The sequence below is a fragment of the Rothia sp. HMSC071F11 genome (genome assembly GCF_001809115.1).
GTDB classification, from domain to species: Bacteria; Actinomycetota; Actinomycetes; order Actinomycetales; family Micrococcaceae; genus Rothia; species Rothia dentocariosa.
In genome coordinates, this window is the sequence record NZ_KV795741.1 from 53,852 (window position 1) to 111,522 (window position 57,671).

Genomic DNA, 57,671 nt, shown 5'->3' on the forward strand with positions numbered 1-57,671 from the left:
GGGGGGGGGGATGACGCTCCTGGTATGTGGCGGTAAGAAATCATTCGCCGTGCCGTAACAGGTGATCGCATGTATGCCGATAAACCCTTATAACATGCGTGTCACAGGGCATATGTAGCTAGAAGTTTGAGCCCACAATATGGGAAAATTAGTACTGTATATACACAACAGCACTGTTGTGAACCGCTAACGGTTTGCGCCGATTAGGAGATAGATATTATGTCTTTCATTGACCGTCATCTCGGCCCCCGTTCCGCAGACGCTGAGCAGATGCTCAAAGCCCTGGGATACGATTCCCTGGGAGCTCTGATGGACGACGCTGTCCCGCCTCAGATTCGCCTTCACGGCGAGCTTGATCTTCCCGATCCGTTGACAGAGCAGGATGCACTCGCCAAGATCGCCGAGTATGCCGCCGAGAACAAAGTTTATACGCAGATGATTGGCGAAGGCTATTACGATGCCGTAACCCCCGCCGTTCTGCGCCGCAACATTCTTGAAAACCCCGGATTTTACACCTCGTATACCCCCTACCAGGCTGAAATTTCACAGGGTCGTCTGGAAGCTCTGCTGAATTTCCAGAACGTGGTTATGGAACTCACCGGCCTGGATATTGCGAATGCTTCCCTACTCGATGAGGCAAGCGCGGTTGCGGAGGCGGTTGTGATGATGCACCGCGCCAACCGTAAGGTTAAGAATGGTTTCTTCGCGATTGATTCTCGGTGCCTGCCGCAGGTTCTTGCTGTGGTACGCGGTCGTGCCGAACTTCTTGACATTCCGTTCGTGGTCACCGATTTCTCGGAGGGGCTGCCCGAGGGCGATCTGTACGGTGTGGTGCTTGCATACCCCGCATCCGACGGGGAAATTCGTGACATTGAACCGCTGGTGAAGGCGGCTAAGGAACGTAACGCCCTAGTGACCGTGGATGCCGATCTTCTGGCGCTCACCCTGCTGAAGTCTCCGGGGGAACTCGGTGCCGATATTGCCGTGGGCAATACCCAGCGTTTCGGTTTGCCCTTCTTCTTTGGTGGTCCGCATGCCGCCTACATGGCCGTGCATAAGGGTATGGAACGCACTATGCCGGGCCGTCTGGTCGGTGTGTCGCAGGATTCCGCCGGTAAGCCTTCGTACCGTTTGTCTCTGCAGACCCGCGAACAGCACATCCGTCGCGAGAAGGCTACCAGTAATATCTGTACCGCTCAGGCTTTGCTGGCGATTGTGGCTGGTGCTTACGCTGTGTATCACGGTCCCGAGGGGCTGCGCGCTATTGCCGAACGTCTGCATACTAACGCGGCTCGTGTAGCGACAGCCCTGGAAAGCGCCGGATACGGTATTGCCTATGAGCATTTCTTTGACACCGTGGTGATTGATGCACCGGCTCGCGCAGATGAGCTCGTTGCCAAGGCGCTTGAGGCTGGTATTAACATTCGCCGTATCAACGAGAACCGCGTGGGTATTTCGGTCGGTGAATCTCATGATGACCGGGTTTTGGAGCGTCTGGTAAAGGCATTTGGCGCAGAACTTCCCTCCGAGGCAGATGCCAAGTTCAGTATTCCAGCAAATCTGCTCCGTACCGATGAGTATATGCAGCATCCCGTCTTCCATAGGTACCGTTCCGAGACCGAGATGATGCGTTACCTGCGCCACCTCTCTGATAAGGATTTGGCTCTGGACCGCACGATGATTCCTCTGGGCTCGTGCACTATGAAACTCAACGCGGCTGCGGAAATGGAACCGATTTCCTGGCCCGAATTTGCGAATATTCACCCGCTTGCACCCGCCGATCAGGCTCAGGGCTGGCATAAGCTCATCAAGGAACTTTCCGACTGGCTGGTCGCTATCACCGGATACGATGTCGTGTCTTTGCAGCCGAACTCCGGTGCAACCGGTGAGTACGGTGGTCTGCGTGCTATTCGTGCCTACCACGAGGCTAACGGCGATCACGAGCGTGATACCGTGCTTATTCCGCTTTCGGCGCACGGCACGAATGCCGCGTCCGCAGCGCTTGCTGGGCTCAAGGTTGCGGGTGTGGCGACCGCATCCGACGGCTCGATTGATGTTGATGATCTGAAGGCGAAGATCGAGAAGTACGGCGATAAGATCGCTGGCATCATGATTACTTATCCCTCGACGCACGGCGTGTTTGAGCCTCAGGTATCTGAGGTTTGCGAGCTTGTGCATGCCGCGGGCGGTCAGGTTTACCTGGATGGTGCAAACCTGAACGCGCAGATGGGCTTCGCACAGCCGGGTAAGTTCGGCGGCGATATTTCCCATCTGAACCTGCACAAGACCTTCTCCATCCCACACGGCGGTGGCGGTCCCGGTGTTGGGCCTCTCGCTGCTCGTGAGCATCTGGCGAAGTACCTTCCCGGCGATGCCGCGACTGCGGATGCCGAAGGCAAGTTGCCTAGCGGCGCGGCACTTCCGATTGCGCAGGCGTTCTTTGGCTCTGCTGGTGTGCTTCCCATCAGCTGGATGTACATTGCTATGAGCGGTGCTGAGGGCTTGAAAAAGTCCTCGGAATACGCGGTGCTGAACGCAAACTACGTGGCGAAAAAGCTCAACGATAAGTTCCCTGTGCTCTACACCGGCAACGCAAACCTGGTGGGTCACGAGTGCATCCTAGATATTCGTGAGCTTACCGACCGCTCCCATGTGACCGCCGAAGACGTGTGTAAGCGTCTGATGGACTTCGGTTTCCATGCGCCTACTCTGGCATTCCCAGTTCCGGGAACTTTGATGATGGAGCCGACCGAATCGGAGTCGAAGGAAGAACTCGATCGCTTTATTGAGGCGATGGAGACTATCTACGGCGAAATTCTTGAGGTTGCCGAAGGCAAGGTCGCAGTGGAAGATTCTGTGCTGCGCAACGCTCCGCATACGGTGGATGTTGTTTCTGCCGACGAGTGGGACCGCCCGTATAGCCGTACCCAGGCTGCCTTCCCGGTTCCTTCGCTTCGCGCCAACAAGTACTTTACGCCTGTGGGTCGTATTGACGGTGCGGGCGGAGACCGTCACTTTGTCTGCGAATGCCCTCCGATGGAGGCATTCGATCTTGAAGCTCACGCCGAGTAGCTTCGACGATTCGATGAACTTCTGTGCGTCCCGCATTCTTCGCCTGTTTTTCAGGAAGCGGGGGAGCGGGGCGCCCGGAAGGCTTACCGTACACACATAAAATAGAATGAATGTTCTTAAAAACAAGAATAATCGTTCTGGTATAAACCGTTCTGGCACAAAGCAGTGTATATGACTATGTACTAAGGAGAAACATGTCACCCAAGAAGACCGCACTCTACCCCGTCCACGAAAAGCTAGGAGCCGCATTCACCGACTTTGGCGGCTGGGATATGCCGCTCAAATACGCCAACGATGTTGCCGAGCATCAGGCTGTGCGCACCCGCGCCGGTATTTTCGACCTCTCCCACATGGGTGAGTTCCGCATCACCGGGCCCGATGCCGCTGCATTCCTCGACTACGCTCTGGTCTCCAACATGTCCGTACTCAAGCCTGGTCGCGCCAAGTACTCGATTCTCGCCAACGACAAGGGCGGCGTGATTGACGACCTTATCACCTACCGCTTGGGCGACGAAGAATTCTTGGTTGTGCCCAATGCCGCCAATATTGATAACGATTTTGCGGCCATGAGCGAGCGTCTGGGTAATTTTGATGTGAAGTTCGTCAACGAATCTGACGACACCTCCCTGATTGCTGTGCAAGGACCGCGTGCCGAAGAAATTCTGCTTGCGGCTGGTGCCTCAGATGAGGATGCGGTACGCGAGCTCAAATACTACGCTTCCGTTCCGGTCACCATCGCCGGAGTAGATGTACTTCTGGCGCGTACCGGCTACACCGGCGAGGACGGTTTCGAGCTCTTTGTGCCGAACGCCAACGCTGTGAAACTGTGGGAGGCACTCGCCGCCGCAGGTGAGCCCTTCGGCTTGACCCCGGCAGGTTTGGCGGCACGCGATTCGCTGCGTCTGGAAGCTGGTATGCCGCTTTACGGTCATGAGCTGGGCCTGGACATTACCCCCTTCGAGTCCGGCTTGGGTCGCCTAGTTGAGATCGCTTTGGAGAAGAAGACTGTTGATTTCGTGGGCCGTACCGCCCTGACCGAACTGGCGAAGTCTCCGTCGGAGCGTATTCTGGTTGGGCTGAAAGCCCAGGCAAAGCGCCCGGCACGTGCGGGTTCGTTCCTCGTCGATGCCGAGGGTAATCAAATCGGTGAGGTAACCTCCGGTATTCCTTCCCCGACCCTGGGTTACCCGATAGCAATGGCACTGGTGAAGCGCGAATTCTCCGAGGTCGGTTCCGAGGTGGATGTGGATATTCGCGGTAAGCGTGCAACTTTTGACGTGGTCTCGCTTCCGTTCTACAAGCGCGAGAAGTAAATACTGCTTCATCTCAGGTAACCCGAGCAAGAGGCATAGGGCGGGTGAATGTGCTGAAGTATATTTACCCGCCCTTCAGCATGCCTGTGTCGGTATATCGACTCGAAGTTTATCGCACAGGCAAGCCCGGGCGCGCACGCAAACATAATGTCGCCTTAGTTTATCCATGACTTGAAGTAAGCTAGGATGAACTCAGCAGGTTGCAAGATGCTCGGTGAGCATAAACCTCAGGGAAAACCAGCAGACAATGAAGGCTGCATACCGTCTTCGGGCGGTTACATCGGGAGAACCTACAGGTGTACTTCCAGAAGCTAATCCCAACAAACGGACGAACCGCCGCATATAAAACCTGGCGGGCAAGCGCATACTCACACAGATGAAGGAATAATGTGGCACTAGATACTGGCGTTCCAAGTAGTGTGCAAAAACAAGCCGAAGCGCTCGAATACGATATCAGCGTGTTCGAGCTCTTTAGCATCGGCATAGGTCCTTCCAGCTCCCACACCGTAGGGCCGATGCGCGCCTCCAACCGTTTTATCGCCGAACTTATTGACACCAACCTGCTCTCACGCATCACGAAAGTGCATATTGACCTGTATGGATCACTCGCCGCAACCGGGGCAGGGCACGGCACCATGAGCGCGGCGCTCAAAGGGTTGTGCGGGCATGTGCCCGAAACTATCTGCCTCACCGAGGCAGACGCCATGATCGAGCGTAATAGCGTGGACGGCACTCTGCCGCTCGCCGGGTATCCTTCCAGTATGTACGGTGCGACGGCTCCCTGCGGCGAGGAGGGCAAAGTTTACGGACCGGTTCTGAACTACCGAGAACTCGATATAACCCTGCGTCCCCTAACAGTGCTTCCGCGCCACACAAACGGTATTAAGATCGCTGCATTCGAGGGCGAGAAGATGCTTTTGGAGCGCACCTATTTTTCCATCGGTGGTGGATTTATTGTCGAAGGTGACGAGCCCGCAACCGGGGGAGCATCCCTAGAACGCCCACCCTACCCGTTCGGTTCCGGCGCCGAGCTCTTAGACATGGCGAACGAGGCCGGGATGAGTATTGCCCAACTCAAAATGACGAACGAATGTTCGCTTCGCAGCGAGGCTGAGGTACGCCAAGGAATTCTGCACATCTACAAGGTTATGAAGGAATGCATCGGGTCTTCACTATCGCGTGTTGGTTACCTGCCTGGGCCCCTCAAAGTACGTTGCCGCGCCGGGGCATGGCACCGCGACCTAATGACCGAAGACCCCAATAAATCACCCGAATACGCCATCGACTGGGTGAACCTAATCGCGCTCGCCGTGAACGAAGAGAATGCGTTTGGCGGCCGCGTGGTGACGGCGCCGACGAATGGTGCATCCGGCATTATTCCGGCGGTTTTGCACTATGCGATGAACTATACGCCCGGAATACGGCATTGCGGTCGGGGCAAGCGTGAGGATGCGGTGATCGACTTTTTCTTGGCCGCCGCCGCAATCGGGGTGCTGTATAAGAAGCGTGCCTCGATTTCCGGTGCCGAGGTGGGATGCCAGGGAGAGGTCGGCAGCGCCAGCTCGATGGCCGCCGCCGGTCTTGCTCAGGTTTTGGGCGGTACGAACGAGCAGATTGAAAACGCCGCAGAGATTGCGATGGAGCATAACCTGGGGCTGACCTGTGACCCTGTGGGCGGGCTGGTGCAGATTCCGTGCATTGAACGCAACGCGATGGCCGCATCGAACGCGGTCACGGCGGCACGCATGGCACTGCGCGGTGACGGTGCGCATCGTGTTTCCCTAGACCAAGTGATCGAAACGATGCGCCAAACCGGCATGGATATGTCACACCGTTACAAGGAAACCTCAATGGGCGGCCTGGCGGTTAACGTGGTGGAATGTTAGCTCCAAAACGGTAGGGGAGCGCTCGCCCGGAATCCGCAGGGGCATTCAGGGCGAGCGTTTTCTTGATCTTTTATTGTGCAGTCGGCTAGAACACCGGTCGAGTGGTTACCGGTACGGCGAAAGACTGGCGATCTCCCACCCAACCGTTTGTTGGTACCATGCTCTCCAGGGCGGCTAAATCTTCTGCCTCTAGGTGGTAGCGCATAGCCGCGGCATTTTCCTGTGCCCTCTGCGCATTGCGTGTTCCGGGGATAGGAACAACATCGTCGCCCTGCGCAAGAAGCCACGCCAGAGCCAGCTGGGCCACGGTCATGGAGCGGGACCGCGCAAACGAGGCGAGGGCATCAACTTGGCGCATATTAGCAGTGAGACTGGAACCGTTAAACCGCGGGTCATTCGCCCGGAAGGGGCTGTCGGCAACACTGGTGGTGTTGAGACTTCCGCCAAGCAACCCACGGCCCAGAGGGCTATAGGGGACTAGGCCCACACCCAACTGGCGTGCCGCCGGCACAATATTTACCTCAGGTTCACGCCACATGAGCGACCATTCGAATTGCACGGCGGCAATCGGATGAATAGCGTGGGCACGGTGCAACTGGTCAGCTGTCACCTCAGACACTCCAAGATGGCGTACTTTCCCCTGGGACACCAGCTCGCTCATTGCACCAATTGACTCTTCGATTGGCACCTGCGGGTCTACACGGTGCAGGTAGTACAGGTCAATCGTTTCAGTTCCGAGACGACGCAGCGACTCGTCACAGTAACCTGCAATGTGATCCGGGTGGGCATCCAGGCGGACACCGTGATCGCCCCGCGCAATGCCGAATTTAGTTGCGATCTGCAGATTGTCGCGGGGCACGCCACTGGACGCTATGGCGCGACCTACCAACGCCTCGTTATGGCCCTGGCCATAGCTTATTGCGGTATCAAGCAGCGTAACCCCAGCATCAAGAGCAGCATGAATGGCCGCGATGGACTCGGTATCATCAGCAGACCCGTACCCCTGGGACAGACCCATGCAGCCAAAGCCTAAGGCTGAGGTCGTCAGAGCTCCGAGGTTCCGGGTGGCTGGACTATCTGTATGTTGATGTAATGTCATATGAAAAATTTTTCCACCCACACTCTTATATGTCTAAGACAATGTTTTTATAGAATCCATAACGTTTTATTATGGATAGATGGAACTACGCTACCTGGAATCCTTTGAGGCAGTCGTGCGGTGCGGCGGGTTCACCAAAGCTGCTGCTGACCTGCATCTGGCACAGCCTGCTATTTCCGCACACGTCAAAAGGCTGGAGAAGGAGCTAGGGGTCACGTTGTTGAACCGCTCCCGAACTGTGACCCTCAGCGCTGCCGGGGAACAATTTTTACCCTATGCTCGGCTGGCGTTGGCGAATCTTGACGAAGGCAAGCGGCTGATGCAGTCTTTCCACTCGGTTTCAGCGGGTCATGTGCGTGTAGCAGTCACGCCACTCACCGGTAATTTTGATGTTGCTGGTCTGCTGAGTCGATTTCGTGCACGTTACCCACAGGTGACAATTTCATTGTCTACCGGGCTTATTGCAGAACTGCTGGGTAAGTTAGAAGCGGGTCAGGTTGATGTGGTGATCGGGCCGGCAGGTGCTGCCGATAAACGTCAGGGATGGCAGCGAACCGAAATTACGAGTGAACGGTTGGTACTTATCACGCCGCTTGCTGGCAGGGGTCATGTAAGTACGCTGGCTGATGTGGCGCATGAGCCATTTGTCTGCTTACCCTCAGATAGCGGTCTGCGCCACCTGCTGAACGAGGCATTCGGCGTAATCGGAGTCGAACCGCGAGTGGATTTTGAGACACACAGTCCGGCCAGTATCCGCGAGATGGTTGCGGCAAACCTGGGATGTGCCATAATCGCGCAGTCTATCGTTGAGAAACAGGGAGCAGCAGTGCGGGTGCATCATATTCCAGGTCTTCCCCCGCACCCACCGATAAGTGTTATGTCGGAAGAAGAGCCCGCTCCGCCTACCGCGCGGTTTCTTGAAGAATTGGAGGCAACAATTCGAGAACATACTCGTTAAAAAGACCTGATGGGGCGCGGTGATGAAATAATGAGAGTTTACATAGGAGGAAAGCGATGGCGATGAAACCTAATAACACCCACGACCCCAATATCATAAATTTCAATTACGATGCTGACGAAGAGTTCTATGTGAGTGACCCGGTGGACGTGCCTGCGCTCAAGAAGGCATCGGTAACGTTTAGTTTCGATACGAAGACTCTTGACTCTGCCGGGTGGCAGCGTATTCGTGCCGCGATTGACAACCTCCGCTCACCCGATACCGATATTTTTGCCCAGGCAACCCCTTATGTGTACCAGTTCTACCGTATGTATTTTGATATGGCGGATGAGTATGGCTGGGAACAATACTTGCCGGATATTCCCGAATCTCAGGTGTGGACTCTTGTGGATCCTATCTGGGATCGGTGCACGGTTGCCTGGGACAATAACAACGTGCTGATTGTGGTGGAAGCCGAGACTGAGTGGGATGTTGAGCACGGTATGATGATGGTGCTCCAGGACGGCACGAAACTGGTGAAAGTGGGTATGGTGGTTGAGTCTTACACCAACCCTGACGGCAGTATTTTCTTGCGCGAAGAATAGGTTTAGCAGGGGAGCGTAAGAGGGTGTTCATGCGCGATCTCAAAAGCCTAGGAGATATACTGCGGAAACTTCCGGAAGGGCTATAAAAAGCTCACTTGAATCCGGCGCTTGCATCTGCTGTACGGGTGTGGTAGACAAACGCGCGAGCATAGTGTATTGTTAATATTTACGCTTTCCCTGACCTTTGTGCCTTCATATAGCGGTGGGCACGGGCTGAAGGTGACGTTAAACCGTTCGACATCTACTAGCTTTGCACACCGTTTTCGGGGTCTTCATCATGATGTCTTACGGCTCTGTCGCCGGGAGGCAGATTGCTAACAGACATGTCTGTGGAAGGATCCCCATTTTGGTCGCTTCGAGCACCTTTAACCATGACGCCGCTAACGGTGCGGAAAATAATTCCGACCGTCGTATCTCATTCGCAAAAATTAGTGAACCGCTCAAGGTTCCCAACCTGCTGGCTATCCAGACCGACAGCTTCGACCGCCTCGTGGGTAACGAGCGCTGGGCAAAGCGTCTGGAAAACGCCCAAGCAACAGGTGACACCTCTGTACCTGAGAAATCCGGTCTTGCTGAGATCTTCGAGGAGATTTCCCCGATTCGTGATTTCCAGGAAACCATGCAGCTGTCCTTCTCGGATCCGGAATTCTCCGATCCCAAGTACACCATGGAAGAGTGCAAGGACCGTGACGCAACCTATGCGGCACCCCTGTACGTTAAAGCTGAATTCATGAACCTGACCACCGGTGAGGTTAAGCAGCAGACCCTGTTCATGGGCGACTTCCCGCTCATGACCGAATCCGGTACCTTCGTGATCAACGGTACCGAGCGTGTGGTCGTTTCCCAGTTGGTGCGTTCACCCGGTGCATATTTCGAGAAGGCACCCGATCGCACCTCCGATAAGGACATCTACTCAGCACGCGTTATTCCTTCGCGCGGTGCATGGTTTGAGCTTGAAATAGACAAGCGCGATCAGGTGGGTGTGCGCCTGGACCGCAAGCGTAAGCAGTCTGTGACCGTGCTGTTGAAGGCTCTGGGATGGACCGAGGCAAAGATCCTTGCCGAGTTCGGGAACTATGATTCTATTCGTGCAACCCTCGAGAAGGACTCCGTCTCAACCCGCGACGAGGCTCTGCTCGATATTTACCGTAAGCTCCGCCCGGGCGAGCCCCCGACGGTAGAGGCCGCACAGGCGTTGCTCGACAACATGTACTTCACCCCGCGCCGCTATGATCTGGCGAAGGTTGGCCGTTACAAGGTGAACCGTAAGCTCGGTGTAGATGTTCCTCTTGATTCCCCCGAGGCATCGGTGCTCAGCCAGGACGACATCGCTCAGATGATTCACTACCTGTGCGCCCTGCACGCTCAGGAGAGCAGCATCCCCGGTAAACGTGACGGCAAGGAAATTTCCGTTAAGATCGATATCGACGATATTGACCACTTCGGTAACCGCCGCATCCGCACCGTGGGCGAGTTGATTGAAAACCAGATTCGCACCGGTCTTTCCCGCATGGAGCGTGTGGTGCGTGAGCGCATGACGACTCAGGACGTTGATTCCATCACCCCGCAGTCCTTGGTGAACATCCGTCCCGTGGTTGCAGCGATTAAAGAGTTCTTCGGTACTTCGCAGCTTTCGCAGTTCATGGATCAGAACAACCCGCTGGCTGGGCTAACCCACAAGCGTCGTCTTTCGGCGCTGGGCCCCGGCGGTCTTTCCCGCGACCGCGCGGGCATGGAAGTGCGCGACGTGCACCCCTCGCACTACGGCCGTATGTGCCCCATCGAGACCCCTGAAGGCCCGAACATTGGTCTGATCGGTTCGTTGGCAACCTACGGGCGTATCAACTCTTACGGCTTTATCGAGACCCCCTACCGCGTGGTTGAAGATGGTAAGGTCACCGACAAGGTGCGTTACCTGACTGCCGACGACGAGAAGAGCGTTATTATTGCGCAGGCAAACGCCCCGCTGACTAGCGAGCGTACCTTCGCTGAGGACGAGGTTCTCTGCCGTGCAGGCGATGGTTCTGGCGAGGCCGTGCTGGTTGCCCCCGGCGCTGTGCAGTACATGGACGTTTCCCCGCGTCAGATGGTGTCTGTGGCAACCGCTCTAATTCCCTACCTTGAGCACGACGACGCAAACCGTGCGCTAATGGGCGCTAACATGCAGCGCCAGGCTGTGCCGCTGTTGGAGTCCGAGGCTCCCGTCGTTGGTACCGGTATGGAGAAGTACGCTGCGCTTGACTCCGGCGATTCCGTGCTGGCGAAGAAAGCTGGCGTGGTATCCGAGGTCTCGGCCGATCTGGTGTTGGTCCGCAACGATGACGGCACCACCAGCTCGTACCCGATCATGAAGTTCTCCCGCTCGAACCCGGGCAACTGCTACAACCAGCGTGTTGTGGTGAAGGCCGGTCAGCGTGTGGAAGAGCGTGACGTTATCGCGGACGGCCCTTCGACCGACGGCGGTGAGCTCGCTCTGGGTAAGAACCTGCTCGTGGCATACATGCCCTGGGAAGGTCTGAACTATGAGGATGCTATTATCCTCTCCCAGCGCATGGTTTCCGAAGATGTGCTGACCTCGATTCACATCGAAGAGCATGAAATCGACGCTCGTGACACCAAGCTGGGTCCCGAAGAAATTACCCGCGATATTCCCAACGTTTCTGAGGAAGTTCTCTCTGCACTGGATGACCGCGGTATTATCCACATTGGTGCCGAGGTTGAGGCTGGCGACATCCTGGTCGGTAAGGTAACCCCCAAGGGCGAGACCGAGCTGACCCCCGAAGAGCGCCTGCTGCGCGCAATCTTCGGCGAGAAGTCCCGCGAAGTTCGTGACACTTCTCTGAAGGTTCCCCACGGTGAATCCGGTACCGTGATCGGCGTTCGCATCTTCGACCGCGAAAGCGACGATGAAGACGATCTGCCCCCGGGTGTTAACAAGCTTGTGCGCGTGTACGTTGCGCAGAAGCGTAAGATTACCGACGGCGACAAGCTCGCAGGTCGCCACGGTAACAAGGGCGTTATTTCCAAGATCTTGCCGGTCGAAGACATGCCCTTCTTGGAAGACGGTACTCCCGTTGATGTCATTCTGAACCCGTTGGGCGTGCCCGGTCGTATGAACATCGGCCAGGTGCTTGAGGTTCACACCGGCTGGCTCGCTAAGCAGGGTTGGAAGATTGAGGGCGACCCGGCGTGGCTGAAGAATATGCCGAACTTCCCGAAGGAATCCGGACCCACCCGCCTGGCGACCCCCGTGTTCGACGGCGCTCATGAGGATGAGCTCTTCGACTTGATGGATCACGCGAACCCGAACCGTGACGGCGATCGTCTGATTACTCGCTCCGGTAAGGCACGTCTGATTGACGGTCGTTCGGGTGAGCCGTTCCCTGACCCGATTTCGGTGGGTTACCAGTACATCCTGAAGCTGCACCACCTGGTGGACGACAAGATTCACGCTCGTTCCACCGGTCCTTACTCGATGATTACCCAGCAGCCGTTGGGCGGTAAGGCACAATTCGGTGGTCAGCGCTTCGGCGAGATGGAAGTGTGGGCGCTGGAAGCATACGGCGCCGCCTACACCCTGCAGGAAATCTTGACCGTCAAGTCTGACGATGTGGCCGGTCGTGTGAAGGTTTACGAGGCGATCGTCAAGGGTGAGAATATCCCCGAGCCGGGCATCCCTGAATCCTTCAAGGTTCTTATTAAAGAAATGCAGTCACTGTGCCTGAACGTCGAGGTACTTTCTACCGACGGGAAGACCATTGAAATGAGCGACTCGGAGGAAGAAGGCTTCCGGGCAGCAGAAGATATGGGCGTGAGCCTAACCCATGAGGAGCCCAGCTCCGTGGACGAGCTCTAATCACAGCCCCTCCTTCGCGGGCAGGGCGTAGTCACGCACGATTTTCGCCCCGCCCATCAACCCCAAGTCTTCGAAACTACAGAAAGAGATTAGGACCGATATGTCCAACGAATCTTCGCTTGGTTTGATGCGAATTGGTCTTGCCACCGCCGACGATATCCGTCGTTGGTCTTACGGCGAGGTCAAGAAACCCGAGACCATCAACTACCGTACCCTGAAGCCGGAGAAGGAAGGCCTCTTCGACGAGCGCATCTTTGGTCCCACCAAGGATTGGGAGTGCTACTGCGGTAAATACAAGCGCGTGCGCTTCAAGGGTATTGTGTGTGAGCGCTGCGGCGTTGAAGTGACCCGCTCTAAAGTGCGCCGTGAGCGCATGGGCCACATTGAACTGGCTGCACCCGTTACCCACATCTGGTACTTCAAGGGCGTTCCTTCACGCCTAGGCTATCTGCTTGATTTGGCGCCGAAAGACCTGGAAAAGGTCATCTACTTCGCCGCCTACATGATCACGAGCGTGGACGAGGAGGCTCGTCACGAGGATCTGCCGAACCTGCAGGCGGCACACGACCGTGAAAAGCGTGAGCTGGAGTCTCAGCGTGACGCCGATATTGCCGCTATTTCCCGCGAAGTTGAGCAGGAATTGGCTCGTATTGAGGCCGAGGGCGGCAAGAAGACAGCCGAAAAGCGTAAGCTGCGCGATAATGCCGAGCGTCAGATGGCGTCTGTTCGCAAGCGCGCTGACCGTGAAATTGAGCACCTGGAGAAGGTCTGGGATCGTTTCAAGAACCTGAAGGTTGCTGACCTTGAGGGTGATGAGGCGCTCTACCGCTCCATGATCGATAAGTACGGTCTGTACTTTGAGGGTGCAATGGGTGCTGAGGCTATCAAGAAGCGCCTGGAAACCTTTGATCTAGAGGCCGAAGCTGAGGCCCTGAAAGAGGTCATTCAGACCGGTAAGGGTCAGAAGAAGACCCGCGCGCTCAAGCGTCTGAAGGTTGTAAACGCCTTCCTGACCACCAATAACTCCCCGCTGGGTATGGTGCTGGATGTTGTTCCGGTTATTCCGCCGGAGCTGCGCCCGATGGTTCAGCTCGATGGCGGTCGCTTTGCGACTTCCGACTTGAACGACCTGTACCGTCGTGTGATCAACCGTAACAACCGCCTCAAGCGTCTGCTGGAGCTTGGCGCTCCCGAGATCATTGTGAATAACGAAAAGCGTATGCTGCAGGAAGCTGTGGATTCGCTCTTCGATAACGGTCGTCGTGGTCGCCCCGTGACCGGTCCCGGTAACCGCCCGCTGAAGTCGCTCTCCGATATGCTCAAGGGTAAGCAGGGGCGTTTCCGCCAGAACCTGCTCGGTAAGCGCGTGGACTACTCCGGCCGTTCCGTGATCGTGGTTGGTCCGCAGCTGGAAATGCATCAGTGCGGTCTGCCGAAGCAGATGGCGTTGGAGCTCTTCAAGCCCTTCGTCATGAAGCGCTTGGTGGAGCTTTCGCACGCGCAGAACATTAAGAGCGCTAAGCGTATGGTTGAGCGTTTCCGCCCGCAGGTGTGGGATGTTCTCGAAGAGATCATTACCGAGCATCCTGTGTTGCTGAACCGTGCACCTACCCTGCACCGTCTGGGTATTCAGGCGTTCGAGCCGAAGCTGGTTGAGGGTAAGGCTATTCAGCTGCATCCGCTCGTGTGTTCTGCGTTCAACGCTGACTTCGATGGCGACCAGATGGCGGTTCACCTGCCGCTCTCGCCCGAGGCTCAGGCTGAGGCACGCATTTTGATGCTCTCCTCGAACAACATCTTGAAGCCTTCGGACGGTCGTCCGGTAGCTGTTCCTTCGCAGGATATGATCATTGGCTTGTACCACTTGACCACCACACGCGAAGGTGAGAAGAACGAGGGCCACGCATTCTCATCGATCGCTGAAGCTCTGATGGCGATGGATCGTCACGATATTGAGCTGTACACCAAAATTAAGGTGCGTCTCTCTGGCGACGAGTTTGTAGCGCCCGAGGGTTGGGAAGCCCCTGAGGGTTACACGCCTGGCGATCCGATTCTGCTGGAGTGCACCGTCGGTCAGATTCTGTTCAACCAGACTTTGCCGAAGGATTACCCGTGGTTCTCTGGCATTGCAGATAAGAAGGGACTGGGCAAGCTCATTAACGACCTTGCTGAGAAGTACCCGATGGATATCGTGGCGCGTACCCTGGATAACCTCAAGAACGCTGGCTTCTACTGGGCATCGCGTTCGGGCGTGACCGTCGCCGTTTCTGATATCGCGACCCCGGCGACTAAGCCCGCGATTATGGAACGCTATGAGAAGCAGGCCTCCGCGATTGAGGATGAGTTTGACGTCGGTATGATTGGCGACGACGAGCGCCGTGAAGAGCTCATTAAGATTTGGACCGAGGCTACCGATACGGTCGCTGAGGCTATGCGTGAGAATCTGAGCGACAACGGTGGTCTGAATACCATCTACCGCATGGTGACCTCTGGCGCACGTGGTAACTGGATGCAGGTTCGTCAGATTGCGGGTATCCGCGGTCTGGTGTCTAACCCGAAGGGCGAGATTATGCCCCGCCCGATTAAGTCCTCCTACCGTGAAGGGCTGTCGGTGTTGGAGTACTTCATCGCAACTCACGGTGCTCGTAAGGGTCTTGCCGATACCGCGCTGCGTACCGCTAACTCGGGTTACCTGACCCGCCGTCTGGTGGACGTTTCGCAGGATGTGATCGTGCGTGAACACGACTGCGGTACTCGCCGTGGTCTGGTGCTTCCGCTGATCGATGCTGACGGCAACCTCCACCCGGATGTTGAGACTTCTATCCACGGTCGTACCTTGGCAATTGACGTCAAGGACTCTGACGGTAACGTCATCGCATCCGCTGGTGAGGATGTTTCGGATGTGCTGATCGAGAAGCTGTTCAAGGCTGGCGTGAAGGAACTGCGTGTTCGTTCTGTGCTGACTTGCGAGTCCAGCATCGGCGTATGCGCCCTGTGCTACGGACGCTCGATGGCATCGAACGTTCTGGTTGATATTGGCGAGGCTGTGGGTATTATCGCGGCTCAGTCCATTGGTGAGCCCGGTACTCAGCTGACTATGCGTACCTTCCACACCGGTGGTGTTGCATCGGCTGACGATATTACCCAGGGTCTGCCCCGTATTCAGGAGCTCTTCGAGGCTCGCACCCCTAAGGGCGTGGCACCGATTTCTGAGGTTTCCGGCCGTGTGACCATTGAGGACACCGAAAAGTCGTACAAGATCGTCGTCACTCCGGATGATGGTTCTGAACCGCAGTCTTACACGGTTCTTCGCCGTGCGGCTTCGAAGCTGCAGACTGGCGACCACGTTCAGGTGGGCGATCAGCTGGCTGCTGGTGCGGTTGATCCGAAGGAGGTTCTGCGTATTCGCGGTCCTCGTGAGGCGCAGAAGCACCTGGTGAGCGAGGTTCAGGGCGTGTACAAGTCTCAGGGTGTAGAGATCCACGATAAGCACGTTGAGGTTATTGTGCGTCAGATGCTCCGCCGTGTGACCGTCATTGAGTCTGGCGATACCGAGCTGCTGCCCGGTGAACTTGTGGACAACATTGTGTTCCAGAAGGCTAACCGCAAGGCGCTCGTCGAGGGCAAGAAGCCTGCCGCTGGCCGTCCCGAGATGATGGGTATCACTAAGGCATCGCTGGCCACCGAGTCCTGGCTGTCTGCCGCATCCTTCCAGGAGACCACTCGCGTTCTCACCCAGGCTGCGATGGAGGCTAAGACCGATCCGCTGCTTGGCCTGAAGGAGAACGTCATCATCGGTAAGCTGGTTCCCGCCGGTACCGGTTTGGCTCGCTACAACGATATTGAGGTTGAGCCCAGCCAGAAGGCGCGTGAGGAGCAGATGCAGGCGTTTGATGGCTTCGGCTACCAGAGCGCGTTCACCCAGCTAGGTGAAGACCCGTACCCCTACGCCAACAGTGGCTATATGGCCGTTCCTTTGGACGAGTACGGCCGCGGTCTTGAGTAAGGATCGCATGATGGGCTCGTAAACTCGATCGTGAATCGGGCCTAGTGTCCTAGATGATGGAGGCGGTTTCGGGAACTTCCCGAGACCGCCTCCTGACGTTAGCTAGGGGAGAGGACTACTCTATTTCAGTATCAAGTGATGAATACCATAGTGTATTTACCGTGATGGATGGTGTTCTCTCCGAGTTCAGCTAGATTAACAGGATTTTAACCTGTATAGTCTTTATCCGAAGTACCTAGCCTCGGCGTGGAATTCACCACCGTGATTCCTTGTGATAATTAATCGTGAGGTCTTGGGTCAACGAATCAATGGCAGTATGGATACCGTCCTTTGGTGTTGCCTGTGTGCTGACACCTAAATGCCATTTTTAAGTGTGCCCAAAAACTTTTTCATCAGAAATAAGTTTAAACTCGCTGAGAGCAAGAACCCGTGTGCCTAGATGGGCTGCGGGCTTCTGTAACCGAGAGCATTTCGTGGCAACACAAAATGCCAGTAAGTTCCCAAGGACTTGAAGACAGATAAGTCCACATAGTAACGGAGAAAACGTGCCTACTATTCAGCAGCTGGTCCGTAAGGGCCGGACTCCCAAGGTCGTTAAGACCAAGGCGCCCGCACTGAAGGGCAACCCTATGAAGCGTGGCGTGTGCACCCGTGTGTACACCACCACCCCGAAGAAGCCGAACTCGGCACTGCGTAAAGTCGCTCGTGTCAAGCTCAACGGTGGTATCGAGGTTACCGCATACATTCCCGGTGAGGGTCACAACCTGCAGGAGCACTCGATTGTGCTCGTTCGCGGTGGTCGTGTGAAGGACCTCCCCGGTGTTCGTTACAAGATCGTTCGTGGTGCTCTGGATACCCAGGGTGTTAAGGGTCGCGGCCAGGCTCGCTCCCGCTACGGCGCTAAGAAGGAGAAGAAGTAATGCCTCGTAAGGGTCCCGCTCCCAAGCGTCCCCTCGTAAACGATCCTGTTTACGGTTCTGCACTGGTTACCCAGCTCATTAACAAGGTCCTGTTGGACGGCAAGAAGTCCGTGGCAGAGCGCATCGTATACGGTGCTCTTGAGGGTGTTGAGAAGAAGACCGGTTCTGATCCGGTCGTCACCCTGAAGAAGGCTATGGATAACATCAAGCCCTCGCTTGAGGTTCGTTCCCGCCGTGTTGGTGGTGCAACCTACCAGGTGCCGGTCGAGGTCCGCCCTGGCCGTTCCACCGCTCTGGCTCTTCGCTGGTTGGTTGGCTTCTCGAAGCAGCGCCGCGAAAAGACTATGACTGAGCGTCTGATGAACGAGATCCTGGATGCATCCAACGGTCTCGGCGCCGCTGTCAAGCGCCGCGAAGACACTCACAAGATGGCCGAGTCCAACAAGGCCTTCGCACACTACCGTTGGTAATTCTCCGTTTACAGCCTGTCGAGGTTATGGAGCCTGGCAGGCTTTCGGAGTATCTCATTTAGGGAGAAAAACGTGGCACATGATGTGTACACTGACCTGAACAAGGTCCGCAACATCGGTATTATGGCGCACATTGACGCCGGTAAGACCACTACTACTGAGCGCATCCTGTTCTACACCGGTATTAACCACAAGATCGGTGAGACTCACGATGGCGCTTCAACTATGGACTGGATGGCTCAGGAGCAGGAGCGCGGTATTACCATTACCTCCGCAGCTATCACCTGCTTCTGGAAAGACAACCAGATCAATATTATTGACACCCCCGGTCACGTTGACTTCACCGTTGAGGTGGAGCGTTCGCTGCGCGTGCTTGATGGCGCGGTAGCGGTGTTTGACGGTAAGGAAGGTGTTGAGCCTCAGTCTGAGACCGTGTGGCGTCAGGCTGATAAGTACGATGTCCCCCGTATCTGCTTCGTCAACAAGATGGACAAGATGGGTGCGGACTTCTACTTCACCGTTCAGACTATTGTCGATCGCCTGGGCGCTAAGCCGCTCGTTATGCAGCTGCCTATCGGCGCTGAGAGCGATTTCGTCGGCGTGGTTGACCTACTCGAAATGAAGGCATACGTATGGCCCGGCGACTCTAAGGGCGACGTGACCATGGGGGCAGAGTACGAAACTCGAGAAATCCCCGCTGACCTGCAGGCTAAGGCTGAAGAGTACCGCGCAGAGCTGATCGAGGCTGTTGCCGAGTCCAGCGAGGAACTCATGGAGAAGTACCTCGAAGGTGAAGAACTCACGATTGATGAGCTCAAGGCTGGTATTCGCCAGCTGACCATCAACGGCGAGGCATTCCCCGTGCTCTGCGGTTCCGCATTCAAGAACCGTGGCGTTCAGCCTATGTTGGATGCTGTGATCGACTACCTGCCTTCCCCGCTGGATGTTCCCGACGTTGAGGGCTCTAGCCCCTCGAATGAGGAAGAGAAGCTTACCCGTAAGGCATCTTCGGATGAGCCTTTTGCGGCTCTGGCCTACAAGGTTGCAGCTCACCCGTTCTACGGTCAGCTCATCTACACCCGTGTGTACTCCGGTCACGCGGCTCAGGGTCAGCAGGTTCTTAACTCGACTAAGGGTAAGAAGGAGCGTCTCGGTAAGCTCTTCCAGATGCAGTCCAACAAGGAGAACCCGGTTGACGAAATCACCGCGGGTCACATTTATGCGGCGATCGGTCTGAAGGATACGACTACCGGTGATACTCTGTGCGATCCTGCAAACCCGATCGTGCTTGAGACGATGACCTTCCCCGCTCCCGTGATCTTCGTGGCTATTGAGCCTAAGACCAAGGGCGACCAGGAGAAGATGTCGACCGCAATTCAGAAGCTCTCCGCTGAGGACCCCACCTTCACCGTGTCGCTGAACGAAGAGACCGGTCAGACCGAAATCGGTGGTATGGGCGAGCTTCACTTGGACATCATCGTTGACCGTATGAAGCGTGAGTTCAAGGTTGAGGCTAACGTTGGTAAGCCTCAGGTTGCATATCGCGAGACCATCAAGAAGACCGTTGAGAAGGTCGACTACACCCACAAGAAGCAGACCGGTGGTTCCGGTCAGTTCGCGAAGGTGCAGGTTTCCTTCGAGCCGCTGCCTCTGGATGGCGAGGAACTGTACGAGTTTGAGGATAAGGTGACCGGTGGTCGCGTGCCTCGCGAGTACATTCCTTCTGTCGACGCTGGTATTCAGGACGCTATGAAGTTTGGTGTTCTGGCCGGTTATCCGATGGTCGGCGTGAAAGCAACCCTGATCGACGGTGCCTACCACGATGTCGACTCCTCTGAAATGGCGTTCAAGATCGCTGGTTCTATGGTCTTCAAGGAAGGTGCTAAGCGCGCTAACCCTGTTCTGCTGGAACCACTGATGGACGTTGAGGTGCGTACCCCCGAGGAGTACATGGGCGACGTTATCGGCGACCTAAACTCTCGTCGTGGTCACGTGCGTTCCATGGAGGATGCATCCGGCGTCAAGATCGTCAAGGCTCTCGTACCGTTGACCGAGATGTTCGGTTACATTGGCGACCTGCGTGGTAAGACCCAGGGTCGTGCAGTGTTCTCGATGGCATTCGACAGCTACGGCGAGGTTCCCAAGAACGTCGCTGACGAGATCATTCAGAAGAGCCGCGGCGAGTAATTTCCCGTCTCTTCTCTGAGGGTTGCGGGTTGAGAAGCCCGTGACCCCTCACTAAAATTTTTAAATAAAAATCCACCATTGAAGGCATGGACAGTTTCATCTCTGCCGCGTAATCCGCTATTCTAGACGCTAGACCGTTTTTTGCGGGTTGCGCCGGAGCGAAGATCCGGGTGCATGTTTTCAATACGTTCTAGGAGGAACACTCTTGGCTAAGGCTAAGTTCGAGCGCTCCAAGCCTCACGTTAACGTCGGTACCATTGGTCACGTTGACCACGGTAAGACCACCCTGACCGCTGCTATCTCCAAGGTTCTGGCTGACAAGTACCCGGACCTGAACGAACAGCGCGACTTCGGTATGATCGACAGCGCTCCTGAGGAGCGCCAGCGCGGTATTACCATTAACATCGCTCACATTGAGTACCAGACTGAGAAGCGTCACTACGCACACGTTGACGCTCCCGGTCACGCTGACTACGTCAAGAACATGATTACCGGTGCTGCACAGATGGACGGCGCAATCCTCGTGGTTGCTGCTACCGACGGTCCCATGGCGCAGACCCGTGAGCACGTGCTGCTCGCTCGCCAGGTTGGCGTGCCCACCCTGCTGGTGGCACTGAACAAGGCTGACATGGTTGATGACGAAGAGCTTCTCGACCTCGTCGAGATGGAGGTTCGTGACCTCCTCTCCTCGCAGGAGTTCGACGGTGATGACGCTCCCGTGATCCGCGTGTCCGCTCTGAAGGCTCTCGAAGGTGACCCCGAATGGGTTGCTAAGGTTGAGGAGCTCATGGAAGCAGTTGACACCTACATTCCGGATCCGGTTCGTGAGACCGACAAGCCCTTCCTTATGCCCATTGAGGACGTCTTCACCATTACCGGTCGCGGCACCGTTGTGACCGGTCGTGCAGAGCGCGGTACCCTGAAGATCAACTCTGAGGTTGAGATCGTTGGTATCCGCCCCATCCAGAAGACCACCGTGACCGGTATCGAGATGTTCCACAAGCAGCTCGACGAAGCATGGGCAGGCGAGAACTGTGGTCTGCTTCTGCGTGGTCTCAAGCGTGACGACGTTGAGCGTGGTCAGGTTGTTGTGGAGCCGGGTTCCATCACCCCTCACACCGAGTTCGAGGCAAACGTCTACATCCTCTCCAAGGATGAGGGCGGTCGTCACAACCCCTTCTACTCGAACTACCGTCCTCAGTTCTACTTCCGTACCACTGACGTGACCGGTGTTATCAAGCTCCCCGAAGGCACCGAAATGGTTATGCCCGGTGACAACACCGAGATGAGCGTTGAGCTGATCCAGCCTATCGCTATGGAAGAGGGCCTCGGCTTCGCTATCCGTGAGGGTGGCCGCACCGTTGGTTCGGGTCGCGTTACCAAGATCATCAAGTAATTGCCGTAGCAACGACAATTCGCTGATGATGCGTTGAACAGTTTGATCTTTCAACGCTAGCGATTTTAGAAGTCCCCCTGCATCATTGCAGGGGGACTTCTACGTTTCACAGCCTTTGGGGAGAGGTGCTTCTATGAGCGATAGTTTGTGTTTGGTATCTAGCCCCGGTGGCATTCCCCTAACCATAAGCACGGCTGGGGGAGGGCGTGCCGGGGTGGATTGGGCACCTTCTTTTAGCGTGTCCTGCTTGGGCAGGCTTTTCTAGAACACGCTAAAAGGCAACGGGGTAAATAGTCCGGGATTGCATTACTTCACCTTATCTTCTCCATAAAAAGAGCCTTGATAGTGAATGAAGCAAAGTTTCCAATGCTTTGTTCACCATCAAGGCTCTTTTGTAGGAGCTAGAACATCTGTAATATTCTAGGCTTGACTATTTCCGTTCGGGTTGTTGTGCTGTTGTGAGTATCCAGGATACTGTGCCTGACCATTGGGCTGGTTATAGCCTTGGTAAGGTTGCTGCCCTGCCCATGGTGCCTGTCCGTAAGGTGCGGATGCGCCATTCGGAGGAACGAATCCGGCAGGCGCGCCCTGATACGGGTTCTGCGGAAGAGCGGGAGCCCGTTTATCCGCTGAAGGCCCCTGATCGCGAGCCAGCAAACGCCACACAACACCAGCAATGAGAAGTACCGAGATAATCATGAGCGTGAGCGGGTTGAGCCCGTTGAGCAGAAGCGCAAGATCTACCGTAACGAGAGCCGCGCTGACAAATACCCAGATACGGTCAAGAACAACGCTGACGAGTGCAGTCAGGAGAATGCCCAAGAGCATGATGACCGCACCTTGCTGAAGGTAACCAGTGCCCCATGCCATGATGGTGAGGAGCCCCTGTAATCCTATAGCCGTGTAGAGCAACGCCGCAGAGATACCTTGCTGAGCGGGGTGTTTCTCGATGAGGTTTCGGAGTATCTTAGAAGCCACGACAGCAAGCAGAATGAGGATCGCAGCTTCCAAAAGGCTCTGGAAGAACCCTGTTACCGAGAAATCCAGAAGAATTCGTGTAGTAAATGCCACCGGCGCGGCAACGATGGCTGTTGGCAGCATGCGCTTAGTGCTGACGGAAGCAAAGCTCAAAGCTGTAAGACCCCACAGCAGGGCGCTCTGTACCGTATCTTCGGAAGCAATCGAAGCAAGAGTCCAGAAGGCGATAGCTATGATCGCCGGAACCATCAAAAAGGTGTTGTGCGGACCGTAGAATCGGGTGCTGTCATTGCGCTGAGAAACCAAATAGTTTTTCGAGGATCGGGCAGGCCCGTGGAGCGGAAGCTGAATAACTTTCGCTGAGTTCTCCAACTGCACGTTAAGAGGCTGAAGCGAATCATACTTGCCGGGGATCTCGCGCTTCAGCAGAGTTGTTAGACCGTAGAGGACTGCACTGCATAGGGCAGCGGCAAGACCCTGGTAGATAACATATTCAGAGAACCGTGCATGATTGAGGTTCAGCATATGGTTGGTAACGGTATAACCTGTCAAAAGCAACGCGATAGAGGCGCATACTCGGAGCATAGCCAGGTTTGCTGCCTCCCCGAGCCCCCACAGCACTAGAACAGCAAGGGGACAGAAGATGGCGGTGAATAGAGCATTGTCTGAGTACGCGAAGGGAGCAATGAAACCGGGTAGGCACGCTGTATAGAAGATAATGTAGAACACGATCCGTTCGCGTGGCTGGCGGCGAGTCATGTACAAAATTCCACTCAGTAAACCTTGAATAAGGAGCAGCCCAGAGGCAGTGAGGAACACTTGATCAGAGGCAATGCTATTGGAAGCCCACAGCACAATGACTGACCACAGCATCGGGAACCTAGACGTCATAAACATAATATGACGTTCCGAGGTTTCTTGAGGAACAATGTAAGACATTCCAAACATATAGATGCTGGTCAGAACCAGAACCCCGACTGCCCACCAATCCCCAGCGGGGAAGAGGTAGTTCATCGATGTTGCTGCAATGCCTAAACCGCATAACGTGAGATAGATGCAGATGAGAGGCACAATCTTTTGATCTTTATACGCACTCGATGCTCGGAGCGTCAAGAAGCCAAGAGCCAGAACCGCGAGAAGAGCGACAACATAGAGCGAGGTATCAAGGGTTGGGTCAACAATCTCGCGGGGAGTCCACGTGAAGATCGAACGCAGCAGAAAGAATACAACTGCCATGACAAGGTACACCAGAATTTCCCAGAAGGCCGTCAGAGAACGTTTCTGGGGCAGCATCTCGTAACGGAGCGCGGCGAACAACCCAAGAGCGGTAATGGTGAGAGCACCTGCTAGGAGGATACCTCGTACGCCCCATCCGAGCTGAAGCGTAAAGAGCAGGTGCATGGTACCTAGGAAGAGGAATATCTTCGTTGTACTCGATACAAGGAGCTGAGGCAGCTGAAGCTTGCGGGCGGTAAGCATGAGAATGCCCGCTGTTACGAAGTACAGGTAGAAAGCGGATTCGTGCTGGCCTAGCAAAATCAGGCTTAACCCACTGCTTATTCCAGTGATCAGGTATACGTACTCCTGAGCAAGAAGATATTTGCGGTAGGCAACAATAATACCCACGCAGAGCACAGCAAATACCCATGCACGCGGAAAGGTAACACCGTCTAGATGTACAAGCAGCATAAATTCTAGCCCAGTTGGGAAAGAATCTATATTGGTCAGAAGTGCATGTGGCATTTCGATAAAAGTGACGAATGCAGCAAAAATAATGCTTATATAGGTATCAATCCGAACATCCCAGCGCATGATGGGATGCTTAGGTAGATTCGCCTTCATTTCACGCTGCATAAGGGGGTACCCTACCAAGACTGCGAGAAGGTGCAGCGCATATAGGCCCATGAGGACTATTGTGACGGTAATAGGCCTCTCTAAGCCCCAGCCGAAACTGATCAGGGCGATGAATGGGTAGAGGCGAGCCTGAATGTAGTAGTCAAGCTTGCGTTCCAGAGCGGTAAAGACGAAAGCATGAGCCGACATAACGGAGAAGACTATGCCCATATCAGAGCTACTCATCTGCGGTATAAAGAAGAGCACTACGATCGCTGTGACGGGAACGAAAATACGAGAGGATTCTAAAAGACCCTCACGCAAACCAGTAGGTACAAGGCGCGAATTCAGGCGTATGAGCAGGCCCAGGATAATGGCGAGCACTGTGAGCGCGACGAAGTACCACACAAAGGGGAGAGCAGCCACGTTCGTGGCGGCAAGCGCATCCGAGACGAAGAATGAAATAAGAACATAAGCCATCACCCTGTTGCGCATAAAAGAGCAGGCCAGAATAATCGCAGCTGTGCCAACGAGTGAGACCAGCAGCCAGATGAGGCTTCCGTCATTCCAAAGCCCCAGAACATAGGTTGCAATACCGGTAAGGGGTAAAAGTGCTAAACCGGTGGCGGTGAATGAGTAGGATGCAATGCGCAAACGTGCCACAGTTTTGTAGGTAATAAGACCTGCGCTGTAGAAAAGTAAACTACCTAATCCTAGACCAGCTACACGAAGAATAACGCTGGTCCTATCCTGCGAGGTGATCGAAGTGATGAACAGCGCCGCAGAACCGATGAGGAGCAATGAGCCCAAGTAAAGCAGAACATTAAGGAAAAGGTCTTCGGCACGGCGGCGTGTCAAAGAACGGGTGGTCTGCTGGGGAGCCTGCATCGTTGCCTGTGACGGATCAGAATACCACGTTGTTTGTGGGTTTTGGCCCTGCCAAGGCATCTGTGCCTGAGGGCATGAATACCCGGCTGGTGTCTGAGGAGACTGCCCTGAACCCTGCGGCTGAGCACCAGAGGGGAATTCGTGGTTGGGGGTAGACATGATATTTACTCCTTTGATGATTTACCTATTTTCACCATAGACGAATGCGGAGCATAGATTCTTTGATTTGATGCTTTATTCGGCATAGAGGTTTCTGGAAAAAGAATGAGAGAATCCTGAATGCGAAATAACCGCATTTTTAAGGAGTAATTCTGGTTTTCGAGATTTCCTCTTGATAAATTCTCTGGACACTCAAACGATATGAAAAAATAAAATAATGAACCTCAGCATGAGAGTCAGGCAGGACTGCGAAGCAAAGGCGTGTATCCTTGCCAGTAATTGTGTTTTTAACAACAACCTTTGAATCTGCTTGCGTGAGATGGTGAGTTTTGAGAGAATGGACGACGTTGTAAAAGCGTTTATCTGTTCTAGATAAGCCCACATATGACCCGGTCCGAGGAATGAAGGGACGAGTCTGTCTTACGGCAGGCGACACGCCCGAGTTCGGGGGTCGGTGCCCATGCGGGGTGAGGAACCCGGTTTTACCGGATTCAGTCCGTGGTGGGCGGCGCACGTGATGAATATATCACGTTCCTTAAGCGCCATGATAAGGGGCACAAGCTCCGATACAGGGAATACATCAAGAAAGAGAGTCCGACAGATGGCGGGACAGAAAATCCGCATCCGTCTGAAGTCCTATGATCACGAGGTCATTGATTCTTCGGCACGGAAAATCGTCGAAACGGTAAAGGGTGCAGGCGCAACTGTAGTTGGCCCCGTGCCGTTGCCGACCGAGAAGAACGTATACTGCGTTATTCGTTCTCCCCATAAGTACAAGGACAGCCGCGAGCACTTCGAGATGCGTACGCACAAGCGTCTGATCGACGTTGTTGATCCGACCCCTAAGGCTGTTGATGCCCTCATGCGTCTTGACCTGCCGGCAGACGTGAACATCGAGATCAAGCTGTAGAGGATCGCATCTCATGACTAACAAATTCGAGCGCCAGGTGAAGGGTCTGCTGGGTACTAAACTTGGCATGACTCAGGTCTGGGACGAGGACGGCAAAGTTGTGCCGGTGACCGTCGTCAAGGCCGATTCTAACGTTATTACTCAGATCCGTAACCAGGAAACTGACGGCTACCACGCTGTGCAGATTGGTTTCGGTTCCATCGATTCTCGCAAGGTTACCAAGCCTCTGGCTGGTCACTTCGAGAAGGCCGGTGTTACTCCCCGTCGTCACCTCGTCGAACTGCGCACCGCAGACGCTGCTGAGTATTCCCTCGGTCAGGAATTGACCGTTGAGATGTTCGAGCCCGGTCAGAAGGTAGACGTCGTTGGCAAGACCAAGGGTAAGGGTTTCGCAGGTGTTATGAAGCGTCACGGCTTCAAGGGTGTTGGCGCATCGCACGGTCAGCACAAGAACCACCGTAAGCCCGGTTCCATTGGTGGTGCATCCTATCCCGCACGCGTGTTCAAGGGTATGCGCATGGCTGGCCGTATGGGCGCAGCTCGTCACACCACTTTGAACCTGACTATCCAGGGTGTGGACGCAGAGAACAATGTCCTGCTGATCAAGGGTGCAATCCCCGGTCCTAAGGGCGGCGTTGTTCTGGTTCGTACCGCTGTGAAGGGAGCCTAGTACATCATGGCTGTCAAAACCCTTAAGGTAGATCTGCCCGCAGAGATTTTCGACGCGCAGGCATCCGTACCCCTGCTGCACCAGGTTGTCGTTGCACAGCTTGCTGCCGCACGTCAGGGTACCCACAAGACCAAGAACCGTGGTGAAGTTTCCGGTGCAGGCCGTAAGCCCTTCAAGCAGAAGGGTACCGGTAATGCGCGTCAGGGCTCCATCCGCGCACCGCATATGACCGGTGGTGGCGTGGTGCACGGTCCGACCCCGCGTAACTACGCACAGCGCACCCCCAAGAAGATGATCGCCGCAGCACTGCGTGGCGCTCTCTCTGACCGCGCTCGTCACGACCGCATCCACGTGGTGGAGAACTTCATCTCTGGTGAGACTCCCTCGACTAAGGCTGCTAAGGCTGCATTCGCAGAGCTTACCGATCGCAAGAATGTTCTGTTCGTTATCGATCGTGCAGAGGATGTGCTGGCACTGTCCGCACGTAACCTGCAGAAAGTTCACGTGCTCTACGCAGATCAGCTCAACACCTACGATGTGCTGGTTTCGGATGATGTAGTCTTCACCAAGGCGGCATACGACGCGTTCGTAGCTGCTAATCAGAAGAAGGAGGGCGCTAAGTAATGAGCGTTTCCACCAAGTCTGTGTACGACGTAATTATCGCTCCTGTTGTTTCTGAAAAGAGCTATGGACAGATCGACGAAGACAAATACACTTTCGAGGTCGCTCCGGACTCAAACAAGCTTGAAATCAAGCAGGCTATCGAAACAATCTGGGACGTCAAGGTTGCTTCCATCAATACTATGAACCGTAAGGGCAAGCGGAAGCGCACCCGTTTCGGATGGGGCTCTCGTAAGGACACCAAGCGTGCTATCGTGACCCTCAAGGAAGGCCGTATCGACATCTTCGGCGGTCCGCAGGCATAAGGCTTGCGGAGACCACTTTAACGAAGGAAAGAAATATCTCACATGGGTATTCGTAAGTATAAGCCGACGACCCCGGGTCGCCGCGGTTCGAGCGTTGCTGATTTCGTTGAAATCACCCGCTCCACCCCGGAAAAGTCCCTGCTTCGTCCGCTTCACAAGACCGGCGGCCGTAACAACACCGGTCGTATCACCACTCGTCATAAGGGTGGCGGACACAAGCGTCAGTACCGTCTGATCGACTTCCGCCGTCACGATAAAGACGGTGTGAATGCACGCGTTGCGCACATCGAGTACGATCCAAACCGTACCGCACGCATCGCACTTCTGCACTACTTCGATGGTTCTAAGCGCTACATTATCGCTCCGAACAGGCTCTCTCAGGGCGACATCGTCGAGTCTGGCCCTTCAGCCGACATCAAGCCCGGCAACAACCTGCCCCTGCGCAACATCCCCGTGGGTACTGTGCTCCACTGTGTTGAGCTCCGTCCCGGTGGTGGCGCAAAGCTGGCACGTTCCGCTGGTGCTTCGGTTCAGCTGGTTGCTAAGGAAGGCAAGTACGGTCAGCTCCGTCTGCCCTCCGGCGAAATCCGTAACGTGGATGTTCGCTGCCGTGCAACCGTGGGCGAGGTTGGCAACGCAGAGCAGTCCAACATCAACTGGGGTAAGGCAGGCCGCAACCGCTGGAAGGGCATCCGTCCGACCGTTCGTGGTGTGGTTATGAACCCGGTTGACCACCCGCATGGTGGTGGTGAGGGTAAGACCTCCGGCGGTCGTCACCCGGTTAACCCCAATGGTAAGCCCGAGGGCCGCACTCGTCGTCCCAATAAGGAAAGCGACAAGCTCATCGTTCGTCGCCGTCGTACTGGCAAGAAGCGCTAAGGAGCCTGACACATGCCTCGTAGTTTGAAGAAGGGCCCTTTCGTTGATCAGCACCTCTACCTGAAGGTAGCGGCTCAGAACGAGAAGGGCACCAAGAATGTTATTAAGACTTGGTCCCGTCGCTCGATGATTATTCCCGATATGCTCGGGCACACCATCGCAGTGTACGACGGACGCAAGCACGTACCGGTATTCATTACCGAGTCGATGGTTGGGCACAAGCTCGGCGAGTTTGCACCCACCCGCACTTTCCGCAGCCATGTGAAGGACGACCGTAAGGGTAAGCGTCGCTAATCGGATAATCCGATCAGTTATGTTTCCTTTTCGGCATAAGACGAAAGAGAGATAGGCAATGGAAGCCAAGGCATCAGCGCGTTTTGTTCGCGTTACGCCTATGAAGGCCCGCCGTGTCGTCAACCTGATCCGTGGTAAGCAAGCGGAAGAGGCTCTGGCGATTCTGAAGTTCGCACCCCAGGGTGCTTCAGAACCGGTATATAAAATCGTTGCTTCGGCAATAGCAAACGCTCGTCAGAAGGCGACCCAGGAAGGTCTGCCGTTCCGCGAGGAAGAGCTGTTCGTCAGCGAAGCATTCGTGAATGAAGGTCCGACCATGAAGCGCATTCAGCCCCGCGCGCAGGGTCGTGCATACCGTATCAACAAGCGCACCAGCCACATCACCGTGGTAGTTGCTACCCCGGAGAAGGAGGAGGACCGCTAAATGGGTCAGAAAATTCACCCGAACGGTTTCCGACTGGGCATTACCACCGAGCACGTCTCCAAGTGGTTCGCTGATTCCAACAAGCCCGGCGAGCGTTACGCAGACTTCGTTCGCGAAGATGTGAAGATCCGCGAGCTTTTGGCAAAGAACCTGGATCGTGCGGGCGTTGCAAAGGTTGAGATTGAGCGTACCCGTGACCGTGTGCGTGTGGATATCCACACTGCGCGTCCCGGTATCGTCATCGGCCGCCGTGGCGCTGAAGCAGACCGCATCCGTGGCGAGCTTGAGAAACTGACCGGCAAGCAGATTCAGCTGAACATTCTTGAGGTTTCTAACCCCGATCTGTCAGCTCAGCTGGTTGCTCAGAGCATTGCAGAACAGCTTGCAGCGCGTGTTGCATTCCGCCGTGCTATGAAGAAGGCAATCCAGTCCGCACAGCGTGCAGGTGCAAAGGGTATTCGTATCCAGTGCTCCGGTCGCTTAGGCGGCGCTGAAATGTCCCGTTCCGAGTTCTACCGTGAAGGTCGTGTGCCCCTGCACACCCTGCGTGCGAACATCGATTACGGTTTCTTCGAAGCCAAGACTACCTTCGGTCGTATTGGTGTGAAGGTCTGGATCTACAAGGGCGACTTGACCGACAAGGAACTGGCAGCTCAGCAGGCAGCTAACAACCGTCGCGGCAACCGCCGTGATGGTGATCGCCGCCGCTCCGGTGGCCGTGGTCCCCGTCGTGAACGCCGCAACGAGAATGCTTCGGCAAACACCGAAGCCAAGACTGCAGAGAACGGTGAGGCATAAATGCTTATTCCCCGTCGAGTAAAGTTCCGTAAGCAGCACCACCCCAAGCGTCATGGTCTCGCAAAGGGCGGCACCGAGGTTAGCTTCGGTGAATGGGGCATTCAGGCTCTTTCGCCCGCATATGTGACCAACCGTCAGATTGAGGCTGCACGTATTGCAATGACCCGTCACATCAAGCGTGGCGGTAAGGTCTGGATTAACATTTACCCGGACCGTCCGTTGACCAAGAAGCCTGCCGAAACTCGTATGGGTTCCGGTAAGGGTTCACCCGAGTGGTGGGTCGCTAATGTTAAGCCCGGTCGAGTCATGTTTGAGATCGCCGGTGTATCCGAAGAGGTGGCTCGCGAGGCGCTGCGCCTGGCAATCCACAAACTCCCGATGAAGGCACGTGTTGTGCGTCGCGAAGGTGGTGAATAAGCGAGATGGCAGTTGGATCCAAGGATCTGAGCATCGATAAGCTCGCAGAGCTCTCCAACGAAGAGCTGGCTGCAAAGCTGAGCGAATCGAAGAAGGAACTCTTCAACATCCGTTTCCAGGAAGTCACCGGTCAGGCTAACGCTGGTCGTCGCCGCACCATCAAGCGTGATATCGCACGTATCTACACCGTGCTGCGTGAGCGCGAGCTCGGTATTCGTCCCGCAACCGAAGGTGAGTCCAAGTGAGTGAAGTAAAGAACGAAGAGCGCGGCTACCGTAAGTCCCGCCGCGGCTACGTTGTCTCCGACAAGATGGACAAGACCGTTGTCGTCGAGGTCGAGGATCGCGTGAAGCACGCTCTATACGGCAAGGTTATGCGCCGTAGCTCCAAGATCAAGGCACACGACGAGCAGAATGTCTGCGGCGTTGGTGACTATGTTCTGTTGGCAGAGACCCGTCCGCTGTCCGCTACCAAGCGTTGGCGTGTCGTGGAGATCCTAGAGAAAGCTAAGTAAGCGCCTAGGACTCTGTTTGAGCACTATACGAGGTAGGGCCTCTTCCCCCATAATTCCGTGGGGGAGAGGCCCTACCTCTATGTTCTATACGTCTCTTATATGAAAGATGTGCAGATGATGAAACGAAATATATTCCAGTACTTTATGAAAACTTTACTTTTTGAATATGGTTGAAAATCCGCTCTAGTATTGCTTACTATCGAAGGTACGCTTACTAAGTAAAACCTATATTTGACGTGGTTTCGCTGATTAGTGAGCTTCTAGGGCGTTATGCCCCCGACACACTGCATACTGAGGAACACAGACATGACTCCTTCATCTAATCACGGCATATCTCGACCCACGCAGAGAGCGTTAGCATCTGCTGGAGTCGTATCGCTTGTGATGGCATCGTTAAGCGCGATGCCTGCATCGTTCGCTAACGAGCAACAGCCCGCTCCCCACGACAACAGTTCTGGTTGTCGTAATATTGCGATCACCGCTGATCGATACCAGGGGCTTCCGGGCGAATATCAGCTGGCATATTCCAACTACACCCGGAACCTTTATACAACATTCTCAAATGGACGTCCGCCCGTTTACACCGGCGGCATTGGAGTGTGGACAACCTACGGTGAAATCCCAACCCTCGATGAAGTGATGCTGCCGGGAACCGTAGATTTTGTACCCAGCGGGCAGACCGAAGCGACAAGTAAGCAACTTGCTTCTCCTGACGGTATTGCTATTGATGATGCACACGGTACCATCTGGGTAACCCAGACTCGTACCAACTCGGTAACCGTGTACGATCTGTACACTAAGAAGGAACTGTGGACCAGCTACGATGCACAGAATCCGGAAAACGGGTCTGTATCGCGTCCTCGTGAGGTTAAGGTTGATGCGAAGTCAGGGAAAGCATTCGTTTCTGGTTCTGGCGGCGTTACTGTGTTCGACTTGAAGAGCCACCAGGTTATTCAGAAGATTAACTTTACTAGTTCCGATGGCTCTGCTGATACGGGTATGAATATGGAGCTGGATTCCGAAGGTGGTCGCCTCTACGTACCTTCGCTGAACTCGGGAACGCTGAAAGCTATCAATACCGAAACCCTCGCTGTTGAGCAGACCATTGAGCTGCATAAAGATGTGGCGGACGCGCAGCTGCGTCCCTCCGATGTAACGATTGATAAGTCTCTGGGTGAAATCTATGTTTCGTCCCAGGGCGATATGGACCGCGAGACGAAAGTTTCTAAGGGAAACTCTGGTATCACGGTTTACGACTTAAAGACGGGCGAGTACAAGAAGAGCATTAATTTCGGGAAACAGACGCTGGCGATTACTGCCGACGAAGAGCATGACGTGGTTTATGCTACCGATTTTGCCACCGGAAAGATCGGCGTTATTGACGGTCGTACCGGCTCCATCACGCATGAGGTGAGCACGGGTGCAGAAGGCGGAGCTAACGACGTTCTTGTAACCCCCGAAGGCGAAGTCTACGCGGTTGTCAGAGACAAGTTTGCTGATAACGTGACGACGGGGTACACGCTGGATCCCACCACCGGTAAATTTAAAGAGGCGGCAAGTGCTGAACCCAAGGGTGAGAACGGCGCAGATACTCCAATCACGGTAAATTCCCTTGTCAAGATTACTCCGACGTTTACTGCTGTTCCAAATATTCCTCAGTGCGATCCCGTGCAGACTCAGCAGGTTGTCGCCACGACTTCAACAGCAGGTGCTGTATATCCTAGGGGCACCAGCACAGTTCCCGTGCAAACCAAGACTGATACCCCCGTTTTCTCGGATGTTCCTGAAGGTTCTCCCTTTTACGCCGATATTCAGTGGTTGGCGCATCAGCGGCTTTCTTTTGGGTGGGCTGATGGCACCTATCGTCCCCAGCAGACGGTAGATCGTGGGGCTATGGCGGCGTATTTTTACCGTCTAGCGGGTTCTCCCGAGGTAGCGCTTCCTGAGATTTCACCTTTTAAAGATGTCGATTCGTCACATCCTTTCTACAAAGAGATTGTGTGGATGTCCCAGCAGGGCATTACAACTGGGTATGAGGATGGAACTTATCGTCCCGGCATATCGGTAGATCGTGGAGCAATGGCGGCTTTCTTCTTCCGTTATGCGAAGGTGACAAACTATGAGGTACCGCAGACTCCTCAGTTCAAGGACGTCGATCGCAATAATCCGTTCTACCGCGAGATTTCCTGGTTTAAGGACCAGCACATCACGACTGGCTGGGGTGACGGCACTTTCCGTCCGAACGAGCCTATTCAGCGTGCTGCGATGGCGGCTTTCATCCACCGATTCGCCGTCAAATAAATAAGAGGCGACATAAGCGAGTACGCAGTTACCGAGGCGGTGCTTACCCCATGTTCGTGGGGTAAGCACCGCCTTGTTACTGTTATTTGGAGTATTCGAGGTAAATCCATTGCTCAGGTGAACGTGGGCATGAGAGAGCCACGATCTTGAGTGAGTACCGCTGCTATTTGCCTAAATAGTAGAGAATAACGCCGCGACCTTCGACGGTGACGGCGTTATTTGACAGTTAAAAGCGGTTCGGCTCCTGCAGACGGACTAGCAAGGAATATGGGACCCAAGAAATCTGTCTGATAAGAGCCGAACCTGTAAAATGACGCAAGCGTCTTAACCATTATGGTGCAAAATGTTAGATTTTGCATCATGTTCACGAATAAAAGAGAAAAAATCTTGTTAATTCATGAAGTTATCTATCTTTATATCCGTAATGTGTCTAATATGCAGGTACACGAGTCTTAAGGGTCATAAGCCAATTTCATCCAGGAAGTACAGAGCTTCGGGCGTTTTATAGAGTATGTTGCGTTATGGTGCTGGTAGGAACTTATTTAAGGGCAATGTTCGCTTCGATATGGGACATGCTAAGTGGCAGAGCATATGATGGGTAGAAATTTCCGAGCCCCTCATGTGGAAGACAGTGACATGGTTCAAATTTTGAGCCTCACAATTTGTAAAGCTCATGAGAATCTTGAGCAGCATCAAGTTGGGGCCAATCCTAAAACTCATAAGCTTTTTTGTTAGCGGAAGTTTCAAACATGCTCGCACGCGTGGGAATGCCGTTGCGACAACCGCCCGCGTTAACCCGAATACCTTGGTATCGAGACGCTTGCAAAATGACCGGTTGCACTGGATGAGCATCTTCAAACGGCAGGGCAGTACTACCTGCAAAGCCCATATGGTTCGGTACTCGATAACCGCGACAGTAATGTTTGGGTGGGCGGCGCAAACACTGTCGGTGATGGTATACGCGCACGATAATTTTTCACCAGTATAGAACCCCGTCCGAGTTGCAGAACCTGAAGGGTCTGACAGTGATACTCCCGATGTGATGGTTGCGGTAACCCGCAAGATGGTGCCATCCAGCGGATACCCCCGCACTGTCTTCTAATAATCTGAGAATGTGTGCATTGAAGCCCGGTATGATGCGCTATGCCTCACGATAAATCCTTTGAAATATCAGGAAAATTCCGGTAAAGTTTTAAGACTGTGTGGCTATACCCAGATATAGTCTCATAACCACGGGTTTCTCGTGCCAGTGCATAATGCCGCTATAACGGGTGGATACGCCCGCTTACGCGGGTCCAAATGCTCCTGGCATGGGTTACCCCAGGCGTTTCCGCTAACCCGCACATTTTTATGATGCTGTGGGCCCGGGGCGTCAATCAATCCCGTAAAAATGTTCCGCAAGGCTGGCTCGCGCTTGAAGGCGAGTCGGAACCGGCGAGACGACAGGAGAAATATGATTCAGCAGGAGTCGCGACTGAAGGTCGCCGATAACACTGGTGCGAAGGAAATCCTGACCATCCGTGTGCTTGGTGGTTCCTCGCGTCGCTACGCAGGCATCGGCGATATTATCGTCGCAACCGTCAAGGATGCAATTCCTGGCGGCACTGTTAAAAAGGGTGACGTTGTGAAAGCAGTCGTCGTCCGTACCAAGAAGGCAACCCGTCGCGCAGACGGATCCTACATCAAGTTCGACGAGAACTCAGCAGTTATTCTGAAGAACACTGATGGTGATCCCCGTGGTACCCGTATCTTTGGTCCCGTTGGTCGTGAACTTCGCGATAAGAAGTTCATGAAGATTGTTTCGCTGGCTCCGGAGGTGCTCTAACTTATGGCTAAGATCAAGTCCGGCGACCTGGTTCAGGTTATTTCCGGTGCAGACAAGGGTAAGCAGGGCAAAGTTCTGAAGGTTATCCCCAAGGAAAACCGCGTGATTGTTGAGGGCGTTAAGGTCGTCACCAAGCACACCAAGGCAAACCCCGTAACCGGCGCAGCAGGCGGTATTCAGAAGGTGGAGGCACCGATTCACGTTTCGAACGTGGCAATCGTTGATCCTGAGACCGAGAAGCCGACCCGTGTTGGTTTCCGCGAAGAGACTGTAGAGCGTAATGGCAAGCAGCGTACCGTTCGCGTGCGCGTTGCTAAGCGTTCGGGGAAGGATATCTAATGAGCGAGACCAAGATTACCCCCCGCTTTAAGACCAAGTACGCTGAGGTTGTCGTTCCCGCGCTGCAGGAAGAGTTCAAATACCAGAACGTCATGCAGACCCCGAAGTTCGTTAAGGTCGTCGTAAATATGGGTGTTGGCGAGGCAGCTCGCGATGCAAAGCTCATGGACGGCGCAATCCGCGATCTCACCGCTATTACCGGTCAGAAGCCGGTTGTAACCCGTGCCAAGAAATCCATCGCACAGTTCAAACTGCGTGAAGGTATGCCAATCGGCGCACACGTTACCCTGCGTGGCGACCGCATGTGGGAGTTCCTGGACCGCTTGGTTACCCTGGCTCTGCCCCGTATCCGCGATTTCCGCGGTCTTTCCGATCGCCAGTTCGACGGTAACGGCAACTACACCTTCGGCCTCACCGAGCAGTCCATGTTCCACGAAATCGATCAGGATTCGATCGACCGCGTGCGTGGTATGGATATTACCGTGGTGACCAGCGCCAAGACCGACGATGAAGGCCGTGCCATGCTGAAGGCACTGGGCTTCCCGTTCAAGACCAACTAACGACTACGTTGCAGGTCCAGAGTCTGTTACCGCAGATTAGGGAAACCACAACGAGGAAGGGCTACAGCCCAAAATGACTATGACTGATCCGGTCGCAGATATGCTGACCCGTTTGCGCAACGCAAACTCCGCATACCACGACACCGTATCTATGCCCTACTCGAAGCTCAAGGCTCGCATCGCCGAGATCCTGAAGGCTGAGGGCTACATTGCCGATGTTAAGGAAGAGGAAGCAAAGGTTGGCAAGACCCTGACCCTCGTTCTTAAGTACGGTCCGTCCCGCGAGCGTTCCATCGCTGGCGTGCGTCGTATTTCCAAGCCGGGCCTGCGTACCTACGCAAAGTCCACGAACCTGCCTCGGGTTCTGGGTGGTCTCGGTACCGCTATTCTGTCCACCTCCTCGGGTCTGCTCACTGATAAGCAGGCTGCGAAGAAGGGTGTGGGCGGCGAAGTTCTCGCCTACATCTGGTAGTCGGTTAGAAGAGAAAGGAAGAGAAGAATGTCACGTATTGGACGTCTCCCCATCTCGGTTCCAGCCGGCGTTGAGGTAAAGGTCGATGGCAACCTGGTGACCGTTAAAGGTTCCAAGGGTGAGCTGAGCCACCAGGTGGCTTCCCCCATTACTGTTGCTCTAAACGACAATGAAATTGCGGTATCGCGCCCGAACGACGAGCGTGTTTCTCGCTCGCTGCATGGTCTGACTCGTACCCTGATTCAGAACATGATTATCGGTGTGACCAACGGCTACGAGAAGAAGCTGGAAATTGTTGGTACCGGTTACCGTGTGACCGCGAAGGGTAACGACCTGGAATTCGCTCTAGGTTACTCCCACCCGATTAGCGTTTCTGCACCCGAAGGTGTTTCCTTCGCCGTGGAAGGCGCTAACAAGCTGACCATTTCGGGTATCGATAAGCAGCTCGTCGGTCAGGTTGCAGCAAACATTCGTGGTCTGCGTAAGCCCGATCCCTATAAGGGCAAGGGTGTTCGCTACGCAGGTGAGCACATCCGCCGCAAGGTCGGAAAGGCTGGTAAGTAAACATGGCTATCAAGTCGAAGGCATCGCAGCGTGCACGCCGTCACGCTCGCATCCGCAAGTATGTTTCGGGTACCGCTGCGCGTCCGCGCCTGTGCGTCACCCGTTCGAGCCGTCACATGTTCGTTCAGGTTATCGACGATGTCAAGGGTGTGACCCTGGCATCCGCCTCCACTATGGAAGCAGAGCTTCGTGCCGCAACCGATCTGGACAAGACCGCTAAAGCAAAGCGCGTTGGTGAGCTTGTAGCAGAGCGCGCTAAGGCAGCCGGTATTGAAACTGTCGTGTTTGACCGCGGCGGCAACAAATACCACGGTCGTGTTGCAGCAGTTGCTGATGGCGCACGTGAAGGAGGTCTGGCACTCTAATGAGCGAACAGAACGTAAAGGAAACTCAGGTGAGCGAAGCAGTAGCAGCTGAAACCGCTGAGACTTCCAAGCAGCGCGAAGAGCGCCGCAACAACCGCGGTGAGCGTCGCGGTCGCGGTGATCGTAAGAACCGCGCACGCGAGGAGGAAAAAGACAAGTACATCGAGCGCGTGGTAACCATCAACCGCGTGTCCAAGGTCGTCAAGGGTGGTCGTCGCTTCAGCTTCACCGCTCTGGTCGTTGTTGGTGATGGTAATGGCATGGTCGGCGTTGGCTACGGCAAGGCTAAGGAAGTTCCAGCAGCTATTGCCAAGGGTGTTGAGGAAGCTAAGAAGAACTTCTTCCGTGTACCCCGCATCGAGAACCGCACCATTCCCCACCGCGTACAGGGTGAGGAAGCAGCAGGCGTTGTGATGCTCCGCCCGGCAACCGCTGGTACCGGTGTGATCGCTGGTGGTCCGGTGCGTGCAGTGCTCGAAGCAGCAGGTATCCATGATGTGCTGTCGAAGTCTCTCGGTTCCTCGAACCAGATCAACATTGTTCACGCAACCGTTGCAGCACTCAAGCAACTGGAAGAGCCTCTGGCAGTTGCAGCCCGTCGTGGTCTGCCCAACGATGAGGTTATCCCCAGCTACCTGCGCAACACCAAGTCCGATAAGGCAGGTGCGTAATGGCTAAGCGTATTCAGCCCAGCGACGCAAAGCTGGAAATCACCCAGGTTAAATCCTATGTTGGTCAGAAGCAGAATATGCGCGACACCCTACGTTCCCTCGGCTTGAAGCGCCCGGGCAACAAGGTAGTGCGCACTGCCGACCCCGTCACCGTTGGCATGGTTAACACCGTTGCTCACCTGGTGAAGGTTGAGGAGGTCAAGTAAGATGGCAGACGCTATCAAGATTCACGATCTGCGCCCGGCACCGGGTGCCCACAAGGCAAAGACCCGCGTAGGCCGCGGTGAAGGATCAAAGGGTAAGACCGCAGGTCGCGGTACCAAGGGTACCAAGGCTCGTTACCAGGTTCGTCCCGGCTTCGAGGGCGGTCAGCTTCCGCTGCACATGCGCCTGCCGAAGCTGCGCGGATTCAAGAACCCGTTCCGTACCGAGTACCAGGTTGTTAACCTGAAGCGCATTCAGGAACTGTTCCCCGAAGGTGGCGAGGTCACCGTCGAGGCCCTGGTCGCTAAGGGCGCCGTTCGTAAGAACGAGCTTGTGAAGGTTCTGGGCGACGGCGACATCACCGTCAAGGTGAATGTTGTGGTTGATAAGGCTTCTGCATCCGCAATCTCTAAGATTGAGGCGGCAGGCGGTTCTGTAACCGTTAAGTAGTCTTCAGACTCACTAGATGGCTCCCGCACATGAGGCGGGGGCCATCTTCTTTGAGCAGCAAGAGTCTGCATTAAAGCTTTTATGATGTATTTAACGTCTCAGAAATTCTAGAAAATTCATCTTAAATAACGCTCACAGAATACAAAATACACATATCTCGCGCCGTGGTTATCGACAACACCGGTGAACAGGCTAGACTGGAAGGTATGTGTTTAGCGTGTTCCTAACATCTGTGTTAGCGAATACATACCCCAAGATTTTCAGGAGGACATGTGCTTAGCGCGTTCGGGCGAGTCATTAAGACCGCCGACCTGCGACGTAAGCTGCTGTTTACCCTAGGCATGATTGTGCTGTACCGTATGGGCACCTTCATTCCCGCCCCCGGTATTTCCTACGGCACGGTTCAGCAGTGTCTTAACGCCAACCAAACTCACGGTGGCGCCTACGACATCATCAACCTGTTCAGCGGTGGTGCACTCCTACAGCTTTCTATCTTCGCGCTGGGCGTGATGCCCTACATTACGGCAAGCATTATTATTCAGCTGTTGCGCGTGGTCATTCCTCGTTTCCAAGAGCTGCACGATGAAGGGGCTCAGGGACAGGCCAAACTCACTCAATACACCCGTTATCTCACTATTGCTCTTGCGCTTCTCAACGCGACCACGATTGTGTCTATGGCACGCTCTGGCGTGCTTCTGGGGAACTGCCCCGGTATCATCCCGCAAGACGATGTGCTGCACATCCTGGTTATTATCATTACTCTGTGTGCCGGTACCGGCGTCATCATGTGGATGGGCGAGCAAATTACTGAGCGTGGCGTGGGTAATGGCATGTCTTTGCTTATCTTCACCTCAATTGCTTCCTCATTCCCGAATGCTCTGGGCTCCATCCTGGAACAGCAGGGTCCGTTCGTCTTCTGGTCCGTGTGTCTTGTGGGCCTTGCCGTGATGCTTGCTGTGGTCTACGTGGAGCAGTCTGTACGCCGCGTTCCCGTGCAATACGCTAAACGCATGATTGGTCGCCGTACTATTGGCGGCACCAGTACCTATATTCCGCTCAAAGTCAATATGGCAGGCGTTATTCCCATCATTTTCGCCTCCTCACTGCTGACTTTGCCTGGTATTATCGCGCAGTTCAATACACCACAGGGTGGTGCAGCACCCCCCGAATGGGTGAACTGGGTAAATACTTACCTTACGAGGGGCGATCATCCGCTGTACATCGCTCTGTACTTCCTGCTGATTCTTGGATTCACGTATTTCTATGTTGCGGTGACTTTCGATCCGGTCGAGGTTGCAGACAATATGAAGAAATATGGCGGCTTTATTCCGGGTGTTCGCGCGGGTAAGCCCACTGAACGTTACCTCAGCTATGTGCTAACCCGCATTACACTTCCGGGTTCGCTTTACCTCGCTGTGGTTTCCATGATTCCGCTTGTTGCGTTGGTTCTCTTCAACGCAAACCAGAACTTCCCGTTCGGCGGTGCATCGCTGCTGATCGTGGTGGGTGTTGGTCTTGATACTCTCAAGCAGGTCAGCGCCCAGCTTCAACAACGAAACTATGAAGGATTGCTTCGATGAACCGTCTTCTGATCATAGGTCCTCCCGGTGCCGGTAAAGGCACTCAGGCCGTCAAGATCGCTGAGGAGCTGAAGATTCCCGCGATTTCGACCGGCGATATTTTCCGGAAGAACATTAAGGAAGAGACCGAGCTCGGTAAGGAAGCGAAGTCGTATATTGACTCCGGCAACCTCGTGCCCGATTCTGTTACGAACAATATGGTGCGTGCTCGCCTTGACGAAGCCGATGTGGCACACGGTTTCCTTCTCGACGGATACCCCCGCAACATCGCTCAGGTTCACGAGCTTGATGCTATCCTTGCGGATAAAAACCAGCAGATCGACCGTGTACTTCTGCTTGTTGCGGATGATGACGAGCTTGTTGCCCGACTGCTCAACCGAGCCGCTGAGCAAGGTCGCACCGACGATAATGAAGAGGTCATTCGCCATCGCTTGAAGGTGTATGAAGAAGAGACCGCACCGTTGGTTGCGAAGTATCGTGAACGCGGTATCGTCAAAGAGGTTGATGGTCTAGGTGAGATTGCCGACGTGACCGAACGTATTCTTAAAGCCCTATCTTAGGGATATACATCATAAACTGCGCCTCCGTCATCGTGCGGGGGCGCAGTTGCATGAACGCACTGCCGCAGTAATGGTGATACGGCAATGCTCTTAGGACTCAGAACGAGAAGGAACCCTATGGCACGTGTAGAGATCAAAACTAATGCCCAGTTACATCACATGTCGCGCGCAGGCATCATAACTAGCCGTGCGTTGGATGCGGCAGTTGCGGCAGCAAAGCCCGGGGTGAGTACCGCAGAGCTCAATAAAGTTTTCGAGCGCAGTCTGGAAGAACAGGGCGGAATCTCGAACTTTTATGGTTATTATGACTACCCTGCAAGTATCTGCACCTCTGTGAATCATGAGGTGGTACATGGCATACCCGGTGACTATATCCTTCAAGACGGCGATATTATCTCCATCGATGGAGGCGCCTATATTATTGACCCGGCTACTAAGAAGCAGTGGCATGGCGATTCTGCGCGAACTGTATTGGTTGGACATACTTCACAGGCCCGCCGAGACCTATCCGATATAACCCGGGAAGCCCTCTGGCACGGTATCGCAGCCCTGGCACACGCAAAGAAAATCGGCGAGGTTGGGATTGCGATCGAAGAATTCGTGCGCAGCGAAACCGGGGATACATACGGTATCATCGAAGACTATGTAGGCCACGGCATCGGTACCCAGATGCATATGGCACCCGACGTGCTGAACTACGCCGCTCGTGACCTCGGCCCAAAAATTAAACCTGGCATGGCATTTGCAATCGAACCCATGCTTGTAATGGGGAATACCGATACCACCGTACTTGAGGATGACTGGACAGTCATTACAACCGACAGGTCGGATGCCTGCCAATGGGAGCACTCGGTTGCCGTGCATCGAGATGGTCTATGGGTTCTAACCGCAGAAGATGGGGGAGCCTCTGAACTGGCACGCTTCGGCATTATCCCCGTACCGATTCCTAAGTAGCATCTGCCCGCTTTGGGGCGTGCATCCTTGACAAGCATCATAACCACAGGCTGAGCATCTATAACGCCCGAAGGAAAACTATGAGCGAAACTCTGACAGGCTGCGCCGCAGCTTCAACCGATTCCACGTCGCGCTCCACCAAAGTACCCGTGGAGATTTCAAGCGTGCGCCCTGAACCGGGAAAAATTGCGCTCAAAGCACCCCGGCGAACAAAACCACCCAAGCATATTGCCGATTTTGATATGGCAGGGCGCCGTGAATTCCTCAAGGAACTGGGATACCAGCCCTTCCGCGCATCGCAGCTCTCAAAGCACTATTTCGAGCGGCTGGTTAACGATCCGGCGCAGATGACAGACCTGCCTGCTCAGGACCGTGACGAAATAGTATCCCGCGCAATGCCGCAGCTGCTAACTCCCGTGCGAACCCTAGAAGCTGACGGCGGGGATACCCTCAAAGTCGTACATCGTCTTTTCGATGGGGCGCTTATTGAATCGGTCATTATGCGGTATGACAACCGTGTCACCATGTGTATTTCCTCGCAAGCTGGATGCGGGATGAACTGCCCCTTTTGTGCCACCGGGCAGCAGGGGCTCACCCGCAATCTCTCGACCGCAGAAATCGTGGAGCAAGTAGTTGCTGGGGCACGATATCTGAAACAGATGAAGGGTCTTGACAAGGCCGATGGAGGGTCGGAAGATACCCGCCCGCTACGCGTCTCCAATATTGTATTTATGGGAATGGGCGAGGCGCTCGCAAACTATAAATCAACGATGGGTGCGGTGCACCGTCTGATCGATCCCGCCCCCGAGGGACTGGGTATCTCCGCGCGCGGACTTACGATGTCTACCGTGGGTTTGGTGCCCGGTATCCGCAAGTTTGAGCTGGAGAAACTGCCGATTACGCTTGCCCTATCGTTGCACGCGCCGGATGATGAACTGCGCGATGAGCTTATTCCCATTAACCAGCGGTGGAAGGTTGATGAGACTCTGGATGCCGCATACGACTATTACCGCACGACCGGGCGGCGCATCTCGATTGAATATGCTCTTATTCGCGATATTAATGACCAGGGATGGCGCGCCGATTTGCTGGGGAAAAAGCTCGCACAGCGCGGTCGCGGATGGGTGCATGTAAACCCTATTCCGTTGAATCCGACTCCTGGCTCAAAATGGACAGCATCGCGTAAGGGCGTGGAGCAGAATTTTGTGGAGCGTCTGCGGGCACACGGTATTCCAACGACAATTCGCGATACTCGCGGTTCTGATATTGATGGTGCATGTGGCCAGCTCGCTGCCAAAGAAGAGGAATAGGGGCGCCTCATACCGAGTAATAACCCTTATTCTGCAGTTGTTTAAAAGGCAACTATGTCGTATAGTTGATAGTTGGCTGTTTGTACCAGCGTTAAGTGCGCCCTTTTTGCAGGTGCAAAACGCTCTTCACCAGTGTGTGAAGATATACAGCATCAGAAGATAAAACTGTTCAGAGCATAAACTCTGGGCACCGACGTTAGCGGAGGATATGGCAAAGAAAGACGGCGTCATCGAGATCGAGGGCTCTGTGGTTGAGGCTTTGCCCAATGCGATGTTCCGTGTTGAGCTAGACAATGGTCACAAAGTTCTCGCGCACATCTCGGGTAAGATGCGTCAGCACTACATTCGAATCCTGCCTGAGGATCGCGTGGTAGTGGAACTGAGCCCCTACGACCTGTCCCGTGGTCGTATCGTCTACCGTTATAAGTAAAACCCGATCATTAAACGTCGCTTCGGCGGCGTTTAAGTCGTGTTCATAGGGATAAATAGTTCTTCTGGTTGCCCAGTAAGAACCTCTTATCTCGCCAGTTATCAAGTTGCAATCAAAAGGAATGCGATGAAGGTCAAGCCGAGCGTTAAGCCGATCTGCGATAAGTGCAAAGTGATTCGCCGTCATGGCGTAGTCATGGTGATCTGCGAAAACCCGCGCCACAAACAGCGCCAGGGCTAAGCCCACGGTAGCTGCGTAACACCGCCTGCGGGCGGAATCGTCATAGGCACCGCTCCGCATTGTTTATCGAGTGATAAAGGATGCGGATACCTCCGGACTCAGAGGCCGGGGACCGGGCAAACACCCGGGCAGTGATGCTACAGACCTCTGGAAAACAACAAGGAGAAGCCAGTATGGCACGTCTCGCTGGAGTTGATATTCCCCGCGAAAAGCGCGTGGAAGTTGCTCTCACTTACATTTACGGCGTGGGCAAGACCCGTGCTCACGAAACCCTTGCTGCTACCGGCGTGAACCCTGACACTCGCGTCAAGGATCTCACCGACCAGGAGCTTGTGGCACTTCGTGACTTCATCGAAGGCAACTACAAGGTTGAAGGTGATCTTCGCCGCGAGGTTGCAGCCGATATTCGCCGCAAGGTTGAAATCGGCAGCTACCAGGGTCTGCGTCACCGTCGCGGCCTGCCGGTTCACGGTCAGCGCACCAAGACCAACGCACGCACCCGTAAGGGCCCGAAGCGTACCGTCGCAGGTAAGAAGAAGTAAGCAACGTTGCTCTGTCGAACTATCAGTATCGACCAACGTATTAGAAAACCTTTGTAGGAGAATCAATAATGCCTCCCAAGACTCGCGCCGCGGCTGCTCGCAAGACCCGCCGCAAGGTCAGCAAGAACATCGTTGCTGGTCAGGCTCACATCAAGTCGACCTTCAACAACACTATCGTCTCCATTACCGATCCCACCGGTGCAGTAATCTCGTGGTCCTCTGCAGGTGATATGGGCTTCAAGGGCTCTCGTAAGTCCACTCCCTACGCCGCACAGCTGGCTGCTGAGACTGCCGCAAACCGTGCTAAGGAACACGGCGTCCGTAAGGTTGATGTTTTCGTAAAGGGCCCCGGTTCTGGCCGTGAGACCGCAATCCGCTCTCTGCAGGCAGCAGGCCTAGAGGTTGGTTCGATTCAGGACGTAACCCCCGTAGCTCACAACGGTTGCCGTCCGCCGAAGCGCCGCCGCGTCTAATTAGGCGAATGCCTAATCCCTCTGCGGCTGTCGTCTTCACAGATAACACCAAAGAGTCCAGACACCCGTCTGCTTCCTAAAATCTGTTTTCCCAAACTTGTGGGCTCATATAGCGGAGCTCACCGAAAGGAAACAAAGTGCTTATTGCACAGCGCCCCACTCTGACTGAAGAGGTCGTAGCGCCGAACCGTTCGCGCTTCACCATCGAGCCCCTTGAGCCGGGCTTCGGCTACACCATGGGTAACTCCCTCCGTCGCACTCTGCTGTCCTCCATTCCCGGCGCCGCTGTTACCAGCGTTCGTATCGACGGTGTTCTGCACGAGTTCAGCACTGTTCCCGGAGTCACCGAGGATGTCACCGAGATTATCTTGAATGTCAAGAAGCTCTCGATTTCCTCGGAAAATGACGAGCCTGTAGTTGCATACCTGCGTAAGCAGGGCGAGGGTGAACTTACTGCAGCCGACATTGAAGTACCTGCCGGTGTTGAGATCCACAACCCGGAACTGCACATCGCAACCCTCAACGCGAAGGCAAACTTCAATGCCGAACTGATTATTGAGCGCGGTCGCGGTTATGTGTCTGCAGCTCAGAACAAGACCGGTGATGCAGAGATCGGCCGTATTCCGGTTGATTCTATTTACTCCCCGGTTCTGAAGGTTACCTTCAGCGTTAACGCAACCCGTGTTGAACAGCGCACCGACTTCGACAGCCTGACTTTGGACGTCGAAACCAAGGAAGCCATTGCACCGCGCGATGCCGTCGCATCCGCAGGCAGCACCCTGGTTGAGCTCTTCGGACTTGCACGTGAGCTCAACGTTGCTGCCGAGGGTATCGAGGTTGGTCCGTCGCCTGCCGACGAGTCCATGGCTGCCGATTTGGCTCTGCCGATTGAGGACCTTAACATGTCCGTTCGATCCTACAACTGCCTCAAGCGCGAGGGCATCCACACCGTAGGTGAGCTCGTGACCCGTAGCGAGGCAGATCTGATGGATATTCGTAACTTCGGTGCTAAATCCATTGATGAGGTCAAGGCTAAGCTGCATGAGCTTGGTCTGGCTCTCAAGGATTCCCCTCCGGGCTTTGAACCCGTTGCTCGTGCATACGATGACGAAGACGGTTCCGGCGAATAAATTTCGATCGAATAGTTCACCCGGTTGTTCCGGGATCAGTAAACGTGGTTCCTAAGTCCCGTTGTTGGGGCGGTGGAACGTAAATCATGGAGAAATAACTATGCCTACTCCCACTAAGGGTCCCCGCCTCGGCGGTTCCCCGACCCATGAGCGCCTAATGCTCAATAACCTGTCGGCGCAGCTCTTCCAGCACAAGCGCATCACCACCACCTTGACTAAGGCAAAGCGTATGCGCCCGGTGGCTGAACGTTTCATCACCTTCGGTAAGAAGGGCGATTTGGCGGCTCGCCGTCGCGTGCTGCGATCCATTACCGACAAGTCCGTAGTACACGAGCTTTTTACTGTAATCGCACCGGCAATGGCCGAGCGCCCCGGTGGCTACACTCGCATCACCAAGATCGGTAACCGTAAGGGCGATAACGCACCTATGGCCGTTATCGAACTCGTAATGGAGCCTGTAGAAACCAAGGGTGCTGTTGCAGAAGCTACCAAGGTTACTGAGAAGGCTGCCGAGGCTCCTAAGGCTGAAGCAAAGAAGGCAAAAGCTGAAAAGGCTGAACCTAAGGAAGAAGCTAAGCCCGCTAAGTCTGAAGGTACCGAGGGTCTGCCTGCAGGCGCACACGCTCCGTTAGAATCTGGTGAGGCTCCCGAAGGCTTCGAGGTCAAGGGTAACGCTGACTCGATGAAGTACCACGTGCCCGGCTCCCGCTGGTATGCAAACACCATCGCCGAAATCTGGTTTGACTCCGCTGAGTCGGCTGAGGCGGCAGGTTACGCACCCGCCGGTGGTGCAGCAGCTCAGAAAGTTTCTGCTGAGTAAGTACAGCTAACGCGTTAGCTTATTGTCAAAATCCGTCGCCTAGGTTCATAGGCGACGGATTTTGCGTGTTTCAGACGTACATTCTTGGGCAATTCACCAGGTATTGTTGAAGGGGGAAAGGGAAAAGCTACTGTGTCGGATCAGTTACAAGAGCCTGTTCCTCAGGCATCACAGATCAACCTGGACTCGCAGCCATCATCTGGCGATGGGGACGTGGTGCTGGGCACGCAGCGGGTACGTATCGACTGCGCCTATGAAGGCACGTGGTTTAGCGGGTGGGCAAGGCAGCCTAATCTGGTAACTGTGCAGGGTGTATTAGAGGATGCGCTGGAGCTGGTGCTTCGCGCGCATCACCGAGTGACGGTCGCCGGTCGTACCGATGCCGGAGTACATGCGCAGGCGCAGACTATCCACCTCGATATTGCCGCTGAAACCTGGCAGAAACTTACCGGGCGTGACGGGCTGGCAGATCCAGCTGAGTCGCTCAAACGTAAGGTTTCTGGTGCCCTGAAACGAACCCTGGCGCAGGCAGAACATACGCTAGGAATCCCTGAGCGCATGCGCGGGCTTCTTCAAGGATCTCTTGTGCTTCACCAGGTACAGCCCGTGCCGCAGGACTTTGATGCGCGGTTTTCAGCGACCGGCAGGCGGTATACGTACCGCATCCTGGATGGACAGGGGAGTAGCCCCGATCCGCTGCGCCGCGCGTATGCCTGGTGCATTCCCGAAAGCCTAGACCTTGAAGATCTTAACAAGGCAGCTCATGAACTTACGGGGCTACATGATTTTCTCTCGTTCTGTAAGCCGCGTGAGGGAGCTACGACGATTCGTGAACTCCGCCGTATATACCTAACACGCCATGATGACGGAGTTATTGAAGCGACGGTTGAGGCAGACGCTTTTTGTCACCATATGGTGCGCTCGCTTATAGGGGCACTAGTTCTCTACGGCACCGGAAAACGGACCCAAACATGGCTGCGGGAACGCCTAGAAAACCCGCAGCGGGATGCCTCACTCATTATGGCACCCCCGCATGGATTAGCTCTTGCACACATTGATTATCCAGCGCCTGAAGAGTACGGTCTGCAGGCACGAGCTACTCGGGCAATGCGGTAGAGCAACATTTTTAACGGGGAATCCGCGCCATTTAAGGGTTTTGGTGTGGATTAAGCACCTAAATTGCTGTATAGTTTTGCTAGTTGTGCGTGTTCTGCCCGAGCACGCTCTCGGCACTGTCTAGTTGCAGGACGTCAAGGTGTCGCAGAGTACGGGCCAGAACGGGCGAGCATTCGGTCCTCACCCGGATTCGTCATGCACGTAGTAATAGGCGTGATACCCAACTAAGCGCCGAATGTACATTTCGAGACAAAGGCCAATATTTTGCGCACTTATACTCCTAAGCCCGGCGAAGTTGAGCGCCAGTGGCACATCATTGATGCCACCGATGTGGTGCTCGGTCGCCTCGCAAGCCAGACCGCTATCCTGCTGCGCGGTAAGCACAAGCCGACTTTTACCCCTAACGTGGATACCGGCGATTTCGTGATCATCGTGAATGCCGAGAAGGTCGCTCTGACCGGTGCAAAGCTTGAGCAGAAGCGTGCATACCGCCACTCGGGTTACCCTGGCGGTCTGAAGTCCGTCAATTATGCAGAGCTTCTTGAAACCAACCCTGTTCGTGCGGTTGAGAAGGCTGTGAAGGGCATGCTGCCCAAGAACAAGCTAGCTGCACAGCAGATCAAGAAGCTGAAGGTCTACGCTGGTCCCGAGCACCCGCACGCGGCACAGCAGCCCAAGACCTACGAATTCAACCAGGTCGCCCAGTAATTCGGGCCTACGAAGAAACTATTAGGAGAAATCGTGGCTCAGAACGAAGAGCAGATCGTAGTCGAGGAAGAGCTCACTAGCTACACCTCGGAATCCGCAGCCCCCGTCGCGGCGGCTGCACAGACAAGCCGTCCGGCACTGACTGTTGCAGGTGCTGCAGTCGGTCGTCGTAAGGAAGCAGTGGCACGTGTTCGCGTGGTTCCCGGTTCCGGTAACTGGACCATTAACGGCCGTAGCCTGGATAGCTACTTCCCCAATAAATTGCACCAGCAGGATGTGAACCAGCCGTTCAAGATCCTGGAACTTGAAGGTGCTTACGATGTGATTGCACGCATCAGCGGTGGTGGTCCCTCCGGTCAGGCAGGCGCGCTGCGCCTTGGTATCGCTCGTGCCCTCAACGAGATTGATCGTGAGAACAATCGTCCCGCGCTGAAGAAGGCAGGCTTCTTGACTCGCGACGCACGTGTTATCGAGCGTAAGAAGGCCGGTCTCAAGAAGGCACGCAAGGCTTCGCAGTTCTCCAAGCGTTAATCGCTGGTTCTGCTGCACAAAGCCCCCGCACTTCCCAAAGAAGCGCGGGGGCTTTGTGCATTATAAGGGGTTTACCTGCATAAGGTTGCGATAACTGTTACATTTGTCACTCATTCTCACTCTCGGTACAGTTAAAGTGTCAAAGCAGACACGAACGGAAAGAGAATTCATGACAGAAAAGAACCTTCAGCCCGCAACGGAGCAGGTCGAGAGTACCGTACCCGAAACTGCTCCTCAGTCTTCCGATGTTGCAGATCCAGCCGTATCAGAGAAAAAGCACGCTATTAAAGAAGCTCTCAAACCCCAAGTTCGTCGCACCTCGGTGGTTGAAGACTATGCGGCAGAACTGGATGAAATGGCATCTCTCACCCATGCTCTGAGCGGAAATAAGAAAAGCTCAAGGGGCGATGCCTGGAAGATTGGCTACCCCTACGATGAAAAACTCGGTCGTAAAGCATACGAAAAAGAAAAACGCGCACTGCAGATTGAGCTTCTGAAGCTCCAGCTATGGGCAAAATCGACCGGGCAGAAAATCCTCATTATTTTTGAGGGACGCGATGCTGCGGGTAAGGGTGGTTCCATCAAACGCTTTACGGAACACCTGAACCCCCGTGGGGCTCGCGTGGTGGCTCTTGAAAAGCCAACCGATATTGAACAGACTCAGTGGTATTTCCAGCGCTATATCAAGCACTTACCCTCTGGTGGCGAGATCGTCATGATGGACCGTTCCTGGTACAACCGCGCCGGGGTTGAGCGTGTGATGGGCTATTGCACGCAGGCCCAGTACTTCGAGTTTATGCGCGAAGTACCCGACCTGGAGCGTATGCTCGTGAACTCGGGCATTAAGCTCATTAAGTTCTGGTTCTCAGTTACCAAGCAGGAACAGCTGGCACGCTTTACCTCACGCCGTACTGATCCTGTTCGTCAGTGGAAGCTATCACCTACTGACCTAGCTTCGCTCGATAAGTGGGATGATTACACTGCTGCGAAAGAAGCCATGTTCTTCTACACCCATACCGGCGATGCTCCGTGGACCGTTATTAAGTCAAATGATAAGAAGCGTGCTCGTTTGGAAGCCATGCGTTACGTGCTTTCACAATTCGACTACACCTCAAAAGACCGTGAAGTCGTGGGAACTTGCGATCCTTTGATTGTACGTTCTGCAACGGATGTTTTTGAAGAAGAAGGCGGCAGTGACCCCGAAGGTTTTCCTGTCATCCAATAAATAAAACTTTTGGTTGGTTTATTCAATAAACCTGCTAAGAAAATAACTAAGAACCGCCCCTGCCTACCAAAGCGGGGGCGGTTCCGGCGTAAGATAGTAAGGTGACTGAACGACTTTTTGGAACTGACGGCGTGCGCGGCCTCGCGAATGAGATTATCACTCCGGCACTCGCTCTTGAGCTCGCGCAGGCAGCCGCCCTTGTACTTGGACACGAGCAGGTCGCCGAAGGCACCCGCCCCCGCGCCGTAATCGCTAACGATTCACGCGCATCCGCAGATTTTATTGTCTCTGCCATGAAAGCCGGGTTTACCAGCGCTGGTGTGGATGTGTTGGACGCGGGAATCGTCCCCACTCCGGCCGCCGCCTACTTGGTTGCTTACACGGATGCAGACTTTGGTGTGATGATCTCAGCATCGCATAACCCCGCCGCCGATAACGGTATTAAATTCTTGGCGCGTGGTGGACAAAAGCTTGAAGACGCCACCGAAGATGCCATTGAGCGCGTGTACCGGGAAAAGAACTTTAGGTACCCTACCGGGGGTGAGGTCGGCTCTATCTGCGCCCTAGAGAACGGTACCGAGGCATACGTTAAGCACCTAGTTTCCACGCTAGAAGACGAGAAGCCCCTCACGGGTCTTAAGATTGTGCTGGACTGCGCAAATGGTGCGGCTTATGCAGCCTCTCCTGCGGCCTTCACCCGGCTAGGGGCCGAAGTTATCGCGCTCGCTGCTGAACCGAACGGCACCAATATCAACGATGGCGTAGGTTCTACGCATCCGCAGACCCTTCAAGCTGCCGTCGTTGAACACGGCGCAACCTTGGGGATTGCCCATGATGGTGACTCCGACCGATGTCAGGCAGTTGATGAGCAGGGGAACCTGGTAGACGGCGATCAGATTATGGCTATTCTTGCCTTGGCGGCGCATCGTGCTGGGCACCTGAGCCAGAACACTCTGGTGGCAACCGTGATGAGCAGCCTAGGGCTTGAACTCTATCTGCGTGAGCACGGTATTTCGCTGGTGCGCACCGCCGTGGGAGATCGTTACGTACTCGAAGAGATGCGTGAGCACGGGTATAACCTAGGCGGTGAGCAGTCCGGGCATGTGATTATGAGTGACTATGCGACCACGGGCGACGGTGTGCTCACCGGGATTCAGCTTGCCGCTGAGGTGGCGCGTAGCGGGGAGAAACTTTCTGTGCTGGCCTCACGGATGCAGCCCACCCCGCAGCGTTTGATTAACGTGAAGGGCGTAGATCGTGCCGGCGTTTCAACCAATGCTGCGCTGAATGCTGCTGTGGCCGATGCTGAGAAGGGGCTGGGGGAGAGCGGGCGTGTTCTTCTGCGTGCTTCTGGAACCGAACCGCTGGTGCGCGTTATGGTTGAGGCCGCTACGCAGGAGCAGGCCGATTCTGTTGCTCAGCACCTTGCGGATGTGGTGGCGAAAGAACTGGCTCTCTAGTCTTACAAGCTTTCTAGAAAATTGATGCGTATCGTCGGCGAAATAGAAATATTTCGCCGACGATACGCATTTTGTTTATAGCGCAGGTTTAGCTCATATCGGCAGATTTATTCGAGCTGAAAAATACCGTGGGGCGCATCCAAATTCGGATGCGCCCCACGGCTTTTGTTGAATGACTAGTATGTTTGAATCGGAGTGATCCGTAGATTACTTCTTAGCGAGGGAATCGCGGATTTCCTTGAGAAGGGTAAGCTCGGTTTCTTCTTCCTCTTCTTCACCCTTGTTGCGGGTAGCCCTTTCATTGAGCTTCTGAACCGGAAGAACCACAGCGAAGTACACAGCAGCCGCAATGAGCAGGAAGTTTACGACAGCGGTCAGGAAGACACCGATCTTAATCTGACCGATGACGAGGAAAGAATCAAAGTTCGGAGACTGGACGAGCATGGAAATTGCGGGCATGAGCACCGACTGAACCAGCGCAGTCACAACTGCGGTGAACGCAGTACCCATGATAATACCGACTGCAAGGTCGATAACGTTGCCACGAATCAAGAAATCTTTAAAACCTTTAAGCATGTACCTAGGGTATCGTGTTTCCCAGCAAATTTTCAGGAAAAACCAACAAAAACCGCTCCAAATAAAGTGATTTTCTTCACTAGTGCATCATATATCAATCTGTAAAGGTTGATTTTAGATATTTGTTTCTGTGGGTTAGAACCCCGTCTAAAGACTAGTTAGGGGTGTAAGCTGTTGATAAACCTATGAGAGGTAGCTGAGTCTACCCAAGATAATCTGGTGCCGCACCGGTGCCAAAAAACTCTTCCAGAGTCTTTGCGCCGGACGCCGAATACTCCTGAGTCAGACCAACACCTAAATAACGGTAATGCCAGGGTTCAAAGATATAGCCCGTCACATGCTGCTGGTTCTTTGGGAAACGCAGGATAAACCCGAAGTCGGGGGCGTTTTTCGCCAACCATTGACCCGCACGAGTATCTTGATAGCATTCTTGCAGCAGGCATCCTTCGGGGGAACCGAAATCGATAGCCAGTCCGGTCTGATGTTCCGAATATCCGGGCCGTGCAGAAAGTGTATCTGCGGTCTTCTGCCCATTAACCTGAACCCAATGCTGGTAGGTCTGTTTCTGCGCCGCGAAGGAACGATAAGCACTGCTGACCGTGAGGGTTACCCCATCCCGTGCTGCCGCATCCATCATGGACTGTGCCGCCGCAGCCGCCTCAGCACGTAACTGCTGTCCATAAAACGGCACCAAATCCTGCGGGGCCCAATCTTGCGGTGAGAATGGGCGAGTTTTATTGACGATGCACCGTAACGATTCCGGATGCGACTCGACCGATGTGTGCTCAGCAGGTTTTTTGCTCTCGGGCGCGGAAGGTTCTTCTGTAGTGCCGCCTTCTGGTTGCGACTTCTGGTCTTTGGGATGTGAAGACTCTGAGACCGTGGCCTCTGGGTTAGCTTTTTCAGACGGTTTCGTCTCTGGGGTTTTCTCGTTTGCCGTCGGGGACGCACTAGGTTTTATCGTAGGGTTCGATGGGGTGGAACTCTTCGTAACCTTCGGGGTGGCGGTAGGTGAAGATGACACACTTGCCGGAGAAGTCGTGCCTGTCGCGCTTGGTGTAGTGGAAGCAGTAGCTGATGTATTCCCGCTAGTCTGAGGTTCCTGAGAGCCGCATGCAGACAAGACCCAAGACCCAGATGCTGCAGTCAGCAGCGCTCGGCGTGAAAAAACTGATGTACCCATCGGGAACCTCCTTGGGAAACTGGTCTTTATTCTGGAATATGTCAACGGCAATGCGCTAATTTTTGCGCAAGAGAACCTGCGCCACCTTATGGTCGGAACCTTTCTGCAAGATCAGGTGCGCGCGAGCGCGAGTAGGAAGAACGTTCTGTACGAGGTTAGGCTCGTTGACGGTTTTCCAGATACCGGTGGCAAGCTCAATCGCTTGGTCATCGCTTAACTCAGCATAGCGCTTAAAGTAAGAATCCGGGTTCGTAAACGCGGAGGAGCGCAGGGTGAGGAACCGGTTAACGTACCATCGCTGAATATCTTTGGTATTTGCATCGACGTAGATGGAGAAATCAAAAAAGTCACTGAGCGTCAGGTCTGAGGTTTCGGGGCCTTCAGTGCCAGCAGGAGCGAGTACATTAAGTCCCTCAAGAATCAGCACATCAGGAGTCGTGACCTCAATCTGTTCATCGGGAAGAATGTCATAGTACAGATGCGAGTATTTGGGGGCTCTGACCACAGGGACCCCCGATTTTATATCGGAGACAAATTGCAGCAGTGCCCGCCTGTCGTATGATTCGGGAAAGCCTTTGCGGTGCATAATGCCGCGGCGTTGTAACTCAGCATTTGGGTACAGAAAACCGTCGGTGGTGACGAGCTGAACCTTCGGGGTTGAGGGCCAGCGCCTCAGGAGTGCCTGCAGCAGGCGTGCCGTCGTCGATTTGCCGACCGCTACGGACCCGGCTACACCGATAATAAAGGGAACTCGTCGGTGGGATGCCTGAAGGAAGTCATTCGTCATGTGGTTGAGTGAGGATGCCGCATTGACGTACAGATTCAAAAGTCGGGAGATCGGCAAATAGATCTGACGTACCTCATCGAAGTCTACCGGTTCTCCTAAGCCGCGGAGCGCATCGAGTTCCTCTTCGCTGAGGGGTACCGAAATTTCGGTCGCTAGCCGCGACCATCGTGAGCGCTCCAGCTCGACAAAACGCGAGCTGGCGGCAGAAAAATTTGAGGAGCTCATTCCCCTAAGTGTACGAATTTTGCGCGTCAGATGCGAACAAGACGTGGCATCCTTTAGGTTAAGAATGCACAAAGGCTGGGGCTATACCTTGAAAGAAATGCCTTTTGACTAGGGGTTATTCTGCCCACAGGTGTAAAGGGCGCCGGGTTAGCTGCCCTGGGGCGTGAATAAGATAAACTTGAGCTATGTGTGGAATTGTAGGATATGTAGGTCTGGACGCAGCTCCGGACGGTAATAAATTCGACCACGATGCATACAAAGTGGTCATTGAAGGTCTGCGCCGCCAGGAGTACCGCGGCTATGACTCGGCCGGTGTTGCGCTCGTATGCCCTGACGGCATCGAATTCCGCAAGAAGGCGGGCAAACTTATCAACCTAGAACATGAGGTCGAGGATGCGCCGCTCACCGAATCACAGATTGGTATTGGCCATACCCGTTGGGCTACCCACGGTGGCCCCACCGATAATAACGCGCATCCGCACGTGGTCGATCACGGTCGTCTAGCGGTTGTGCACAACGGTATTATTGAGAACTTCGCCGAGCTACGCGCCGAACTGCTTGCCGAAGGGGTGGAATTTCAGTCTCAGACCGATACCGAGGTAGCTGCGGCACTTATCGCAAGTATCTATAACAAACTGGGTACTAAAGACCTGACCGAGGCTGTGCGTGAAGCATCAAACCGTATGGAAGGTGCTTTCACGATTCTTGCGGTTCACGCAGACCACCCCGACCGTGTGGTGGCAACCCGCCGCAACTCTCCTCTGGTGATTGGACTGGGAGAGAACGAGAATTTCTTAGGATCTGACGTTTCGGCGTTTATCGACCACACCAAAGAAGCCGTAGAGATGGGGCAGGACCAGATTGTCACCATCACCGGTACTGACTATTCCATTATTGATTTTGCGGGCAACCCCGCCGAAGGCAAGCCCTTCCACATCGAATGGGATGCCGCAGCGGCGGAAAAGGGCGGCTACAACTCGTTCATGGAGAAGGAAATCCACGAGCAGCCCACCGCCGTTGAGCAGACCCTCATGGGACGCATGGATGAAAAAGGTAACCTCGTTCTGGACGAGCTTAATATTGATGATTCCGTGCTGCGCTCGATCGATAAGATCATCGTGGTGGCCTGCGGTACCGCAGCGTACGCGGGTCAGGTTGCGCGCTACGCTATCGAGCACTGGTGCCGTATCCCCACCGAAGTCGAGCTTGCCCATGAGTTCCGATACCGCGACCCAATCGTGAACGAGAAGACCCTGATTGTGGCTCTCTCGCAGTCCGGCGAAACCATGGATACCCTCATGGCGGTGCGTCACGCCCGCGAGCAGGGCGCTAAGGTCATATCCATCTGCAACACCCACGGTTCAACCCTGCCGCGTGAATCCGACGCGGCGCTGTACACCCATGCTGGACCCGAGATTGCGGTCGCATCGACCAAGGCGTTTCTGGCGCAGATTACTGCAGCATATCTGCTGGGTCTGTATCTTGCGCAGCTTCGCGGCAACAAGTACAAGGATGAAATCTCTGCCATCCTCGGTGAGCTGCAGAAAATGCCCGCCAAGATCCAGAAGGTTATCGACAACGATACCCTCGTGAAAGAACTTGGCGCCGAGATGAAAGATACCTCTTCGGTGATCTTCCTAGGGCGCCACGTTGGGTTCCCTGTTGCCCTTGAAGGCGCGCTTAAACTCAAAGAGATCAGCTACATCCACGCCGAAGGTTTTGCCGCTGGCGAGCTGAAACACGGTCCTATCGCCCTGATCGAAGAGGGCCAGCCCGTTATCATCATTGTGCCCTCCGCACACGGGCGTGAATCCCTGCACGGCAAGGTTGTTTCCAATATTCAGGAGGTGCGCGCTCGCGGCGCCTTCACCATCGTCATTGCCGAAGAGGGCGATGAGGCTGTCAAGGAGTATGCGGATCGTCTGATCACCGTTCCTGCCGCGCCTTCTCTGCTGCAGCCTTTGCTTGCCACCGTGCCGCTGCAGATTTTCGCGTGTGCACTTGCTGAGGCGAAAGGACTGGACGTTGACCAGCCTCGTAACCTCGCCAAGTCGGTGACCGTGGAGTAATCCTCATCCCGCATATGCGTTCGCGTGGGCGGTGTCGTTACCCTTCAGGGGACGGCACCGCCCACGCCTCGTTAACCCGCACCACAGTGCGAGACCGAGGAAGTTTCATGATGCGTTAACATTGTTCGCTGTGCTGTCTTCCCTGTACCAACCTCGCTAAACTTAAAACAAAACTCGCATTTTGGCAGGAAAGGCGAAAAATGATTATCGGAATCGGCGTAGATACCGTCAACATTGAGCGCTTTGAACGAATCGTCACCGAAACACCCGCTTTTGTGCGCAGGGTATTCACACCGAATGAGCGCACTCGTAATATCCGTTCTCAAGCCGTACGTTTTGCCGCCAAAGAAGCGGTCGCCAAAGTCTTAGGGGCACCCGATGGGCTCAACTGGCAAGATTGCGAAGTCGCCAGCAGCGAGAGTGGGCAGCCATACCTGATTCTTACGGGAACGATCGCCGAACGTGCCCGTACCCTCGGCATCAATCGTCTGCACCTGAGCCTAACCCATGATGAACCCGTAGCCGTTGCCATCGCCACGGCGGAATATCTGAGCGCTACAGAGC

Annotated in this window: 54 protein-coding genes (1 of these 54 cut by a window edge); 49 read left to right on the forward strand and 5 right to left on the reverse strand. The window is 54.7% G+C overall.

The genetic code is table 11. The features are described from left to right. The first annotated feature begins 219 nt into the window (after nucleotides 1-219). The 3 genes from gcvP to HMPREF2554_RS03285 all read left to right on the forward strand — a co-directional run bounded on the left by gcvP (nucleotide 220) and on the right by HMPREF2554_RS03285 (nucleotide 6,271). The gene (gcvP, locus tag HMPREF2554_RS03275; protein WP_070554031.1) at nucleotides 220-3,072 is read left to right on the forward strand and encodes an aminomethyl-transferring glycine dehydrogenase; all 2,853 of its coding nucleotides are present in this window, start codon (nucleotides 220-222) and stop codon (nucleotides 3,070-3,072) included. A gap of 194 nt (nucleotides 3,073-3,266) precedes the next feature. Then, nucleotides 3,267-4,385: a glycine cleavage system aminomethyltransferase GcvT gene (gcvT, locus tag HMPREF2554_RS03280; protein WP_004005301.1), complete on the forward strand. Its 1,119-nt coding sequence runs from the start codon at nucleotides 3,267-3,269 to the stop codon at nucleotides 4,383-4,385. 389 nt (nucleotides 4,386-4,774) lie between these two features. Then, nucleotides 4,775-6,271, forward strand: coding sequence for an L-serine ammonia-lyase (locus HMPREF2554_RS03285; RefSeq protein WP_070554033.1), 1,497 nt, complete (start codon nucleotides 4,775-4,777; stop codon nucleotides 6,269-6,271). An 85-nt stretch (nucleotides 6,272-6,356) separates the two neighbouring features. On the opposite strand, the gene HMPREF2554_RS03290 is transcribed toward HMPREF2554_RS03285, so the two are convergent. Then, nucleotides 6,357-7,370 (reverse strand): aldo/keto reductase, encoded by a 1,014-nt coding sequence (locus HMPREF2554_RS03290; RefSeq protein ID WP_070554035.1) that lies wholly within the window; start codon nucleotides 7,368-7,370, stop codon nucleotides 6,357-6,359. Between the two features lie 79 nt (nucleotides 7,371-7,449). Between HMPREF2554_RS03290 and HMPREF2554_RS03295 the strand changes: the two genes are divergently transcribed. The 8 genes from HMPREF2554_RS03295 (at nucleotide 7,450) to tuf (ending at nucleotide 21,747) form a co-directional block, all read left to right on the forward strand. Continuing rightward, a complete protein-coding gene (locus tag HMPREF2554_RS03295) occupies nucleotides 7,450-8,328 on the forward strand; it encodes a LysR family transcriptional regulator (RefSeq protein WP_013397623.1) in 879 nt (292 codons plus the stop codon). A gap of 56 nt (nucleotides 8,329-8,384) precedes the next feature. Then, a complete protein-coding gene (locus tag HMPREF2554_RS03300; protein WP_013397622.1) occupies nucleotides 8,385-8,912 on the forward strand; it encodes a DUF6985 domain-containing protein in 528 nt (175 codons plus the stop codon). A gap of 346 nt (nucleotides 8,913-9,258) precedes the next feature. Further along, nucleotides 9,259-12,768, forward strand: a complete 3,510-nt coding sequence (gene rpoB, locus HMPREF2554_RS03305; RefSeq protein ID WP_070554037.1) for a DNA-directed RNA polymerase subunit beta — start codon at nucleotides 9,259-9,261, stop codon at nucleotides 12,766-12,768. Nucleotides 12,769-12,868: 100 nt separating this feature from the next. Beyond that, a complete protein-coding gene (locus HMPREF2554_RS03310; RefSeq protein ID WP_013397620.1) occupies nucleotides 12,869-16,774 on the forward strand; it encodes a DNA-directed RNA polymerase subunit beta' in 3,906 nt (1,301 codons plus the stop codon). Between the two features lie 545 nt (nucleotides 16,775-17,319). Beyond that, on the forward strand, nucleotides 17,320-17,694 hold the full coding sequence (gene rpsL / locus HMPREF2554_RS03315) for a 30S ribosomal protein S12 (RefSeq protein ID WP_004005292.1): 375 nt from the start codon (nucleotides 17,320-17,322) through the stop codon (nucleotides 17,692-17,694). Further along, nucleotides 17,694-18,164, forward strand: coding sequence for a 30S ribosomal protein S7 (gene rpsG / locus HMPREF2554_RS03320; RefSeq protein ID WP_004005291.1), 471 nt, complete (start codon nucleotides 17,694-17,696; stop codon nucleotides 18,162-18,164). The genes rpsL and rpsG overlap by 1 nt, the downstream gene beginning before the upstream one ends. 72 nt (nucleotides 18,165-18,236) lie before the next feature. Continuing rightward, nucleotides 18,237-20,351 (forward strand): elongation factor G, encoded by a 2,115-nt coding sequence (gene fusA / locus HMPREF2554_RS03325; protein ID WP_013397619.1) that lies wholly within the window; start codon nucleotides 18,237-18,239, stop codon nucleotides 20,349-20,351. Between the two features lie 205 nt (nucleotides 20,352-20,556). After that, on the forward strand, nucleotides 20,557-21,747 hold the full coding sequence (gene tuf / locus HMPREF2554_RS03330; protein ID WP_013397618.1) for an elongation factor Tu: 1,191 nt from the start codon (nucleotides 20,557-20,559) through the stop codon (nucleotides 21,745-21,747). A 420-nt stretch (nucleotides 21,748-22,167) separates the two neighbouring features. On the opposite strand, the gene HMPREF2554_RS03335 is transcribed toward tuf, so the two are convergent. Further along, complete coding sequence (locus HMPREF2554_RS03335) at nucleotides 22,168-25,605, reverse strand: membrane protein (protein ID WP_041321529.1); 3,438 nt, start codon at nucleotides 25,603-25,605, stop codon at nucleotides 22,168-22,170. Between the two features lie 601 nt (nucleotides 25,606-26,206). Here HMPREF2554_RS03335 and rpsJ point away from each other — a divergent pair. The 36 genes from rpsJ (at nucleotide 26,207) to glmM (ending at nucleotide 52,267) form a co-directional block, all read left to right on the forward strand. Next, nucleotides 26,207-26,515 (forward strand): 30S ribosomal protein S10, encoded by a 309-nt coding sequence (gene rpsJ, locus HMPREF2554_RS03340; RefSeq protein ID WP_004005287.1) that lies wholly within the window; start codon nucleotides 26,207-26,209, stop codon nucleotides 26,513-26,515. 13 nt (nucleotides 26,516-26,528) lie between these two features. After that, on the forward strand, nucleotides 26,529-27,185 hold the full coding sequence (gene rplC / locus HMPREF2554_RS03345) for a 50S ribosomal protein L3 (RefSeq protein WP_004005286.1): 657 nt from the start codon (nucleotides 26,529-26,531) through the stop codon (nucleotides 27,183-27,185). A gap of 6 nt (nucleotides 27,186-27,191) precedes the next feature. Then, a complete protein-coding gene (rplD, locus tag HMPREF2554_RS03350; protein ID WP_004005285.1) occupies nucleotides 27,192-27,809 on the forward strand; it encodes a 50S ribosomal protein L4 in 618 nt (205 codons plus the stop codon). Next, entirely contained in the window at nucleotides 27,809-28,111 is a 303-nt protein-coding gene (rplW, locus tag HMPREF2554_RS03355) for a 50S ribosomal protein L23 (RefSeq protein ID WP_004005284.1), read from the forward strand. The genes rplD and rplW overlap by 1 nt, the downstream gene beginning before the upstream one ends. A 42-nt stretch (nucleotides 28,112-28,153) precedes the next feature. Continuing rightward, entirely contained in the window at nucleotides 28,154-28,990 is an 837-nt protein-coding gene (gene rplB / locus HMPREF2554_RS03360; RefSeq protein WP_004005283.1) for a 50S ribosomal protein L2, read from the forward strand. A 12-nt stretch (nucleotides 28,991-29,002) separates the two neighbouring features. After that, complete coding sequence (gene rpsS / locus HMPREF2554_RS03365; protein WP_004005282.1) at nucleotides 29,003-29,284, forward strand: 30S ribosomal protein S19; 282 nt, start codon at nucleotides 29,003-29,005, stop codon at nucleotides 29,282-29,284. A gap of 58 nt (nucleotides 29,285-29,342) precedes the next feature. Further along, entirely contained in the window at nucleotides 29,343-29,708 is a 366-nt protein-coding gene (gene rplV / locus HMPREF2554_RS03370; RefSeq protein ID WP_013397614.1) for a 50S ribosomal protein L22, read from the forward strand. Beyond that, nucleotides 29,709-30,506 (forward strand): 30S ribosomal protein S3, encoded by a 798-nt coding sequence (rpsC, locus tag HMPREF2554_RS03375; RefSeq protein ID WP_004005280.1) that lies wholly within the window; start codon nucleotides 29,709-29,711, stop codon nucleotides 30,504-30,506. After that, nucleotides 30,507-30,923: a 50S ribosomal protein L16 gene (rplP, locus tag HMPREF2554_RS03380; RefSeq protein WP_004005279.1), complete on the forward strand. Its 417-nt coding sequence runs from the start codon at nucleotides 30,507-30,509 to the stop codon at nucleotides 30,921-30,923. A gap of 5 nt (nucleotides 30,924-30,928) precedes the next feature. Beyond that, a complete protein-coding gene (gene rpmC / locus HMPREF2554_RS03385) occupies nucleotides 30,929-31,168 on the forward strand; it encodes a 50S ribosomal protein L29 (protein WP_013397613.1) in 240 nt (79 codons plus the stop codon). Beyond that, nucleotides 31,165-31,437 (forward strand): 30S ribosomal protein S17, encoded by a 273-nt coding sequence (gene rpsQ, locus HMPREF2554_RS03390; protein ID WP_004005278.1) that lies wholly within the window; start codon nucleotides 31,165-31,167, stop codon nucleotides 31,435-31,437. The genes rpmC and rpsQ overlap by 4 nt, the downstream gene beginning before the upstream one ends. A 306-nt stretch (nucleotides 31,438-31,743) precedes the next feature. Then, nucleotides 31,744-33,738, forward strand: a complete 1,995-nt coding sequence (locus HMPREF2554_RS03395; RefSeq protein WP_041321528.1) for an S-layer homology domain-containing protein — start codon at nucleotides 31,744-31,746, stop codon at nucleotides 33,736-33,738. Nucleotides 33,739-35,191: 1,453 nt separating this feature from the next. Continuing rightward, nucleotides 35,192-35,563, forward strand: a complete 372-nt coding sequence (gene rplN, locus HMPREF2554_RS03400) for a 50S ribosomal protein L14 (RefSeq protein ID WP_004005276.1) — start codon at nucleotides 35,192-35,194, stop codon at nucleotides 35,561-35,563. A 3-nt stretch (nucleotides 35,564-35,566) separates the two neighbouring features. Then, on the forward strand, nucleotides 35,567-35,902 hold the full coding sequence (rplX, locus tag HMPREF2554_RS03405) for a 50S ribosomal protein L24 (RefSeq protein WP_004005275.1): 336 nt from the start codon (nucleotides 35,567-35,569) through the stop codon (nucleotides 35,900-35,902). After that, on the forward strand, nucleotides 35,902-36,462 hold the full coding sequence (gene rplE / locus HMPREF2554_RS03410) for a 50S ribosomal protein L5 (RefSeq protein ID WP_004005274.1): 561 nt from the start codon (nucleotides 35,902-35,904) through the stop codon (nucleotides 36,460-36,462). Before rplX ends, rplE begins: the two co-directional genes overlap by 1 nt. Nucleotides 36,463-36,535: 73 nt before the next feature. Further along, complete coding sequence (gene rpsH, locus HMPREF2554_RS03415) at nucleotides 36,536-36,934, forward strand: 30S ribosomal protein S8 (protein ID WP_004005273.1); 399 nt, start codon at nucleotides 36,536-36,538, stop codon at nucleotides 36,932-36,934. 27 nt (nucleotides 36,935-36,961) lie between these two features. Next, nucleotides 36,962-37,498: a 50S ribosomal protein L6 gene (rplF, locus tag HMPREF2554_RS03420; RefSeq protein ID WP_004005272.1), complete on the forward strand. Its 537-nt coding sequence runs from the start codon at nucleotides 36,962-36,964 to the stop codon at nucleotides 37,496-37,498. A gap of 2 nt (nucleotides 37,499-37,500) precedes the next feature. Further along, nucleotides 37,501-37,863 carry a 50S ribosomal protein L18 gene (gene rplR, locus HMPREF2554_RS03425; protein WP_004005271.1) on the forward strand — a complete coding sequence of 121 codons (363 nt, stop codon included), beginning with the start codon at nucleotides 37,501-37,503 and terminating at the stop codon, nucleotides 37,861-37,863. 29 nt (nucleotides 37,864-37,892) lie between these two features. Beyond that, complete coding sequence (gene rpsE, locus HMPREF2554_RS03430) at nucleotides 37,893-38,534, forward strand: 30S ribosomal protein S5 (RefSeq protein WP_172461391.1); 642 nt, start codon at nucleotides 37,893-37,895, stop codon at nucleotides 38,532-38,534. Further along, nucleotides 38,534-38,740 (forward strand): 50S ribosomal protein L30, encoded by a 207-nt coding sequence (gene rpmD, locus HMPREF2554_RS03435; RefSeq protein WP_004005265.1) that lies wholly within the window; start codon nucleotides 38,534-38,536, stop codon nucleotides 38,738-38,740. The genes rpsE and rpmD overlap by 1 nt, the downstream gene beginning before the upstream one ends. Before the next feature lies 1 nt (nucleotide 38,741). Then, on the forward strand, nucleotides 38,742-39,188 hold the full coding sequence (gene rplO, locus HMPREF2554_RS03440) for a 50S ribosomal protein L15 (protein WP_013397609.1): 447 nt from the start codon (nucleotides 38,742-38,744) through the stop codon (nucleotides 39,186-39,188). 272 nt (nucleotides 39,189-39,460) lie between these two features. Beyond that, nucleotides 39,461-40,768 (forward strand): preprotein translocase subunit SecY, encoded by a 1,308-nt coding sequence (gene secY, locus HMPREF2554_RS03445; RefSeq protein ID WP_013397608.1) that lies wholly within the window; start codon nucleotides 39,461-39,463, stop codon nucleotides 40,766-40,768. Beyond that, on the forward strand, nucleotides 40,765-41,328 hold the full coding sequence (locus tag HMPREF2554_RS03450; RefSeq protein WP_013397607.1) for an adenylate kinase: 564 nt from the start codon (nucleotides 40,765-40,767) through the stop codon (nucleotides 41,326-41,328). Before secY ends, HMPREF2554_RS03450 begins: the two co-directional genes overlap by 4 nt. A gap of 117 nt (nucleotides 41,329-41,445) precedes the next feature. Continuing rightward, a complete protein-coding gene (gene map / locus HMPREF2554_RS03455; protein ID WP_013397606.1) occupies nucleotides 41,446-42,282 on the forward strand; it encodes a type I methionyl aminopeptidase in 837 nt (278 codons plus the stop codon). 80 nt (nucleotides 42,283-42,362) lie between these two features. Next, the gene (gene rlmN, locus HMPREF2554_RS03460; protein ID WP_004005259.1) at nucleotides 42,363-43,592 is read left to right on the forward strand and encodes a 23S rRNA (adenine(2503)-C(2))-methyltransferase RlmN; all 1,230 of its coding nucleotides are present in this window, start codon (nucleotides 42,363-42,365) and stop codon (nucleotides 43,590-43,592) included. A 208-nt stretch (nucleotides 43,593-43,800) separates the two neighbouring features. Next, nucleotides 43,801-44,022 (forward strand): translation initiation factor IF-1, encoded by a 222-nt coding sequence (gene infA, locus HMPREF2554_RS03465; RefSeq protein ID WP_005505018.1) that lies wholly within the window; start codon nucleotides 43,801-43,803, stop codon nucleotides 44,020-44,022. A gap of 126 nt (nucleotides 44,023-44,148) precedes the next feature. Next, nucleotides 44,149-44,262 (forward strand): 50S ribosomal protein L36, encoded by a 114-nt coding sequence (gene rpmJ, locus HMPREF2554_RS03470; protein ID WP_004005257.1) that lies wholly within the window; start codon nucleotides 44,149-44,151, stop codon nucleotides 44,260-44,262. Nucleotides 44,263-44,435: 173 nt separating this feature from the next. Then, on the forward strand, nucleotides 44,436-44,804 hold the full coding sequence (rpsM, locus tag HMPREF2554_RS03475; RefSeq protein WP_005505026.1) for a 30S ribosomal protein S13: 369 nt from the start codon (nucleotides 44,436-44,438) through the stop codon (nucleotides 44,802-44,804). A 68-nt stretch (nucleotides 44,805-44,872) separates the two neighbouring features. Further along, a complete protein-coding gene (gene rpsK / locus HMPREF2554_RS03480) occupies nucleotides 44,873-45,277 on the forward strand; it encodes a 30S ribosomal protein S11 (protein WP_004005255.1) in 405 nt (134 codons plus the stop codon). A gap of 137 nt (nucleotides 45,278-45,414) precedes the next feature. After that, nucleotides 45,415-46,407 (forward strand): DNA-directed RNA polymerase subunit alpha, encoded by a 993-nt coding sequence (locus HMPREF2554_RS03485; protein ID WP_013397604.1) that lies wholly within the window; start codon nucleotides 45,415-45,417, stop codon nucleotides 46,405-46,407. A gap of 100 nt (nucleotides 46,408-46,507) precedes the next feature. Continuing rightward, nucleotides 46,508-47,227, forward strand: coding sequence for a 50S ribosomal protein L17, sunset domain variant (rplQ, locus tag HMPREF2554_RS03490; protein WP_004005253.1), 720 nt, complete (start codon nucleotides 46,508-46,510; stop codon nucleotides 47,225-47,227). A 219-nt stretch (nucleotides 47,228-47,446) separates the two neighbouring features. Then, nucleotides 47,447-48,343: a tRNA pseudouridine(38-40) synthase TruA gene (gene truA, locus HMPREF2554_RS03495; protein WP_115333628.1), complete on the forward strand. Its 897-nt coding sequence runs from the start codon at nucleotides 47,447-47,449 to the stop codon at nucleotides 48,341-48,343. Nucleotides 48,344-48,607: 264 nt separating this feature from the next. After that, nucleotides 48,608-49,051, forward strand: coding sequence for a 50S ribosomal protein L13 (gene rplM, locus HMPREF2554_RS03500; protein WP_004005251.1), 444 nt, complete (start codon nucleotides 48,608-48,610; stop codon nucleotides 49,049-49,051). A gap of 33 nt (nucleotides 49,052-49,084) precedes the next feature. Continuing rightward, on the forward strand, nucleotides 49,085-49,582 hold the full coding sequence (gene rpsI, locus HMPREF2554_RS03505; protein WP_004005250.1) for a 30S ribosomal protein S9: 498 nt from the start codon (nucleotides 49,085-49,087) through the stop codon (nucleotides 49,580-49,582). Between the two features lie 169 nt (nucleotides 49,583-49,751). After that, nucleotides 49,752-50,807: a polyphosphate kinase 2 gene (gene ppk2, locus HMPREF2554_RS03510; protein ID WP_013397602.1), complete on the forward strand. Its 1,056-nt coding sequence runs from the start codon at nucleotides 49,752-49,754 to the stop codon at nucleotides 50,805-50,807. Nucleotides 50,808-50,908: 101 nt separating this feature from the next. Continuing rightward, nucleotides 50,909-52,267, forward strand: coding sequence for a phosphoglucosamine mutase (gene glmM, locus HMPREF2554_RS03515; RefSeq protein WP_013397601.1), 1,359 nt, complete (start codon nucleotides 50,909-50,911; stop codon nucleotides 52,265-52,267). 207 nt (nucleotides 52,268-52,474) lie between these two features. Here glmM and mscL read toward each other — a convergent pair whose 3' ends face one another. The 3 genes from mscL to coaA all read right to left on the reverse strand — a co-directional run bounded on the left by mscL (nucleotide 52,475) and on the right by coaA (nucleotide 55,038). After that, on the reverse strand, nucleotides 52,475-52,843 hold the full coding sequence (gene mscL, locus HMPREF2554_RS03520) for a large conductance mechanosensitive channel protein MscL (RefSeq protein WP_004005247.1): 369 nt from the start codon (nucleotides 52,841-52,843) through the stop codon (nucleotides 52,475-52,477). Between the two features lie 202 nt (nucleotides 52,844-53,045). Next, nucleotides 53,046-54,026, reverse strand: coding sequence for a M15 family metallopeptidase (locus HMPREF2554_RS03525; protein WP_244864775.1), 981 nt, complete (start codon nucleotides 54,024-54,026; stop codon nucleotides 53,046-53,048). Between the two features lie 55 nt (nucleotides 54,027-54,081). Beyond that, nucleotides 54,082-55,038 (reverse strand): type I pantothenate kinase, encoded by a 957-nt coding sequence (gene coaA / locus HMPREF2554_RS03530; protein ID WP_013397598.1) that lies wholly within the window; start codon nucleotides 55,036-55,038, stop codon nucleotides 54,082-54,084. A 185-nt stretch (nucleotides 55,039-55,223) separates the two neighbouring features. On the opposite strand from coaA, the gene glmS reads away from it, so the two are divergent. Together glmS and HMPREF2554_RS03540 are read left to right on the forward strand one after the other, a co-directional pair. After that, complete coding sequence (gene glmS / locus HMPREF2554_RS03535; protein WP_004005244.1) at nucleotides 55,224-57,107, forward strand: glutamine--fructose-6-phosphate transaminase (isomerizing); 1,884 nt, start codon at nucleotides 55,224-55,226, stop codon at nucleotides 57,105-57,107. Nucleotides 57,108-57,307: 200 nt separating this feature from the next. After that, nucleotides 57,308-57,671, forward strand: the 5' portion of a protein-coding gene (locus HMPREF2554_RS03540; RefSeq protein ID WP_004005243.1) for a holo-ACP synthase. Its footprint extends 71 nt past the window's final position; only the first 364 of its 435 coding nucleotides appear in the window; its start codon is at nucleotides 57,308-57,310; the stop codon falls past the right edge of the window.

What these genes read in the sequence shown, in the direction of transcription:
- gcvP (WP_070554031.1), top strand. Translation starts at nt 220, where the DNA reads ATGTCTTTCATTGACCGTCATCTCGGCCCCCGTTCCGCAGACGCTGAG.
- gcvT (WP_004005301.1), top strand. Translation starts at nt 3,267, where the DNA reads ATGTCACCCAAGAAGACCGCACTCTACCCCGTCCACGAAAAGCTAGGA.
- HMPREF2554_RS03290 (WP_070554035.1), bottom strand. Translation starts at nt 7,370, where the DNA reads ATGACATTACATCAACATACAGATAGTCCAGCCACCCGGAACCTCGGA.
- HMPREF2554_RS03295 (WP_013397623.1), top strand. Translation starts at nt 7,450, where the DNA reads ATGGAACTACGCTACCTGGAATCCTTTGAGGCAGTCGTGCGGTGCGGC.
- HMPREF2554_RS03300 (WP_013397622.1), top strand. Translation starts at nt 8,385, where the DNA reads ATGGCGATGAAACCTAATAACACCCACGACCCCAATATCATAAATTTC.
- HMPREF2554_RS03310 (WP_013397620.1), top strand. Translation starts at nt 12,869, where the DNA reads ATGTCCAACGAATCTTCGCTTGGTTTGATGCGAATTGGTCTTGCCACC.
- rpsG (WP_004005291.1), top strand. Translation starts at nt 17,694, where the DNA reads ATGCCTCGTAAGGGTCCCGCTCCCAAGCGTCCCCTCGTAAACGATCCT.
- HMPREF2554_RS03335 (WP_041321529.1), bottom strand. Translation starts at nt 25,605, where the DNA reads ATGTCTACCCCCAACCACGAATTCCCCTCTGGTGCTCAGCCGCAGGGT.
- rpsJ (WP_004005287.1), top strand. Translation starts at nt 26,207, where the DNA reads ATGGCGGGACAGAAAATCCGCATCCGTCTGAAGTCCTATGATCACGAG.
- rplC (WP_004005286.1), top strand. Translation starts at nt 26,529, where the DNA reads ATGACTAACAAATTCGAGCGCCAGGTGAAGGGTCTGCTGGGTACTAAA.
- rplD (WP_004005285.1), top strand. Translation starts at nt 27,192, where the DNA reads ATGGCTGTCAAAACCCTTAAGGTAGATCTGCCCGCAGAGATTTTCGAC.
- rplW (WP_004005284.1), top strand. Translation starts at nt 27,809, where the DNA reads ATGAGCGTTTCCACCAAGTCTGTGTACGACGTAATTATCGCTCCTGTT.
- rplB (WP_004005283.1), top strand. Translation starts at nt 28,154, where the DNA reads ATGGGTATTCGTAAGTATAAGCCGACGACCCCGGGTCGCCGCGGTTCG.
- rpsS (WP_004005282.1), top strand. Translation starts at nt 29,003, where the DNA reads ATGCCTCGTAGTTTGAAGAAGGGCCCTTTCGTTGATCAGCACCTCTAC.
- rplV (WP_013397614.1), top strand. Translation starts at nt 29,343, where the DNA reads ATGGAAGCCAAGGCATCAGCGCGTTTTGTTCGCGTTACGCCTATGAAG.
- rpsC (WP_004005280.1), top strand. Translation starts at nt 29,709, where the DNA reads ATGGGTCAGAAAATTCACCCGAACGGTTTCCGACTGGGCATTACCACC.
- rplP (WP_004005279.1), top strand. Translation starts at nt 30,507, where the DNA reads ATGCTTATTCCCCGTCGAGTAAAGTTCCGTAAGCAGCACCACCCCAAG.
- rpmC (WP_013397613.1), top strand. Translation starts at nt 30,929, where the DNA reads ATGGCAGTTGGATCCAAGGATCTGAGCATCGATAAGCTCGCAGAGCTC.
- HMPREF2554_RS03395 (WP_041321528.1), top strand. Translation starts at nt 31,744, where the DNA reads ATGACTCCTTCATCTAATCACGGCATATCTCGACCCACGCAGAGAGCG.
- rplN (WP_004005276.1), top strand. Translation starts at nt 35,192, where the DNA reads ATGATTCAGCAGGAGTCGCGACTGAAGGTCGCCGATAACACTGGTGCG.
- rplX (WP_004005275.1), top strand. Translation starts at nt 35,567, where the DNA reads ATGGCTAAGATCAAGTCCGGCGACCTGGTTCAGGTTATTTCCGGTGCA.
- rplE (WP_004005274.1), top strand. Translation starts at nt 35,902, where the DNA reads ATGAGCGAGACCAAGATTACCCCCCGCTTTAAGACCAAGTACGCTGAG.
- rpsH (WP_004005273.1), top strand. Translation starts at nt 36,536, where the DNA reads ATGACTATGACTGATCCGGTCGCAGATATGCTGACCCGTTTGCGCAAC.
- rplF (WP_004005272.1), top strand. Translation starts at nt 36,962, where the DNA reads ATGTCACGTATTGGACGTCTCCCCATCTCGGTTCCAGCCGGCGTTGAG.
- rplR (WP_004005271.1), top strand. Translation starts at nt 37,501, where the DNA reads ATGGCTATCAAGTCGAAGGCATCGCAGCGTGCACGCCGTCACGCTCGC.
- rpmD (WP_004005265.1), top strand. Translation starts at nt 38,534, where the DNA reads ATGGCTAAGCGTATTCAGCCCAGCGACGCAAAGCTGGAAATCACCCAG.
- rplO (WP_013397609.1), top strand. Translation starts at nt 38,742, where the DNA reads ATGGCAGACGCTATCAAGATTCACGATCTGCGCCCGGCACCGGGTGCC.
- HMPREF2554_RS03450 (WP_013397607.1), top strand. Translation starts at nt 40,765, where the DNA reads ATGAACCGTCTTCTGATCATAGGTCCTCCCGGTGCCGGTAAAGGCACT.
- map (WP_013397606.1), top strand. Translation starts at nt 41,446, where the DNA reads ATGGCACGTGTAGAGATCAAAACTAATGCCCAGTTACATCACATGTCG.
- rlmN (WP_004005259.1), top strand. Translation starts at nt 42,363, where the DNA reads ATGAGCGAAACTCTGACAGGCTGCGCCGCAGCTTCAACCGATTCCACG.
- infA (WP_005505018.1), top strand. Translation starts at nt 43,801, where the DNA reads ATGGCAAAGAAAGACGGCGTCATCGAGATCGAGGGCTCTGTGGTTGAG.
- rpmJ (WP_004005257.1), top strand. Translation starts at nt 44,149, where the DNA reads ATGAAGGTCAAGCCGAGCGTTAAGCCGATCTGCGATAAGTGCAAAGTG.
- rpsM (WP_005505026.1), top strand. Translation starts at nt 44,436, where the DNA reads ATGGCACGTCTCGCTGGAGTTGATATTCCCCGCGAAAAGCGCGTGGAA.
- rpsK (WP_004005255.1), top strand. Translation starts at nt 44,873, where the DNA reads ATGCCTCCCAAGACTCGCGCCGCGGCTGCTCGCAAGACCCGCCGCAAG.
- rplQ (WP_004005253.1), top strand. Translation starts at nt 46,508, where the DNA reads ATGCCTACTCCCACTAAGGGTCCCCGCCTCGGCGGTTCCCCGACCCAT.
- ppk2 (WP_013397602.1), top strand. Translation starts at nt 49,752, where the DNA reads ATGACAGAAAAGAACCTTCAGCCCGCAACGGAGCAGGTCGAGAGTACC.
- mscL (WP_004005247.1), bottom strand. Translation starts at nt 52,843, where the DNA reads ATGCTTAAAGGTTTTAAAGATTTCTTGATTCGTGGCAACGTTATCGAC.
- HMPREF2554_RS03525 (WP_244864775.1), bottom strand. Translation starts at nt 54,026, where the DNA reads ATGGGTACATCAGTTTTTTCACGCCGAGCGCTGCTGACTGCAGCATCT.
- coaA (WP_013397598.1), bottom strand. Translation starts at nt 55,038, where the DNA reads ATGAGCTCCTCAAATTTTTCTGCCGCCAGCTCGCGTTTTGTCGAGCTG.
- glmS (WP_004005244.1), top strand. Translation starts at nt 55,224, where the DNA reads ATGTGTGGAATTGTAGGATATGTAGGTCTGGACGCAGCTCCGGACGGT.